The following is a 57671-nucleotide window of genomic DNA, read 5'->3' as shown; positions in this document are numbered from 1 at the left end:
GAATGCCTCGAGCACCTCCCGAGAGCTGTTGACGGCAGCGGAGATCGGCGCACCGAAGAGTCGTGCGTCGAGGAAGGACTGCACATCGGCAGCGCTGAAGACGTAGTTCGCGGTGTTCGCATTTTCCTGCGCCGTCATACCGAGATGACCGAATCCGGTACCGGTTCGGTTGAACGAGCGCAGCACGTGCAGCAGACCGATGAAGACCGGGCCCTGCGCCAGCAGGGGCAGGCACCCCATCAAGGGGTTGAAACCATGTTCCTGCTGCAACTTCCGCATTTCGGTTGCTTGCCGAGCACGGTCCCCGGAGTACTTCTTCTGTACGGCCTCGAGCTTGGGCTTCAGTTTCTTCATGGCGAGCTGGGAACGAATCTGGCCGACGAACGGCTTGATCAGCAGAGCACGCAGTGTGAAGACCAGGAATATCACCGCCAAGGCCCAGGCGAAGCCGTTGTCGGGGCCGAGCACGGACCCGAAGACTCTGTGCCAGAACCACAGCACCGCGGAGACGGGATAGTAGACGAAATCGAGCATGGTGGAGCACCTCACTGTGAGAGAAGTCGGTCGGTCGGCGTCTCGACCGGATCTCGCAGTGGCTCAGATCAATTGGAGCCACCGGTCCGGTCCAGGGACCGGACCGGGTGCTCTGGGCATGGGGCGACCGGGCGCATCGGGTTGCTGTTGCCTGCGGAACGATCCCCGAAGCCGCCGCCCGTCCGCGCCTGCGGAATCCGCCGACAGCGGTGCGATCACTGCCAGATCGGACGGCGCACCGAGGACGACAAGGGACGCCGCGACCAACGCACCGAACATCGCTATCTGTGCGGCGGGTTGGGCGTCGACGACGGTGAAGACGACCAGCAGGACGGCGAGAACGCCGACCAGCGTCCCGGCGTAGCGTCGAATCGCCAGGTGAGGGGTTCGAGAATCGAGCATCTTCGGTTCCTTGGGACAGCCTCGCGGACAACGGGTTGCGAAGGCGTGGGGGAACTTTCGAGCTACAGAGCCCCCACCAGTGCACCGGGTGCACGTGGCTGTGGGCGGCCCGGAGCATCCGGGCGATGTTGACGCCGGAACGACCCTCGAAGGTGGTGTTCCTCTGCGGCGGGGCCGGCATTCGGCAGCAGGCGCAGCAGTGCCGGCACATCGACACGGTGTGCGAGCAGCATCAGCGTTGCCAGCGCCGCGACGAGGATCAGGGCCACGTCCGCGGTTGCGGTCGGCATCGTCAGGTACAGCGCCACGAGGAGCAGCGAGGTGACGACCATGCTCTGGTATCTCATCGCGCACCTCCCCGTTCGACGCCTACCCGATGATTCGAGTCGTTGCTCAGGGTACAGATACCGAGGGGTCCGTGCACAGGTGCCAGGTATCGCCGACGAACACCGGCCCGCGAGCCTGCACACAGGGACGCACGTAGCTGGGCAATCGCTCGAGCTCGGCGTCGGCGTCGGCCGACAACCCACCCACGTAGGACGTATCGATACGTCCGGTCTGCTCGAAGCGATCGACGTTGTGCCGTGCGATGTACGCATCCGGGTTCAGAGCCGCCAGCGTGAGCACGGTCAGAACCGCACCGACGCCTACTGCTCGTGGAAGCCGGCGCCCCGACATCCGCACGCCCGAGACCAGAAGCAGAACGAAGACCGAACCCAGCCACCACTCCACGGCCGTGACGAACAACCTGAGGGTGGTGTAGCCGTACTGCTGCTCGTACAACGACATTCGATGCAGGGCCGACGCAACGATCACCAACGACAGCAGGCACAGCCCACCGAGCAGGGCCCGCAATGCACTTCGATCACGGCGATCCTCGCGTCGAGCCTTCGTGACCGTGACCGCGATGACGAGCAGTGTCAGTACCGTCACTGCGAGCAATTGCCAGAAGCCCTGCCGGGCGTATTCGGCATTGGTCAGACCCTCCGTGGTCACCACGTGCCCTTGCCCGCCGAACAGCGTCGGCACCTGGAACCCCACGAACACGACGAACAGGGCCACCACCGCCCCGAGGGGAACCAGCCACTCCCACAACTGCACCGATCGACGCGGCGACGGCGCGAGGCGATCGAACCGAGGCGGATGCAGCGCGACGTAACAGACAGCGAGCGCACCACCTGCGGTGAGCACGAAGACGAGGGTGCGTCCGAGAATCGATGCGGCATCGAACTCGGGCGTCACCGCGCCCAGGGCATCCGAGAAACGCTTGTCGGCCGCACCGAACAACGCCGCGAACACGACGAAGAGCGCCACGGTCACGACGGCCACCATGCCGATACGCACCGGCCGAGGCCCCTCCAGATCGATCGAACCGGCTCCGCGTCGAGTCCACCGTGCCACCCGCACCGGCAGCAACACCGGCAGGAGAGCGCCGAGTGCAATTCCCGTCCACGTCCAGGCACGGGAGAGCACAACCACTCCGACCACGATGGCGAGCGTCGTCGACATCGTCACGATCCACTCGGCCGCGCGCAGCGCAGACACGCTCGCCAATGCCAGCACTCCTGCCACGCCGGCCCACTCCCACCGCGAGAGCCTGCCACTGCGGGCTGCGAGCACAACACCCACGAAGGCCAGGGCGGTGATCAGCACACCGAACGTGTTGTCCATCAACGTCACTGCACCGATCAGTCCGGCAACAGCGGACCCGAGCAGCGCCGCACGAGGTGGCTGCGAGTACCGCAGCACCGGCCAGGTGCGCGGCCCCCAGAGAGAGCGCCTGTGCTTCGTTCTCGGATGAATCGGAATGTCGATCGTGCTCATGACTCTTCCCTCTTCTGTGTTTCGGGCATGACAGGTCGGCGGCTGCAGTCCGGGGACGAGCAGTCGCGGTTCGGATGGATCGATGAATTCAGTGCTCGGGGATGGCCACTCTGATGTGGCAGCCGAATTCGCTGTCGAGAACGTCGATGGTTCCGCCGTGCAGTTCGGTGGCCCAACGGGCGATGCCGAGGCCGAGACCTGTTCCGCCGTCGGTGGATCCGCCGCGAGTGAATCGGTCGAACACCGCAAGGCGGTCGGCGGGTGCGATGCCCGGTCCCTGGTCGACGACGTCGAATGCGTACGCCCCGCCGATTCGATGGGCGCGTAGCGTCACGGTGCTCGAATGAGGAGAATGCCGCACGGCGTTGTCGACGAGGTTGGTGATCACCTGCGTCATACGCGACCGGTCGGCCAGGACGGTCGCATCGCCGGGCGAGACGACGATCGACACTCGTTCTCTGTGAACGGAGGTGGCGTCCTCGAGGAATTGCCGGACCTCGAACTCCTCCGGGGCAATGGTGAGCACACCGCCCTCCACCCGCGACAGATCGAGCAGTTCGCTGACCAGATCTCCGAGTCTCTCGGTTTGGCGCAGCGCCACCGACAGCGTTGCGGGATTCGCGTCGGTCACCCCGTCGACCATGTTCTCGAGCACGGCACGCAGGGCAGCGATGGGCGTCTTCAGCTCGTGCGAAACGTTGCCGATGAGTTCGCGGCGGTACTTCTCCGCGGCTTCGAGATCACTTGCCATGGTGTTGAACGCCGTGGCGAGCTCGCCCACCTCGTCCTTCGATGTTGCCCGCACTCGCGTCGAATAATCGCCTCGCGCCATCGCTTTGGCGGCCGAGGTCATCTCGCGCAGCGGTGATGTCATACCGTGGGCGACGAATTGTGTTGCGGCCAAGGACACGACGAGCGCTGCGAGGAGGGTGTAGCGGAATTGCCAGCCCGCTCCGATCCAGAAGACGACGCTCGCGAGCACCAGGACTATGCCCACGACGAGCGAGACCTTGAGCTTGAACGACCGCAACGGATCCAACGGGCGCGGCAGCATGCGGGTCATCGCGGCGACTCCACGGCATAGCCCACGCCGTGGACGGTCCGAATGAGATCGCCACCGAGTTTGCGACGCAACGCTTTCACGTGAGAATCGACCGTCCTGCTGCTGGCCGAATCATCCCAGCCCCACAGTTCCGACAGTAGGGTCTCCCGCGACACGGCACTGCGCGGCCGAGCAGCCAGAAAGGCGAGGATGTCGAATTCCGTTCTGGTCAAGTGGATGTCACCGGAGGGAGTGGTCACCCGCCGTTCCCGGTGATCGATCTGTACGTCACCGACTCGAACCGCCTGGGGTTCGGCGGCCACCGTACGCTCGGCACGCCGGACCAAGGCGTGCACGCGAGCGACCAACTCGCGCATGCTGAACGGCTTTCCCAGGTAGTCGTCCGCGCCGACGCCCAGGCCGACGAGCATGTCCGTCTCGTCGGACTTGGCCGTCAACATCAACACCGGGACCGGACGGGACGCCTGGATACGGCGGCACACTTCGAGCCCGTCGAACCCGGGCAGCATCAGATCGAGCACCACCACGTCGGGATCGATCCGGGCGCACGCGTCGACGGCAGACGGGCCGTCGGCGGCAGTGACGACCTCGTACCCTTCGCCGCGCAGCCGAGCGGCAACGGCCTCGGAGATCGTGGGCTCGTCGTCGACGACGAGAACTGTGCGGCTCATGAGAACTGACCCTAGAGGGCGCACGTGGAGGAGCCCGTCGGGAAATGTGGAGGTTCGGTGAAGGTTGAGCCAGGCCTTTCACGGCGCGGCGACCGACGGACTCACCGACACGCTGAAATTAGGGTGGGCTACCCTTCCTGATGTTAGCCAACCCTTACGAAAGGCGTATCGATGCACATCCGACCACTTCACCGAACCTGGGCGGTGTGCGCCATTGCGCTGACCACCGTGGGACTGCTGACTGCCTGCTCGAACTCCACCGACGAGCCGGCACCGACGGTCGGTGCGTCCTCCGATTCGGCCGCCTTCCCGGTCACGATCGAGCACGCGTTCGGTGAGACCGTTGTGCCCGAAGAACCCACTCGTATCGTGGTGGCCGGTTACACCGAGCAGGACACCGTCTTGGCGCTCGGCGTGATACCCGTCGGCGTCACGGAGTGGTACGGCGAACAGCCGTACGCAACCTGGCCCTGGGCGCAGGCAGCTCTGGGCGACGCTCAGCCCGAAGTGCTCTCGAACGACGATGGATTCGAGACGGAGAAGATCGCCGCACTCGAGCCCGATCTGATCATCGCCACCAATGCAGGCCTGACGGCGGACACGTACAACACGCTCAGTGACATTGCCCCGACGCTCGCCCAGTCGGACGCGTCGACCGCCTATTTCGAGCCCTGGGACGTCCAGGCGGAGAAGATCGGACGTGCGCTCGGTAAGAAGACCGAGGTCGATGCCCTGATCGACGGCGTCGATCAGAAGTTCGCCGACGCTGCGGCCGCACACCCGGAGTTTGCCGGCACGAAGGCGATCTTCTTGCAGAACGCGTTCTACGAGGGCAAGGCGATCGCGTACCAGGACGGGTTGAGCACCGACTTCCTGACCGAATTGGGCTTCGTCATTCCCGACGACATCGACGCCTACGTTCCGGCCGACGGCAGCGCGCAGGCGAGCATCCCGCTCGAGAACCTGTCGGTCCTCAACGCCGCCGACGTGCTGATCTGGGGAACCGAGGAGCCCGGCGACCGCACGGAATTGGAGAAGGAGGCGATGTACGACGCACTCGAGCCGGTGAAGGACGGCAACGTGGTCTTCACCGACGGCGTGACGGCCGGCGCGATCTACTTCACCAGCGTGCTGAGCCTGCCGTACGTGATCGACAAGCTGGTTCCGGCTCTGGACGACGCTCTCGGTGGATCGCCGGCAACGATCACCGGCTGATCCCGGGCGCTCCTACGCCGCGGAACGCTTGTCCATCCACATGGCGGTGGCCAGTACACCGAGACCGGCCACCGCCAGGCCCGAGCCGACGGCGGCGGGTGCCGTGTAGCCGAAGCCCGCGGCGATCACGGCTCCACCGACTGCCGCTCCGATGGCGTTGGCCAGATTGAACGCGGCATGGTTGAGCGATGCGGCGAGCGTCTGGGCGTCCTCGGCCACGTCCATCAACCTCGTCTGCAGGCCCGGCACTACCGAGGAGCCGGACGCGCCGATGAGGAACACCACGAGCAGCGCGGTGATCGGATTGTGTGCGGCCACGACGAACACGGCAAGGAACACGGCCGTCGCGGCCAGACCGACGAAGGTGCCCTTGAGCTGGTAGCGGTCGGCGAGCCATCCGCCGGCATAGTTTCCGACGACCATTCCGAGTCCGTAGATCATCAGGGCGACCGGAACGAGCGCGCGGGCGAGACCGGCGACGTCGGTCAGCGTCGACGCGATGTAGGTGTAGACCGCGAACATGCCACCGAATCCGACGATGCCCACGAACAGGGTCATCCACACCTGGCTGCGGCGCAGTGCGCCCAGTTCGGTGATGGGGCTGGTGGTCGGCATCGCGTCGAGTCGTGGCATCCAGAGGACGAGGGCGGCGACGGTGAGGGCACCGATGACGGCCACGAGTGTGAATGCACTACGCCATCCCAGCGCCTGCCCGATCCACGTAGCCACCGGGACGCCGACGACGTTTGCGACCGAGAGTCCCATCATGACCATCGCGACGGCCTTGGCTCGCTTACCCGGTTCGGCGAGGTGGGCAGCCACCAGCGCGGCCACTCCGAAGTACGCACCGTGTGGCAGACCCGCGACGAAGCGCGAGGCAACGAGCTCGTTGAAGCTGGGCGCGAACACCGTGCCGAGGTTGCCGAGCGTGAAGGCCACCATCAGCGCCAGCAGCAACATCCGCCGGGGGACGCGAGCAGCCAGTGCCGCGATGGTCGGCGCACCGACCACAACGCCGAGCGCATACGCGGAGATCATGTGGCCGGCCGAGGGCTCGGAGATCCCCATCGTCGTCGCGATGTCCGGCAGCAAGCCCATCGACGCGAACTCCGTGGTGCCGATCCCGAAGCCGCCGATGGACAGTGCCAACATCGCGAGCTTGCGGCGGGTCGAGTGCGGTCGATGACTGACACTCAGACCACTCGACACCTTGCCGCGCACAGCGCTGACTCGGGCAAGAGCGGAATCGGTGACAGTCACAGCAGTACAACCTTCGTGTGCAAATAGGGGGCAGAAGAAGCGGCCGGGATCGAGCCTGCGATCGGAGACCGCCCGGGTCCGACCCAGAAGGCAACGTCGCTCCGATCAATTGTCTTCCCCGAGGCAGCTCGTTTCGCGTCGATGAGCGGTGATTGTGCTCACCCGAGCATCTGCTCGAGCTCCACCCGAGCGCGGTGCGCGTGCCCTCGTTCCGGTGGAGGGCCATCACCGGCTAGGATCTTCGCCAGGTCATGAGTGCCAGCATCGAGCCCCGGCTTGCTGGCCGGCAACCCTCCAACCGCGGTGGGGTGCCCCGGGTGAACGACCAGGCCGATCCGGCATGCGAGTGCCGTATCGACAAGCGCGGGTCCGCAGGAAGCGGACCCACTGAACCTTCGGTCCCCAGGGGCCGAAGCCTGTCAGGAGGTTCTCTCATGTGTTGCTGTACCGATACGCCCCGTAGTGCTCGACCTCTCGAGCTTCATTCGACATTCGATTCGTCTCGAACAGACTCGTCTCAGAAAACGGAGTATCACCAGCCATGACCGATTCCACCCCCGACGTCGTCGACGCCACCGGAGCTCCCACCGAGGATCCGTTCACCGATCCCGCGGCCGACTGGAGTTTCGAGACCAAGCAGATCCACTCGGGTCAGACCCCGGACGGCACCACCAGGGCTCGTGCGTTGCCGATCTACCAGACCACCTCGTACACGTTCGACAACACCGACCACGCAGCCGCGCTGTTCGGACTGGCCGAGCCCGGCAACATCTACACCCGCATCATCAACCCGACCCAGGATGTCGTCGAGCAGCGCATCGCCGCCCTCGAAGGTGGAGTCGCGGCGTTGCTGCTCGCATCGGGTCAGGCCGCAGAGACGTTCGCAATTCTCAACCTCGCGGAGGCGGGCGACCACATCGTGTCGAGCCCGCGGCTCTACGGCGGCACGTACAACCTGTTCCACTACACGCTCCCCAAGCTGGGCATCACCGTCTCGTTCGTCGACGATCCCGACGACCTCGAGCAGTGGCGCGCCGCGATCACTCCGTCGACCAAGGCGTTCTACGGCGAGTCGATCTCGAACCCGAAGAACGACATTCTCGACATCCCAGGGATCTCGGCCGTGGCCCACGAGAACGGCATTCCACTGATCGTGGACAACACCGTGGCGACGCCGTACCTGCTGCAGCCGTTGAAGCACGGTGCCGACATCGTGGTGCACTCCGCGACGAAGTACCTCGGCGGACACGGAACGGCCATCGCGGGCGTCATCGTCGACGGCGGCACCTTCGATTGGACGCAGGGCCGTCATCCCAATTTCACCACCGCGGATCCGAGCTACCACGGCGTCGTGTTCGCCGATCTGGGCGCGCCCGCGTTCGCACTGAAGGCACGCGTTCAGCTGTTGCGTGACATCGGTGCTGCAGTCTCGCCGTTCAACGCCTTCCTCATCAGCCAGGGTCTGGAAACGTTGAGCCTTCGGATCGAGCGGCACGTGGCGAACGCACAGAAGGTTGCCGCCTTCCTCGCCGGTCGCGACGACGTCGTCTCGATCAACTACGCGGGACTCGAGTCGTCGCCGTGGTACCAGCGCGGGCAGGAATTGTTGCCGAAGGGGCAGGGCGCGATCATCGCGTTCGAGCTGAAGGGTGGTGTGGACGCGGGCAAGAAGTTCGTCAACGCACTCACTCTCCACAGCCACGTCGCTAACATCGGAGACGTGCGCTCACTCGTCATTCATCCCGCATCCACCACGCATTCCCAGCTGACTCCGGAGGAGCAGCTGGCCTCGGGCGTCACTCCCGGCCTGGTGCGTCTCGCCGTGGGCATCGAAGGAATCGACGACATCATCGCCGATCTCGAGGTCGGATTCAGCGCGGCGGCATCTTGAGTCACAGCTGCGACACAGGCGTTCGTCCGGAGGCGGTTCTTCCGTCTCCGGACGGGCGGTTGGGCACCATCGACATCGGTGGTCTCGATCTCGAGAACGGCGCTCGAATCCCCCAGGTGACCGTCGCGGTGCAGCGGTGGGGCGAACTCGCCACCGACCGCAGCAACGTGGTACTCGTCGAACACGCCCTGACCGGGGACTCGCATGTGTCCGGTCCGCCGGACGCCGATCACGCTCTGCCCGGTTGGTGGAACGGAATGGTCGGTCCCGGTTGCCCCATCGACACCGACGAGTGGTGCGTCGTGGCGACCAACGTGCTCGGCGGCTGCGGCGGGACCACGGGACCGAGCAGCCTCTCTCCCGACGGCACGCCCTACGGGTCTCGCTTCCCCGACATCTCCATCCGCGATCAGGTCGCCGCCGAGGCGGCCGTGGCCGACGTACTCGGAATCGAGCGGTTCGCTGCCGTCGTCGGCGGTTCGATGGGCGGGATGCGCACCCTCGAATGGATCGTGGGCCATCCCGACCGAGTGGCGGCCGCGTTGGTCCTCGCGGTCGGTGCCAGGGCAACTGCCGACCAGATCGGTACCCAGACAACACAGATCGCCGCGATCAAGGCCGATCCAGGATGGCTCGGCGGCAACTATCACGACACCGGCACCTCGCCGACGGCCGGACTCGGCATCGCGCGGCGCATCGCGCACCTGACGTACCGGACCGAGAGCGAACTCGACATCAGGTTCGGAAACTCACCGCAGAACGACGAGGACCCGTGGGCCGGTGGTAGATACTCCGCACAGAGCTATCTGGAGCATCAGGCTGCGAAGCTCGTCAACCGGTTCGACGCGGCGACGTACGTCCTGCTCAGCGAAGCGATGAACCGTCACGATATCGGCCGTGGCCGCGGCGGAGTGGCCGAAGCTCTTGCGTCCACAGAGGTTCCGACCATCGTCGGCGGCGTCGACTCCGATCGCCTGTATCCGCTGCGACTGCAGAAGGAGATCGCTCGCGAACTCCCCCAGTGCCGCGGACTCGAAGTGATCCAGTCGCGTGACGGACACGACGGCTTTCTGACCGAGGCCGATTCGGTGGCGAAACTGCTCGCCGAAACGATGGAGCTGGCCCGCCTCGGTCGGCGCTGACACCGCTCTCGTCGACCGGGCTCTTGCGCCCTGACGTCAGTCGGTTCCCAGCGGATCGATCGACAGCGACAGAAAGACGATTGCTCCGCCTACGCAGCCCAGCGCCAGCACATCGAACACGCGACTGCGCACTTGCAGTGTGCCGACACGTGTTTCGGGCAGGCACAGCCGCAGGACGGCCGCCAGCAGCGCTGCGCATCCGAAGATGAACGCGCCGCGCCGCCAGCGATCGGCCAGCACCAGAACGAGCGCGGCGAGGACGACGACCGAGACTGCGACGATCGGTAGGTTGCGCGCGACTGCCGCGCGAAATCCCGCGTCGGGCTCGCTTCGCGCATCCTCTGCGTCGTTCACGTCGGTTCGCTCAGCTCTCGGCGGCGACGCGTTCGGCGCGCTCGACGACATTGGTGAGCAGGAAGGCCCGCGTCAGCGGTCCGACGCCGCCGGGGTTGGGCGAGAGGAATCCGGCCACCTCCGCCACACCGTCGGCGACATCGCCGCGCAGTCCGTCCTCGGTGCGGGTCACCCCGACGTCGAGCACGGCAGCACCCGGCTTGACCATGTCCGCGGTGATCAATCCGGGCACTCCGGCAGCGGCGATGACGATGTCCGCGCGCGAGACCTCGGCGGCCAGATCACGAGTTCCGGTATGGCACAACGTGACTGTCGAGTTCTCCGAACGCCTCGTGAGCAACAGACCGATGGGTCGCCCGACCGTCACTCCGCGGCCGATGACCACCGCGTGCGCACCGTCGAGAGCAACGTCGTAGCGGCGCAGCAGGTGCACGATCCCGCGAGGTGTACACGGCAGTGCGGCATCCTTGCCGAGCACCAGACGGCCGAGGTTGATCGGGTGCAGACCGTCGGCGTCCTTGTCCGGATCGATTCGCTCGAGCGCAGCGTTCTCGTCGAGATGCTTCGGCAACGGCAACTGAACGATGTAGCCGGTGCATTCGGGGTTGGCATTGAGTTCGTCGATGACGGCCTCGAGATCCGCCTGGGTGATGTCCGCGGGGAGGTCACGACGAATCGAGGTGATGCCGACTTTGGCGCAGTCGTTGTGCTTGCCCCGGACGTACGCGGCCGAACCCGGATCGTCGCCCACCAACACGGTCGCAAGACCTGGGGTGATGCCCTGCTCACGCAGCGTTGCCACGCGGGCGGTGAGATCGACGAATATCTCGTCACGGGTCGCTTTGCCATCGAGAATCGTTGCAGTCACCCGGTCATTGTTCCAGGTTCGGCGTCAGTAGCGGCGCACCGGTCCGATCCCCACCGTCAGCCCTCGACGACGAGCCCGTGCGCTGCCGCGTACGCCACGGCCTGCATCAGCTCGATCTTCGCACCGCGCACGCTCGCGCTGACCCACAGCGATGCGTCGGCGACGGCTCCGCGCAGATCCGCCTCGTCGAACTTGGCGTCGACGGTACGGGCACCTGCGAAATCGACCGAGCGCGCAGTGGCCTTCCTGAAGTCTGCGGACACGAGGTTCGCTTCCCGCATCCGGCACCCCGTCAGATCGAGGCCGCGAAGGTCCGCGTTGCCCAGTGACGCGAGGGTGAAGTCGACCTCGTCGTACGTCGCCGGACGCATGCGACTGTCGACGAACGTCGATCCCATCATGGTCGAATGACGAAAGGTGCTGTGCTGCAAATTCGTCCGAGTGAAGGTACACGATCGAAATGCGGAGTTCGTGTGAATCGATTCGGTCAGGTCGGTGCCGGTGAAGTCGCATTCGGTGAACACCACCGAGTCGGTTCGGACGCCGCTCATGTCCGCGTCGCGAAATGTGCACCGAACGAACTGCCTGCCGGTCCACTCCTGCCCGTCCAGTCGCGTGTCGGAAAAGTCCTCACCGATCGTCTGTTCGTCGTCCACCTGCCCCATACTTCCCGGGCTCGTGATGGCAGAGTGAACCGGGTGTTTCGACTCATGTTCTTCGAACCCCGCATCCCACAGAACACCGGCAACGCGATTCGCCTGGTCGCCGGGACCGGCTGCGAACTGCACCTGGTGGGCCCGCTGGGCTTCGACATGTCCGAGCCGAAGCTCAAGCGGGCAGGCTTGGACTACCACGATCTGGCGTCGGTGACGGTGCACACCGATCTCCCCTCGGCCTGGGCTGCGCTGGCTCCGACTCGCGTGTTCGCTTACACCGCCCACGCGGACCGGTCCTACGCCGACGTCGCGTACGAACCGGGCGACGTCCTCCTGTTCGGACCGGAGCCGACTGGATTGCCCGACGACGTCCTGGACGACCCACACGTGACCGATCGACTGCGAATCCCGATGATTCCGGGCCGTCGATCATTGAATCTGGCGAACGCGGCGGCAGTGACGATGTACGAGGCATGGCGGCAACACGGGTACGAAGGCAGCGTCTGACGGGTTTGCGTTCGAGCGCGCTCGAAGCCCTAGCTTGCCTTTCATGACCCGAACAATCACTCCACAACGCACGTGGCTCGTCACCGGGGCGTCCTCCGGTCTGGGGCGCGCTCTGACCGAGACCGCCTTGGCAGCGGGCGACACCGTGGTCGCGGTGATGCGTCGCCCCGAACGCATCGACGACCTGCTCGACGAGCACGCAGGGTCACTGCTGCCGATCGCCTTCGATGTTCGAGACACCGAGTCGGCCCCCGCCGTGGTCGAGGCGGCAATCGAACGGTTCGGACGCGTCGACGTACTCGTCAACAACGGTGGCGTCGGGCAGATCGGTTCCGCCGAGGAGGTCGACGACGCCCGGCTGCGAGACATGCTCGACCAGCATGTGGTCGGTCCCGCCGCTCTCACCCGCGCCGTGTTGCCGGGAATGCGGGCGCGGGGCACCGGAACGATCGTGCAGATGAGCAGCCAGGGCGGCCGGATCTCCTTTCCGGGAGCAGGGTCCTACTCGGCCGGCAAATTCGCCCTGGAAGGCTGGTCCGAAGCGCTTGCCGGCGAGGTCGCATCGTTCGGTATCCGAGTTCTGATCGTCGAGCCCAGCAGATTTCGGACCGGCTTCAACAGCGCAGACGTACTCGAACGCGCAGCCCCCGTGGATGTGTACGCCGACATCCTCGGCGATGTCAGGGCCGACATGCTCGCGGCCGACGGTCGACAGGAAGGCGACCCGCACCGAGCCGCTCTCGTCATCCGTCAGTTGGTCGGGGCCGAGTCCGCTCCCCTGCGCATTCCTCTCGGCCGCGAGGCCGTCCGACGGCTGCGCGAGTCGTACCGCCGCGAACTGGCCTCACTCGAGGCCCACGCCGAACTGTCCTCGAGCGCGGACTTCCCGGGTGTACCCGAATCCGTCCGCCCGGTCTGACGGCACCGCCCGGACTATCTTCTGTACTCATGGCGACGACGGATTTGATGAACAGGGCTCTGGCGGCCGCAGATTCGCAGGCATCGCTGACCGTCGAACTGGTGCACGATCTCGTCGAACCCGGAGAGCTTGCCGAACCACTCGGCATCGCCGAGGTCGCCGAGCTCCTCGATATCTCCGCGCACACTCTGCGGTACTACGAGCGGTGCGGCCTGATCGAGGTTGCTCGTGACGGACTCGACCATCGACGGTACGACGACGCGGGCGTCCGACGGATCGTGTTCCTCACCCGTATGCGGTTGTCGGGGATGCCGATGCGCGACCTGCAGCGCTATGTCGAACTCGTCGACGGCGGAGAAGACACCGTTCCGGAACGACTCGACATGCTCGTCGAGCATCGAGATACCGTGCGACGACGTATCCGAGAACTGCAACTATCGCTCGTGGCAACCGAATACAAGATCGCGACGTACGGCGGTGCCACCGGTCCGTGACATGGGGGGTCGGGTTTTCGGCCGCGACGAAGCCCGATGGGTCCGTGGACGGCCGGTCGGCGCGTGCCGCCCGGACACGATCGCGTTCCGAAGTCTGTCCGAGTTGGCGGGTGCGTCTTCGGCGCTGGAGGTGAAACTGATTGTGAGCGTCGACAAATCGATCCGGTCCGAGAGGTAGTACTTCTGTGACACCGAACTGTCGAGTTCGCCCTGCCGGCTCGGCAGTGCCGATTCCACCTCGACGAGATCGGCAGTGTTCGACGCGGCCGCAGCCGGATCGTCGGGAGCTACCCGGTAACGATTTCCTTGCGTTCGACCGGTGCCGGAGCCTGCTGCCGTGCGGAGCCGCCTGCCATCTCGAGCACCATCACCAACCTTGGCGCAGAAACCGAACTAGCAAGTAGCAGAAACGATTTCGATGGATCGGCGCTAGAGCACAACAGCAACCCGAACGCGCATCCGGGTACCACGACCGCTGCAGTCAGGGTGCGCGAAACCGGACTTCTACGACGATTCATCCCCGGATGCCAGCGGCACCGTTACACAAACCTGACCGGCTTGCTGCCATGGACTCGCGGGGCGGGGTACCGTGTGCCGCACCGGCCCGTTTCGCTCGTGAAGGAGCTTTCTTTTGTTCTCTGTTTCCCTGCCCCGTCGCTCGTCCTCCAACTCCTCCTCCGCGCGCACGTCCAGTCGGTTCGGTAGTCGAATTGCCCGCACCGCAGCAATATTCGCCATGGGCTCGGGCTTGACGGTCGCAGCCCTGTCGGGCACGGCCACCGCGTCGGCAGCCCCCGTCAACTGCGTGTCCCCGCCGTCGGCCAACGACATCCAGGTCGACGACACCGCGAGCTGCGGAGCCACCTCCAACGGCACCGGACAGGCCACCGCAGGTGCTGCCGACAGCGGCACCGCAGTCAGCGTCAACGACGGCCCCGGCTCGACGGCCACCTACGCCAACGGATACGGCGTCGCCCTCGGAGCGAGCAAGAATGCAGGGACGGCCTACGCACTGGCACTCGGCGGCGGAATCGCTCACTCGTGGGCCGACGCCGGACAGACGACCCTCGCAGTCGCCGGGTGGGGATCCGGTGCCACCTCGGAGGCTCAGGGCGTCGATTGCGTCGGCCCCCTGTCACTGGCACTGAACCTCACCAGCGGCCAGTTCTGCGTCCTCGGGAGCTGATCGCCCGGTTGCAGAGAAAAATCCGGTCCAACGGAGCCGACTACCCCGACACGAACTCGTCGAGGTAGTCGGCTCCTCTTGCATACACGGTGTGACCGGACTTCCTGGGCCGCTCCGCACATCCCTCGGGGAGCCGCCCGCTCCGTTTGCTCGAGGACTTCGCCGGCACCTATTGCCTCTCCGAACTGGCGATGAGTTGGAGCCGGCACTCGAACCGCTCTGGCAATGGGCGCAACAATGGAACGAGGGCACCGACGCGGCCGATCACCGCCCCTGACCAGCCAAGCCAGTCCCCCGAAGTGCCTTTCCGTTCTTGTCGGTGGGCCGAGATAGTCTTCTTTCAGTTCGAACGCACGTTCTGAATTGTTGCTCACCGGGGGGTGAAAAAATGGGTGCAATACCGACTGTGTCACTGGAGGCGTTGACCGCTGCCGCGCGTGAGGAGAATCGACACGCGGCCCGCAAGATCACCGCCTGCTACACCGTGCACTGCGACTGGATCACCCGCGACACCAAGCACAAGCACTACAGCCGATACGGACGCACCGAAATGGCTGTCGCATTGGGCTGCTCGGCGACCGTCGCCGAATCGTATGTGTCCGTCGGCGTTGCCCTGCACACCCGGCTCCCACTGCTACGGGCAGCGTTCGAGACAGGGGAGATCGACCTCCCTCGCGTGCGGACCGCATGCCGGATCCTCGACAACCTCTCCGACGCCATCGTCAGGTCGGTCGAGAAAGAGGTCGTCGAGGCGGCGCGGAGGTCGTCCCCGGGCCCGCTCGAGCAGGCGATCTGGGACATCCTGCTGCGCGTCGCACCCGAGGAAGCAGCAGCGCTGCGGGAGTTCGCGAAGAAATTCCGAACCGTCACCTACAGTCCCGGCGGCGAACTCGCCCGCATCCGAGCCGAGTTGACCGCACCCGAAGCCGCCGCCGCATGGCAACTCCTCGAAGAGATGGCCGACACCCTCTGCCCGAAGGATCCGCGCGGGAAGAAAGAACGCCTGTGTGATGCGTTCATGGCCCGCATGCACGGAGAACCCCGACTGGCATGCCTGTGCCACCGCGAGGATTGCCCGAAGAAAGACGCAGTGTTGCCGGATCGGCGGGTGCCGTTGACGATGATCACCGTCGACATCGCCACCCTCATCGGACTACTCGCCAACCCCGCCTACCTGGCCGGACATGGTTCCATCGACCCCGACCTCGCGCAGGAGCTGGCACGCAACAGTCACTGGCAGATCCTGCTCACCGAAGCCGTCACCCTCGCCGAATCCCTCGGCCTCGCACACCAGAACCCGGAGACAGGGGAGTGGGAACGAACACCGACAGACCAGCAGCAGGAGTCGGATACAGCGACTACGAAGGCGGAAGCAAAGCCCGACGCGAAGTCAGTAACGAAGTCGACCGCAGCATCACCATCGGCGCCGAACAGGGCTTCGTCGACAAACACGACCGAGACAACCGACACCGATGCGAGCACCACTTCAGCGCCAGCGTCTGCAGCGGAAGGATCATCGGCTTCCCGTCAGGAAACAGAACCCGACCGCGGCTCCGGTCCAGCATCATCGCCTGCAACATCGGCCCGAGGTCCGATCGACACGTCGAGTTCGACACCCGATCCAGCACAAGCACCTGCGCCGCCGCCGGGGACGACAACCTCACCGGCTCCGCTGGAGGGTCAGACCGAGGACACGCCTGCCCATCCAGCGGCAGATCCAGCTCCACCCGACCCCGGCGGAGGCGAAGACAGACCACGACGGACCCAATCGCTGACCTCCGCCGCAGCCCTGTTCTGCACCCGCACACCCGTCGGCCGGGGCACACGGCACAGCTCTGCCCTCGATCTCCCGACCCTGAACCGCGCCGCCCTGAACCGCGCCGCCCTGAACCACGCCGCCCTGAACCATTCGGAACTCGGGCGTTCGGGCAACCGCACCGGCTGTACACCCGCCGGCATCTACCTCGGCAACGCATCCCTCGCCGCAGCACTCGAAGCCGCTATCGCCGCCGACCCCACCCTCGGCAAACCCGTCGCACGCGACCCGCTCACCGACCGCGCCCTGATCTACCGACCCGACACCCTCACCACCGCAGCCGTCCGACTCCGCGACAAACACTGCCGATTCCCCGGCTGCCACCGACCCGCCGCACGCTGCCAACTCGACCACATCACCCCCTTCGACCACACCAACCCCCTCGGCGGCGGCTGGACCACCATCAACAACCTCCAATGCCTCTGCGAATACCACCACAGCGTCAAAACCGCCGGCTACTGGACCGCCACCATGCTCCCCGGCGGAGCCATCCTCTGGACATCGACCTCGAAGACCACCCGGATCACCCTGCCCACCAACGGCACAGCTGTCCCCATCCTCGGCAACGACCTCACACCACACATCCCCACCCGACCGACACGATCCGGCATCATCGCCTACCCCAACCCTCCCGACCACCAGGACCCCGAAACAGAACCAACAGCCGAAGACACCGACACCCCGCCCTTCTGAAGATCGGGCTTCCACTGAGGACGGCGGACCGTGCCGGCGCTCGCGCCAAGGTCGGCAAGCCGAACCCAGGTGCACGAACTCGATGGACCGTCGACCTTCGCCGACTGTCCACGTCGGTCCGCGTGGCCTGCAGAATGGTCGTCACTCGTCGACCGGCATACTCGAGAAATGAGCAATTCACGTGCAACCGCTCGCCCGCGAGCACTGTCGTTGCACGGCCGCATCCGAGTGTTGACGATGAGCGTGGCAGCCCTGGCAGTCGCAGTCAGCGCTCTTGCGATCTATCTCGTCGCAGAGCAGGCCCTCCGCTCACAGATCATCGACCGCGTCGAACGCAACAGCGACGCCATCATTGCCAGCGCAGCATCAGGCGTTCCGGCCGATATCTTCGGCTTCGGCATCGAAGACACCGAGGGAACCGCAGTGAAGGTCGCCTTCGCGATGAGCGACGGAACTTTGGTGACGTCCACGAACGGCTCCGAGCCGTTCACCAATTCCGACGGCGTTCTGGACGATGCAGAAATATCGGTCATCGACGGTGACGTCGATCAATCCTTGCGCGAGGTACGGGGCTATTACATTTCCGCCAAGCGCACCGACTCCGGCGAAACGATCCTGGTGGCCGAGGCTCTCAGCGGAGCGTCACCTCTTCTTGGCAAGCTCACGCTCGCCCTGGTCCTCGTCGGGGCGTTTCTCGTCGCATTGGCAGGCGTAGCCGGTGCCGCCGTCGCACGCACCGGACTCCGACCGGTCAGGCGACTGCGGGCCGCTACCGAACGCGTCGCCCGCACAGGAGATTTCGAGCCCATCGACGTCAACGGAGACGACGAACTGGCATCACTGGCCAACAGCTTCAACGAGATGTTGGCCTCCCTGTCTCGTTCGCGAGCACGGCAGGGTCAGCTGATCATCGATGCCGGCGCGGAACTGATGGAGCCGCTGACAGCATTGCGCACCAACATCGATCTATTGATGTCCCTCGACCGGCCGGACACCCCGGACATGCCGGAGGACGAGCAGGACCGATTGCGCGTCGAAGTCATCACTCAGATGGACGTCATCAACGGGCTGGTGCACGACCTGGTCGACCATGCCCGGGAGCCCGCGCCCACCCCGCAGTGACGGCCGAGAACCGTTCGGAACCAGTGCTGTTCGGAACCAGTGCCGTTCAGGACGAGAGCCGCACACCGGTCAGTTGTTCCGATGCACCCCACAAGCGGCGCGCATCGTCCATGCTGCGCATCGGCTTCCACATGCCGACCTCGGCCGGTGGCCCGCCGATGATTCGCTTGGGACCGAAGAACTGATCCCCACGCGCGTCGCTACCCGCGGCCGCAATCAATCCTGGCTGCGCTGCGCTGTCCACAGTGCCCGCAATGCCGACGCGGGCAAGAACGCCGATCAATCGTCTGCCGGCCGAATCCTTCGGTCGCCCCAATCCCGGTTGTGCCGCAAGCAAGTTGGTCGGCGAAATTCCCGGGTGAGCGATGTTGCTGGTGATTCCCCAGCCGCCTGCACTACTACGAGCCTCGAGTTCGCGTGCGAACAGAGCCACCGCGAGCTTCGATTGACTGTAGGCCTTCATGACGTCGTAGGAACGCTCCCAGTTGAGGTCGTCCCAATTGATGGTCCCCGACCGTGCCGCAATGCTCGTCTGATGGGTGACCCGCGCATTACCTTTCCGCAGCAGCGGCAGTAGACCGAGGGTGAGCGCGAAGTGGCCGAGGTGATTGGTACCGAACTGCAGCTCGAATCCATCCTCGGTGACCTGACGCGCAGGTGGCTGCATGACACCTGCATTGTTGACGAGTATGTCGATCGCCCGGCCATCGGATGACAAGTCGTCCACCAGGGCGGAAACGGATTCCAAGGACGACAGATCCAGCGCCCGAGTGGTGACCTTCGCTCCCGGCACCGCGACTCGGATCGATTCGGCTGCCCGCTCCCCCTTGGTGGCCGAGCGCACCGGCATGACGACCTCGGCACCGGAGCGAGCGAGCTGCGTGGCGATAACCGTTCCGATCCCGTCGCTTGCTCCCGTGACGACGGCAATCTTCCCCGTCAGATCGGGAAGGGATGTGTGTGCTGTGCGGCCCATAACAAGCTCCTGTGCTGGTGTCGATCTGCGGATTCGATCTGCAGAACCCATGTTCGACGATTACCACGAGCTCATCCAGGACTTCCCCATCCACTGATACGGCCGACACCGTGGATCGCGTCAGGACAGAACCTGAGTTCCCACCACCGCGAGCAGCTCCAATTTGGCGTAGCTTTCACTGCCGGGGACGGCCGTGTACACCAGCAGACGATGCTCTTGTTCGGGGTCGAGAAGGGTCTGGCAGTTCAGTTGCAGCAGGCCGACCGTCGGGTGCAGAAATCGTTTGGACTCGGGTGGGTGAACCCCCACTTCGCGTTTCGCCCACAGGGTTCGGAATTCCTCGCTGACCTCGAGCAGCTCTGTGGACAGGTGCGCAGCTCTCGAGTCGGGTCCGCGAAGAGTGACGATCTCGCGCAGCCCCGACGCGTACACACGAGACAGCACTGCACGCTCTTCGGGCGGATACGACTGCCGGGCCTCAGGGTCGGTGAACCAGCGATACCCCAGACTTCGCTCGGGGCCGGTGCGCTGCGAGGCATCACCTGTCAGTGCCGCGCCCAGCGGTGTCTGACGGAGCGTCTCTCCGATTTCGGACACGATCTCGGCGGGCGTGTCGTTCAGGCGGTCCAGAATTCGTAGCATTCCCGGGCTGATGTGGTCGCTCGACGACCCGCGGACGGGAGGATTGTGCCCGGCGAGTCGGAACACGTGATCACGCTCGCCGAGTGACAGGTGCAATCCCTGTGCGATGGAGGCGATCATCTGCGCCGACGGGGCGGGCCCGGTAGCTCGTTCGAGTCGTGCGTAGTAATCGGTAGACATGTGGCACAGCTCAGCGACCTCCTCACGGCGGAGGCCCTGTGTGCGTCTGCGCTGCCCCCGTGGCAGCCCGACGTCCTCCGGCTGCAGCGACTGCCGTCGCTGCCGTAGAAACGCTGCCAATTCCGGTCGATCGATCACGTCGGTTCCCTCTTTCCCGTGCGTGCGCATCGCGCCTGCATGAATTGTGCCTGCTGCGCGGTGGCTATTGTCGAGAGATGAGTCCTGCCCTGACCGTCGTCACCGGCGGAAGCCGTGGAATCGGTGCTGCGGTGTCCAGGCGGTTGGTGTCCGACGGGCACGATGTGGTGATCGGCTATCGCTCCGACGCCACTGCCGCGGAAGCGTTGGCCGCCGAATTGTCGACCGACGGCCGAACGGTGATCGCCGTACGCGCCGACACCACCGACGAGCAGGCGGTGATCGATCTCTTCACCGCAGCCGCCGAGATCGGCGCAGTCACCGGTCTCGTGAACAACGCCGGTTCGGCACGGGCTGTGGGGGCGCTGGTGGACAACGACATCGAGACCATCAGAGCGGACCTCGACGTGAATCTCGTCGGGGTACTCACCTGCTGCAAGTATGCGATCGCGGCGATGACCGGATCGGGTGGCTCGATCGTCAACATCTCCTCCGCTGCCGCGACCCTGGGCAGTCCTGGAATGTACGTCCACTACGCGGCGGCCAAGGCGGCTGTCGATACTGTGACGGTCGGACTGTCGAAAGAAGTTGCTGCGCAGAATATTCGCGTCAATGCAGTGGCACCCGGCATCATCGAGACGGACTTCCACCGCGATCGTGAGCGGCCACAGAAGATGGCGTCGAGCATTCCCCTCGGCCGTCCCGGTGTGCCGGACGAGATCGCCGGTGCGGTGTCGTGGTTGTTGTCCGAGGATGCGCGATACGCGACCGGAACCGTCATCAGGGTGGCCGGCGGAATGTGAGTACTTCGGTCACCACTATCGAGGGGCGATGCGGTGCAGCTCCACGTCAGTGAGCGCACCGTCTTCGGCTGTGGCCGTCATGTACGTACAGAACGGTTGCCGACGCCGATCCGTCGGCGATCCCGGGTTCAGCAGCCGTAGACCGTTGTCTGCGACCGTGTCCCACGGTATGTGGCTGTGGCCGAACACGAGCACGTCCGTGTCCGGGTACGCGGCTGCCATACGTCGTTCCCGTCCCGTCGCGGCACCGGTCTCGTGGATCACGGTGAACCGCACCCCGCCGAGTACGACGTCGGCGCGTTCGGGCATCAGAGCTCGCAGCTCCTCGCCGTCGTTGTTGCCCCAGCACGCGACCAGTCGACGTGACCGCTGCGAGAGTTCCTCGTACGCAGCCAGGTCCACCCAGTCTCCTGCGTGGATCACCACATCGGCGTCGTCCACAGCGGTCCACACCTCGTCGGGCAATGCGCGAGCCCGTTTCGGGAGATGAGTGTCGGCAATCAGCAGTAGCTTCACCCCTCGATTGTGCACTTCGTGCCTCATCGGAAGTCCCTCGATCTGGACGCGACTCGCAGATCCATCAGTTGCAGATGATCGGCCACCACGGTCACCGCCCCCTCGGCGTTCTGTACTTTGCCTCGAATCAGCAACGCCGGAGCCGTGATCGCCAACTTGCGGTACTTGGCCCACAATCCGACCGAGCACACCACGTTGACCATGCCGGTCTCGTCCTCGAGGTTGATGAACGTGACGCCTCCGGCAGTTGCCGGCCGCTGGCGATGCGTCACCGCTCCGCCGACGAGCACTCGGTCGCCATCCGGAATCTGCAGCAGCCGGTTCGCGGGAATCACGCCGAATGAATCGAGCCGATCGCGAAAGAACTGCGTGGGATAGGAATCCGGTGACACACCGGTTGCCCAGACGTCGGCCGAGGCCAGATCGAGATCCGACATCCCCGGTAGCGCAGGCGCTTTCGTCGACGCTCCGATGCCAGGAAGCAGGCCCGGACGCTCCCCCGCTGCAGCGCCCGCAGCCCACAGCGCCTCCCGGCGAGTGATACCGAAGCACCCGAGTGCGCCTGCCGTGGCCAATGCTTCCGCCTGTGCAACCGACAGTTCGACGCGTCCCGTCAGGTCCAGGAACGAGGTGTACGGCCCGTGTGCATCTCGCGCGTCGACGATCTTCTGGGCCACTGCGGTCCCGATGAACTTCACATCCGCCAACCCCATGCGAATCTCGAGGCCGTCTCCCTCGAGATTCGCATGGCCGAGACTGGCGTTCACGTCTGCACCGTGGACGATCACACCGTGCCGCCTGGCATCGGCGACCAAAGATTGCGGTGAGTAGAAACCCATCGGTTGGGCGCGCAGCAAACCTGCACAGAACGCCGCCGGATGGTGCAACTTGAACCACGACGAGTAGAACACCAGTGAGGCGAAGCTCTGCGAATGGCTCTCGGGGAAGCCGAAATTGGCGAAAGCCGACAGCTTTTCGTAGATTCGGTCCGCCGCCGCGCCGGTGATGCCGTGAAGATCGCGCATCCCGTCGTAGAACCGCCCCCGCAGCAGTTCCATCTTCTCCGGTGACCGTTTCGATCCCATGGCGCGGCGCAGTTGATCGGCGTCGGCGGCACTGAAACCGGCGACGTCGATGGCCATCTGCATCAGCTGTTCCTGGAACAGCGGAACGCCCAGAGTTCGATCGAGCGCCTTCTTGAGCGACGGATGCTCGAAGATCACCGGCTCGAGTCCGTTGCGGCGCTTGATGTACGGGTGCACCGAACCACCCTGGATCGGGCCGGGACGGATCAGCGCCACCTCGACCACCAGATCGTAGAAGTTCCGCGGCTTGAGCCGCGGCAGAGTGGCCATCTGCGCGCGGGACTCGACCTGGAACACCCCCACCGAATCGGCTCGCTGCAGCATCTCGTACACCTCGGGCTCGGACAGGTCGATCGAGGCGAGTTCGATATCGATGCCCTTGTGCTCGGCGATCAGGTCCATCATGTAGTGCAGCGCCGAGAGCATGCCGAGCCCGAGCATGTCGAACTTCACCAAACCCACTGCGGCACAATCGTCCTTGTCCCACTGAAGCACACTGCGGTTCTCCATCGTCGCCCATTCCACCGGGCAGACGTCGGCGATCGGCCGATCGCAGATCACCATGCCACCGGAGTGAATACCGAGGTGGCGAGGGAAGCCCTCGATCTGGCGCGCGAGTTCGAGAACGGACTCGGGAATACCGTCGCCCTCCTGATCTCCGATTCCCGACCAGCGGGTGATCTGCTTGCTCCATGCGTCCTGCTGCCCCTGCGAAAAGCCGAGCGCACGGGCCATGTCTCGCACCGAGGACTTACCGCGATAGGTGATGACGTTGGCCACCTGAGCGGCATGAGTGCGGCCGTACTTGGAGTAGACGTGCTGGATCGCTTCTTCGCGTCGATCGGATTCGATGTCGATGTCGATGTCGGGGGGTCCGTCGCGCTCGGGTGCGAGGAACCGCTCGAACAGCAGCTTGTTCGCCACCGGATCGACGTTGGTGATGCCGATCGCGAAACAGACAGCCGAGTTTGCCGCCGAACCTCTTCCCTGACAGAGGATGTCGTGTGTCTTGCAGAAGTGGACGATGTCGTGGACCACCAGGAAGTAGCCGGGGAATTCGAGCCTCTCGATGATGTCGAGCTCGTACTCGAGCTGCGAATAGGCCGCCGGGTTCGCCGACTGCGAGCCGTACCGGCGTGCGGCCCCCTCGAACGTGAGTCGACGCAGATAGCTGATCTCGGTGTATCCGTCGGGCACATCGAACGGCGGCAGGCGCGGCGCGATCAACGTCAGATCGAACGAACACTCACGACCGAGCTCGACGGCACCGCGCACCGCGCCCGGATAGTGCTGGAACAGCTCCGACATCTCCGACCCGGAACGTAGATGTCCGCCGCCGGTCGGTGCCAACCAACCGGCAGCCTCGTCCAAGCTGCTCCGCGCGCGCACAGCGGCCATCGCCATGGCCAATCTCCTGCTGCGAGGGCTGGCGTAGTGCGCGGCCGTAGTGGCGATCGTCGGAAGACCGTACCGCCGAGCCAGCGTCGCGAGAGCGTCGTTGCGCTCGTCGTCGTCCGCGACGCCGTGCCGGGTGAGTTCGACGGTGACACGATCGGATCCGAACCGGTCGACGAGAGCGCGCAGCGCGGCCTCTGCCGCCTCCGGACCACCACGCGAGAGCGCCTGCCGGACATGTCCCTTTCGGCAACCGGTGAGAATCTCCCAGTGACCGCCCGCTGATTCGGTGAGTTCGTCGATGTCGTACTGCGGCTTACCTTTGACCCCACCTGCCAGGTGTGCAGCTGCGATCCGACGTGAGAGCCGGCGATACCCCTCCTGGCCGCGAGCGAGCACCAGTAGATGAGTGCCGTCGGGATCGGTCTCCCCGGCTCGGGATCGATGTGTGTCCAGCGAGAGTTCGGCACCGAACACGGTTCCGATGCCGAGAGCTCTGGCCGCCTCGGCGAAGCGCACGACTCCGTAGAAACCGTCGTGATCGGTGATGGCGATGGACTCGAGGCCAAGGCGTACCGCCTCCTCGACCATCTCCTCGGGCTGCGAGGCACCGTCGAGAAAGCTGAACGCCGAGTGCGCATGCAATTCCGCGTACGGCGTTGCCGGGCGCACCGGCTCGCGGTGGCGAGGCCCCTCGTAGGCTTCTCGTTTCCGGGACCAGGCCGGGCTGTCGCCACCATCACCCTCGGCCGCAGGCTTGGGACGCCCGGACAGAACTCGTTCCATCTCCGACCACGTGGGTGGTCCGTCGTTCCATCCCATCGAGCCCACCCACCTTCACACTGCCGCCTCATCGAACACTTGTTCTAATGAGAACACGAGGGTCCGACACGGATCAACTAGAGTCGAATCGCCATCGACCCTTTTCACCGAATCCCTTTCACAGAGCCGGAGCACAGACGTGACGCGTTGGGCATCGTTCGTCGTATCGCACAAACGATGGGCACTCGCTGTTGTCGTCGCCGTCGTCGCCGTCGGCGGGATCTTCGGACTCGGCGTCTTCTCGAAACTGAGCGAGGGCGGTTACGCCGACGCAGGCAGTGAATCGTCCGAGGTCGCGCGACTGGTGCAGGGCATCGGCCAACCGACCCCCGACATCGTCGCGATCTACACCGCCCCCGAGGGCAGGACGATCGACGACATCGGACCGCAGGTGCAGGCGACGCTCGACGAGTTCAGCAGTCGATACACCCTCGGCAACGTCAGTTCGTACTGGAGCGCAGACCCGGTCAGCAAGGAATTCCTGGTCTCCAAGGACCGAACCAAGGCGTTGGCCACGGTGTCTCTCGGTGCGAACTCGGGCGTCACGTTCAATACTTTCGGCGAACTTCCTCCACAGCTCGAAGTGCCCGGAATCGAATCGCAGTTCGCCGGCGCGTCGGTGGTGGGAGTCTCGCTCAGCGAAACCCTCGAACGCGACCTGATCCGCTCCGAGATCATCGCTGTTCCCATCACGTTGCTGCTACTGATCTTCATCTTCGGCGGCGTGGTCGCTGCAGCGGTTCCGGTGTTCGTCGGCATTCTGAGCGTGCTCAGTTCGCTCGCGATCCTGCGGGTGCTCACCGAGTTCACCGAAGTCAGCTCGTTCTCCATCAACGTCGCGTCGTTGCTGGGACTCGGCCTGGCCATCGACTACGGACTGTTCATCGTCAGTAGGTTCCGCGAAGAATTGCGCGGTGGACTGACGCCGATCGACGCGACCATCCGCACGGTATCCACCGCGGGCAAGACCGTCGTCTTCTCCGGACTACTCCTGATCTGCGCATTCGCCGGCATGCTCGTCTTTCCGCAGGCGGTGATCAGGTCCCTCGGGTTCGGAGCCATGGCGGCGGTGGCGAGCGCGGCCGTCCTGTCACTGACCGCTGTCCCGGCACTGCTCGCCATTCTCGGCACCCGCATCAACTCCTGGACATGGTCACGAACTGCATCCGATCGCAGTGATGCACGCGCACACAAGTTCTGGGGCGGCGTCGTCACCCGCGTCATGAAGCATCCGGGCATCGTCGCTGCCGTCATCGTCGCCGGGTTGCTGATCATCGCCACCCCGATCCTGAAGGTCTCACTCGGAGAGGTCGACTACACGGCGCTGCCGAAGGACAACCCTGCGCGCATGGCATTCGAAACTCTCGGTTCCGACTTCGAATCCACCGGCGAGGGCGCAACCGTGGTGCTGCGCGGCCTGGACGGCGTCAAGCCTCAGGGCGCACCGATTGCAGCGCTCACCTCCGCTGTGGAATCCACGCCCGGTATCGCCCGAGCCGAATTCCTGGGCTCCAAGGACGATTTCGTGACGTTGCGGGCGTCCTACAGCGAACCGACCGATGGGCTGAGCGAGGCCGAATCCCAATCCGACGCAGTGGCGGCGCTGCGCTCGATCGCTCCCCCGGACGGCACCGAGATCCTCGTGGGCGGCGGACGAGCCAATGTCGACGACGGCAATGCGGCGATCGCGAAGTGGCTACCGGTGATGATCGCCATCATGGTCGTCTCGACGCTGGTGTTGCTGTTCCTCGCGTTCGGATCGATCGTGCTGCCGATCAAGGCGGTCCTGATGGCCGGACTGAGCTTGGCTGCCACCTTCGGCGCACTCACGTGGGTGTTCCAGGAAGGCCACGGAGCCGACCTGCTCGGCGTCACCCCCGGACCGCTCGAGTCGACGTTCGTGGTGCTCATTCTCGCGGTCATCTTCGGTTTGTCGACCGATTACGAGGTGTTCCTGATGTCGCGCATGGTCGAGGCTCGCGCGGCTGGAGCGAGCACCGAGGAAGCGGTGATCTTCGGCGCTCAACGCACCGGACGCATCGTCACTGCGGCGGCGTTGATTCTGATCGTCGTCACCGGAGCCTTCACGATCTCGGGTCTGTCGATCATGAAGTTCCTCGGCGTCGGAGTCATTCTGGCTCTGATCATCGACGCGACGATCATCCGTATGTTGCTGGTTCCGTCCTTGATCAAACTCATGGGCGAGGCCAATTGGTGGGCACCTGCCTGGATGAAGAAAGTGCACGAAAAAGCCGGTATCGGGCACTAGCACCGGAACTTACTTCGGAGTAAGGTCGGCTCGCATGGCGAACTACATCGTAACCGGCGGTACCGGGTTTCTCGGGAAGAACGTCCTGCCCCGATTGCTCGAACGTGATGCGCTCGCTGCGATCCACGTGCTGGTGCGTCCGCATTCGGTGGCCCGCCTCGAGCGACTCGCACAGCACCTCGACGGCGGCGACCGAATTCACCCGCTGGTCGGCGACCTCACCGAGCCGGAGCTCGGACTCCGGGAGGTGCCTGCCGACGTCGATCACATCCTCCACCTCGGAGCCGTCTACGACCTGACCGCAGGTGACGAGCAGACCCCGACCAACGTTGCCGGAACCGCCTCGGTGATCGGCCTCGCCGAGAAGACCGGCGCCCGCCTGCACCACATCTCGTCGATCGCCGTTGCGGGCGACTATCGAGGAACGTTCTCCGAGAACGACTTCGACCTCGGACAAGGTTTTCCGACTGCCTACCACCGCACCAAATTCGAGTCCGAGAAGCTGGTGCGCGACAGCGCTGCGGACTGGCGGGTCTACCGGCCCGCCGCGATCATCGGCCACTCGGAGACCGGTGCCATCGACAAAGTCGACGGCCCGTACTACTTCTTCCCGTTCTTCGCGGAACTTGCCAAGCTGCCGTCCGTCCTACCCATCACGGTGCCGAAGATGGGTGCTACCAACCTCGTTCCGGTCGACTACGTCGCCGACGCCATCGTCGAGCTCGTGCATAGAGACACCTCTCCCGGCAGCGTGTTCCATCTGGTCAATCCGGAGCCTCAGTCGATGGCAGAGGTCTACGCCGCGTTCTCGTCGGCGGCCGGATCTCGCGCGAAAATCGTCGACGTGCCAGGGGCACTGGTCGCTCCGGTCGTCTCCCCCAAGTCCAGAGCCGTACGCAAGCAGCGCGATGCCGCCCTCCGCGATTTCGGTGTGCCACCGGTGATGCTCGAACACCTGACTCTGCCCACCGTGTTCGAGTCGGCATCGACGCAGAAAGCGTTGCAGGGCAGCTCGATCACACCGCCACCACTGCGGACCTACGCCGATCGTGTGTGGATGCACTGGCGGGAGAACTTCGATCCCAAGCGCAACCGCCGAAACGACCCACGCGGTCCGCTGTTCGGCCGTCACATCGTCATCACCGGTGGTTCGTCCGGAATCGGCCGAGCCAGCGCAGAAGCAGCTGCCCGCAAGGGCGCGGTGGTCATTCTGCTCGCGCGCGGTCAGGACCAACTCGACGAGGTGGTCGAGCACATCCGCGAGTCGGGCGGCACCGCCTACGGTTACTCGTGCGACGTCACCGACAGCGAATCGGTCGACCAGACAGTGAAAACGGTTCTGAGCGAACACGATCACGTCGACATGCTGGTCAACAGTGCCGGTCGATCCATCCGCCGCGCACTCTATCGATCCACCGATCGGTTGCACGACTACGAGCGCACCATGGCCGTCAACTACTTCGGGGCCATACGACTGGTGCTCGCACTGTTGCCACACATGCGCGAACGCAGCTTCGGACACGTCGTCAACCTCTCCAGCGCTGCCGTTCTGGGCCACCCTCCCCGTTTCTCCGCCTATGTGGCCAGCAAGGCGGCGCTGGACGGCTTCACCGATGTGGCTGCCGCAGAGACACTCTCGGATGGAATCACCTACACCACCATCCACATGCCCCTGGTGGACACCCCGATGATCACCCCGACGGGCGACAAGAACGTCGGCCCGGTCTTCTCACCGGAGAAGGCCGCCGCGATCGTGATTCGTGCACTGAGCGACAAGCCGAAGCGAATCGATACTCCGCTGGGAACACTCGGGCAGTTCGGTGCCATGTTCGCCCCCAAGGGCAAAGACCGCACGATGCACCAGCACTACCGCAAATTCCCCGAATCCGCTGCAGCCAAGGGTGAAACACCGATCACGATCGAAGACGGGAAAGTGCCCTACCGAGTTCGCCGATACGATCCGAAGACTCCGAGCGCACGCATCGGCAAGGTGATCCGACGCGTCGGAAGATTGGTACCCGGCACGAGCTGGTGACCGGCAGAATTCACCGCAGCAGAGCTCTCCCCCAGACTCGCAGGAATCCCTGACTCAGGTATGTCAGGGTGCCGATCGCCAGAACCCATTTGACGGTGCTGACCACGGTGGTGGCGCGGACGACGGTGTCGGTGATCTGTTCGCGGTTGTCGACCAGTATCAATCCGACGATGTTCTCGATGTAGTCACCGGCAGCGGAGGCCACCGGTGCGACGGCCAATGCCGTCGTCGCCGCAGGGCTCAGCGGGGTCTTCGCTGCCAGGCTGCGTGCGCCTGCACGCAGTGCGACGGCGTAGATCGCCGGATGCACGAAGTCGGGCAGATAGTGGCTGCGGAACCTGGCGATCTCGGTCTCGTCCATGCTCGCCAGGATCTGTCGATAACGCTCGGCGGACCACGCCGTCTGCACGGCAAGCACTTTCGGAGCTGCGGGGCCGAGAAGTCGGGCAATGTTGGCCTGGGATACGACGAACAGTGCCGACCAGCCCAGCATTCTGCGATCGAGCGCACCGATAGTCATGTCCGAAACCCTAATGCGTCAGGAACGGGAGAACTGCGGCCTCGAACGCCGAGTATCCGTCGCGATGGATGCTGTGTCCGGTGCGAAACGCCTCGACGCGACAGGTCGAAATCTCGGACACCATCGCGTCGAGCCGAACCGGATCGACCATGCCGCCCGGACCTCCCCGAAGCACCAGCGTCGGAGCAGTGATGTCGGCCAACGACGCCCACCACTGCGGATTCGGACGACGGAACTGTTCGAGAGCAGTGGAGGTCATCGAGCGATCGAAGGCGAGTACCGCGCGGGGATGCAGAACGACGCTGGTCGCTGCGTGCCAGAGTTCGGTGACCGACGGCATCTTGCCGGTCAGGGTCGGCGGAGCGTCCCCCGGCCGAATCGGTATCGGCAGCTCTTCGAGTACCAGACGACGAACGAGCTGCGGGCGACGTTGCGCAACGAGCGAGACCGCGTATCCGCCGAGGGAATGTCCGACGAGATCGACTTCGTTCAGCCCGAGGTGGTCGATCAGCGCCAGCAGGTCTGCCCCGAAGGAATCGAACTCGTACGTGGACGTGTGCGCGCTCTTGCCGTGTCCGCGCAGATCGACGGTGATCACCCGGCTGCCCTGCGCGGTGAGTGCACGGGTGAACCGATCCCAGGTTGTGCTGTCACCGCCCATGCCGTGCACCAGCATCACCGGTGCCGCATTCGAGTTCGCGTGCCCCAGCGGGGTGAACGAGCGATACGCGATATCGACGCCATCGAGGTCGACCGTCTCCGACATCATCTGCATTCCTTCGACGGTAGCGGTGCCGCTATTCGTAGATTCCTTCCACCCGCCACCGACCCTCGTCGAAGACCAGCAGCAAGGCCCTTTCGTCGTCGAGCACCACCTGGGCTCGCGCCGTCGGACCCGTCGACGCGTGACCACTGTCCCACCATCGCTCGTCCACCGGCCACGGTCCGGCCAGACCCGTCAGTCCCCATTCCTTGGTGCCCCAGCGCAATCGCGACGGCGGAGCATCGAACACCCCACGATCGGTGACGCCGATTCCGGTTCCCGCCCGATTCATCAGCGTCACCGTCGGACGTGTCTCGATCACTGCCGCCGGAGCAGGCTCCGGTAGACGTCCCGGCCAGGGATCCGACGGATCGGACATCGGCACCAATTCGTCGCCCAGCGGACGCAGCGTGATCCGCTCGGCCGGCCCGCGGCCGCCGCTGAGCACACCACCGAGCACCGATTCCCCACCGAGCAGACCCTGCACGCGCACCAGCGCCCGACGCGCCCTCTCGTCCTCGTCCCCGACACTGCCCCACAAACCCAGTTGCAGCTCACCTGCGGCCACCACTTCGATCGGTTCGAGCCGCAGAACGGTGATCGCGGACGTCGGCTTGTTCTCGCTGCGCCCGGTGATCCAGCCGTCCAGTTGCCACCGCACGCGGTCGGCTGTCCCCTCCGGAGTCAACGGCTCCGCGCACCGCCAGATCCTCGACAGATTCTCGCCGTTACCGGTACTGGCATGCACCAACAGACGAGTGCACGCAACGGCAGCGGCAGCGAGCTTGGTGTGCAACTGCTCGGCCAACCCGCGCCCGGCGAACGCAGCTGCGTCGACCCGATCGATCGGCGGATCGCACAGGTACTCCACATCCAGATCCGGCGGCAGAGCCCTGGCCGACGGCGGACGTTCGGGCTCGCCCCTGGCACTGCGATGCGCCAACACCGCATCGGTACCGAAGCGCGACGCGACATCGCCCGGAGACAGTGCAGCGAAGTCGCCGATGGTTCGTAAACCCAAGCGGCGCAACAGATCCACCAGCTCACCGCGATCGGCAGCGGACATGCTCGGTTCCGCCGAGAGTTCTGCCACCGGCAACGGCGCGAGAAATCCTGCACCCCCGCCGCGCGGCACCACCTGCGCATACCGCGCGGCGACGACCGCAGTGGACAGCTCGTCGGCGATACCGATCTGACATTCCACACCGGCAGCCGACGCTTCGTCGATCAACCGTTCCGCGGCCCGATGCTCGGTACCGAAATACCGTCCGACGCCGCGGGCAGAGAGAACCAGCAGGCCAGGTCGCAGCACTTCGACTCCCGGTGCAATGGCGGCGACGGCCGAGACCACGGGCTCGAACAGTCGCGCATCACGATCGGTATCGGCCAGAGCGACATGCACATCCGGGCACCGCGCCTGCGCTTCCCGACGGCGCAGGCCGCGCTTGATGCCCGATGCCCGTGCCGTCGCCGAGCACGCGACGACCCGATTGGCGGAGGTGACGACCACCGGATGCGTCGCAGGAAGATCGGCCTGGGCAGCGGCTGCAACGGCAGGCCAATCGGGGCACCACAGCGCCAGAACTCGGCTGGGACGGTCGATGCTCATGTCGAGACCGCGATCGACAATGGATTCTGTTCGAGCTTCTCGGCATGCCATTCGATGCGACCGTTCTCCGAACGCAGGTCGAGTCGAACGGTGCGGGGCCGCATCGCCTTGCCGCGCGCGCACACCGACAACCGGACGCCGCGCAGTCGGCCGCGGCCGAGCTCCCGGCCCGTGCCGAGGCCGTCGTATCCGTGCACCGATGCGTCCAGTCGTAGCTCTGCGCCGTCCCAGTGCCCATCGGTCACCAGCAGCGTCGACCCCTTGCTACGCGCTCTGGCCACCACGGCCCTGGCCCGAGTGGGCGATACCGACAGACCGCCGAGACCGAGCACGACGAGGTCGACACCGTCGAGCAGAATGGCCGCCACTTCCACCGGGTCGGGACCAGGATCGGGAATCAGGGCCAGCTTGCTCAACTGTGCGCCCATCTCCACCGCGGCCAGAATGCCGAAACGAGGCTGCCCGATGACGGCCACATGGCCACCGGCACCGGTCACCGCAGCGACCAACCCGATCAGGAGCGAGCCTGCGCCGGACACCGAGGCCACCGTTCCACGCACCAGCCCACCGTGCGGTAGCACCTCGATCAGCGCAGACGGCACCGGAAGAACGGGCCGCTGACGTGTTGGACGCTGCGTCGACGGTTCCGGGTGCACGGGCTCGACGGGGTCGGAATTCTCGATGCGCACCGACGCCGTTTCGCCCCGGGAAGGCACGGCAGCCATCCGGCTACGCAGCAACGCCACGCGCTCCGGCAGCGACAACCCGTCGAGCGCATCCGGCGTGACGGAAGCTCCCGATACAGTCATGTCACTCCCCTTCGCGGCGTAGAAAATCGAGCCGAAACATCGGTGTTCGACGAACGCGGGAAGTGGCGTATTCGAACACAATTTCGATCTGCACTCAGTAAAGCCGCTCGGACGGCAACTCGTCAAGGTGATGGCGAAGTCCCTGGTAGATGCCTCCGTTCCTCGGCTGCAGGCACGTCCCGTCATCGTCAACTAACCTGTGGACGTGACGGATCAGCAGCGTGTTGGACGGGGCGTCGGGCCCGACTACCTCTTGGCAGGCAGATACCGCCTCGCCGGCAAACTCGGCGGTGGAGGCATGGGCGCGGTATGGCTCGCCACCGACACGCTTCTGCACCGTCAGGTGGCCGTCAAGCAGGTCACGTCCACCACTCGGTTGAGCCCACAGCAGGCCGTGGAAGTACGCAACCGGGCCATGCGCGAGGGCCGGATCGCTGCCCGACTCTCCAGCCCCCACGCCATCGCGATGCACGACGTCGCCCTCGTCGACGGTGAGCCGTGGTTGGTCATGGAATACCTGTCCTCGCGCAGTCTCGCGCAGGCACTCGGCACCACCGACTCGCTACCACCGTTCGAGGTCGCTCAGATCGGCGCACAGATCGCCGACGCACTGACCGAGGCGCACGAGGCCGGAATCGTGCACCGAGACATCAAGCCGGGCAACATTCTGATCGCCGATCGCGGCAAGGACCTGGGCATCGTCAAGATCAGCGACTTCGGCATCTCCCGCGCCAAGGGAGACGTCGAAGAAGCCGACGACAGCGTGATCACCGGCACCCCGGCATATTTCGCACCCGAGGTCGCGCGCGGACAGGATCCCACCGCAGCCAGCGACGTGTTCTCCCTCGGCGCAACGCTGTACACGGCCATCGAAGGTAAACCGCCGTTCGACATCGATCACGATTCGATTGCACTTCTGCACCGAGTTGCCAAGGGGCAGATCATCGCTCCCACCCGCAGCGGCGATCTCACGGGCCCGTTGCTGCACATGCTCGAGCCCGATCCTGCCCGACGCCCCACCATGGCGCAGGCCCGCGACGAGATCATCGTCGCCGCGATCAGCAAGCGCGGCACCATCGCTCAGCTGCGCGGGGTGCCTCTGACGTCTGCGGACGGCGTGGTCCCGGCATGGGCGAGGCGCTCGACACCGGTCTCCGAATCTCGCCGTCCGTCGCGGGAGTTCGGCAGAACCATCGCGGGCCTACCGGCCGTGCAACCCGGTGAGAGCCACGCCAATCCGGTTCCTTCGACGTACTCGCCACCGCCGTTCGACCTGCCGAAAAAGAAGAAGAACCCGATCGACGACGTCCTGATGCGGATCGAGGACGTCATCGGTGACCGCACGTCGATTCCGTCGACCGCGATTCTCGCCGCCCTCGTTCTCGTCGTCGTGATCGTTCTGGTTCTGGTGATCGCCCTTCTACTGTAGTCGCGCCCTCAACGCGACTCGTGCACGATGATCGCGATCTGAACTCTGTTGCTGCACTCCAGTTTCGTGAGGATTCGCGAGACGTAGGTCTTCACGGTCGCCACACTCATGTACAACTCGGCACTGATCTCCGCATTGGACTTCCCCGACCCGACGGCACCCGCAACCTCGCGTTCGCGATCGGTCAGAGAATCGAGCAGGGCTCGTGCCCGCGCCGTGGCGGAGTCGTGCGATCGAGCGTCCTGCTCACGCCAGTGGGCAACCAAGCGTCCGACCGCCGTCGGCGACAACATCGATTCCCCGGTTCCGACGCGATGCACCGCGTCGACGATGTCCCGCGGCGGTGTGTCCTTGAGCAGGAATCCGTTTGCGCCCACCCGCAGTGCCCGCAGCAGATACTCGTCGGTATCGAAGGTGGTCAATACCACGATGGCTGCCGTGAACCCCTCTGCGCGAAGCATTTCGGTGGCCGCGAGCCCATCCATGACCGGCATCCGCACGTCCATCAGAACCACGTCGGGAGTCGACGCACGCACTACCTCGATGCCACTGCGACCGTCGGACGCCTCACCGATCACCCTGATTCCGGGATCCGAGCTCAGGATCAGCGACAGGCCTGCGCGGACCAACGCGTCGTCGTCGACCAGCACCACTGTGAGCGCATCGGGACCATCGGTTATTTCGGGCACGGCAACCACGCTTCCAGACGGTAGACCACTCCGTCGCCGCGACGCGCGATTCCGTACTCGATTCGTCCACCGGCCAACTCGATACGTTCGCTCAGACCGATCATTCCCGACCGTGAACCGGGTACTGCCGCGAAACTCTCTGTAGCGAGACCGTTTTCGAGCCACACTCTAAGCTCACCACCCACCAGCGCAATTCCGCAGCGCACCGGCAGGCCGGGCGCGTGCTTTCTGGCGTTGGTCAGACCTTCCTGAATCACCCGATGAACGGTGCGGGAAACAGAGGGCGTCAGCGTTGTGTCCGAGGGCATCTCGTCGACGAACGTCACCCGAGTACCGGCCTTCTCCGAATCCTCGATCAGTTCGCCGATGTCCACCACACCCGGTTGTGGACGCGCCGAGGCCGCGACACCCGATCGAAGCACTCCCAATATCTCCCGCAGATCCTCGAGGGCACCGTGTGCATTGAGTCTGATGGTCGACGCGATTGCCTCGACTTCCTTTGCACCGACGTCCGGCCGGACCTCGAGCGCTCCGGCATGGAGGCTGACCAACGAAATCCGATGTGCAAGAGCGTCGTGCATCTCTCGCGCGATCCGCTCCCGTTCGAGTCCCCGGACGGTCTCGGCACGCAGATTCGATTCGGATTCCGCTCGCTCGGCCCGCTCACGCAGAGAATCGATCACCTCGCGGCGGGCCTTGACGACCGAGCCCCACGCGGCGGGAATGCTGAGAAGAGCCACACTGAGTATCCCGATGTACAGGACGGACTGTTCGGCCCACACAGTCGTCCAGATCATCGACGCCGCGAGATGCAGAACCACCACCGCGGTGGTGACCCGCCACGACTGTCGAGACGCAACCGTGAAGATGGCGACCAGCTCGGCACCACCCACTGCATCGGTCAGGATCGTGCACACCGCCAGCGCTACGGCGATCTCGATCGGCCATCGACGCCGCCACCACAGCAACACAGAGCCGAGAACACCGACGACGATCGACACGACCGTGCGCGTCGTGGTCATCCCCTCGGTGCCTGCGGCCACAGACAACACCAACACCAGTGCGAACGCGATGGCGGCGACATCCCATACGCGTTCTCGATGCCGTCGCAGCAGCGTCATGACTGCGCCGTCATGATCGAACCAGGGGGCGCCAGTACTGGCTGGTCTTTCTGTCGCGCACCACCACGCCGAGTCTGTCCAGCTCCGAACGCAATTCGCGTGCGTCGGAACCCGCTTTCTTCTTCAGCGCCATGTCCCGAGCTTTGAGCACCGCGTTCACTTCCGGTGCCAAACCAGGAGTTTCGGGCACCCACAGGTGATACAGATCGTCGTACGGATCGCCGGTCGCGACCGAGTAACCCCGCTCCTCGAACGCCGCCTCGATGGCATCACGCTTCTCCTCGCTCGGCACCCGCACCAACTGACGCGAGGCACCGTCGAGCAGAACCAGTTCCTTGCCGTCGACGAAGACCGTCCCGACCTGCGACCTGGACACCGTGAGGGTCTCGCCCTTCTCGGTGACGCGTACGTGTGCCTCCGACACCGCCACCCGTGCAGTGTCGTAGAACGCGGCCGCCACCAGAGCCAGCCCGAGCAGTACTCCCACCCCGATACACACGTACCGCACCCACCACTGCGACCACGAGGCGATCAACTCCAGCGGACCCTGAAACGGTATCCAGGTGAGCGACGCTCCCCAGGACGCCACATAGGGCAGCGCGAACCCCAGCAGGCCCCCGACGATCACGGCACCGACAACCAGGAAGAACCGGTCGCCGCGGGAGAACCACAGCACCGCCGGCGAGGTCTCCCCGAGCATCTTGTCGTCCATACCCCCACGGTATCGAGTGTGGGAGCAAGTACCCAGTCATCGAAAGTCGATACTTCTCCACCGACTTTCGGGTGCCGCGACCATCGATCAGCCGAGAACGGGCATCACCAGTGTCGTCAGCGCGCCGTCGACTGCCGACCGCACCAGCATCGGATGGTCCGGCGCGGCGATATCGAGCATCAGGTCCGGTCCGACGGCCGACGCGACGGCAGCCTGCAGGACGGCCGCGTCGAAGAACACCGTCGTCTCGGAACCGGTGACCCGTGCGGGAACGGCGACACCCTCGACCGTCAGGCCGTCCGGGCCTGCATCGATCCGCAGCGTGCCGCTGTCGAGGGGAACGAAATCTCGTTGCACCACAACCCTCGTCGCGGTCGGAGCCAGACCGTCGATGATCGTCCGCCAGTCGGGATAGTCGCCGTCGACGAGATCCACAGTGTGCTGTACGCCTTCGGACTCGAGCATCATCGCGTCGTCGGTTGCCGTCAGCACACAGCTCCCCGACGCGGGTAGAGCCCCGAGCGAGGCGACCGCTGCAATACGCGACCAGGATGCACCGGACGAGCTCTGTGCGACGAGGCTGCGAGTGGAGAGTCGGTACCGATCCGTTGCGGTGAGGGTGACAGTGCCGCCGTCGACCTCGATCAGCACGCCCCGCAGCACCGGAAACTCCTCGCTCGTTCCAGCCGCGGACGCGACCTGTCTCACCGCCGACGCGAACTCGGCGGCAGATACCGTTGCTGTGCAGTACTTTTCGTCGAACAACCGGCGGATGGAGACTGCAGCCTCGGCTGCCGCCCGTGCGCGTGCGGCGAGCTCGTCGACGTGCCGATCCACGATCTCGACCGCTGCAGCTCCGGCGCCGTCGAGGGCGGAGGCCACCTTGTCGAGCAAGGAGTGGAGCCTGCAGGAACGACCATAAAGGTAGGCATGCCGATCTCGCGCAGTTGGCGAATGATGTTCGCCCGCTTCGCTTGTGCTCGGGTGTAGTAGCGATAGCCGGACTTGGCGTCGATTAGGGCCGGGACCAGCAATGCACAGTCGTCGTAGAACCGTAGGGCGCTGGGGGTCAGCCCGCTCGAGCGAGCGAACGCACCGATGGTCAGGAATTCTTCGTCCGAATCAGTCATGGTGAAATCCTGAGGCTTCGGGTAGGTCGAAGGTCAAGCGTGATCCCGACGACTAATCGATTCGACGCTTGTGCGCCCATCGGGTGAGCGCATTCCGGTTGGACTGCTGAGTCTTTCGGAGAACGTTCGAGGCATGCGTCTCGACGGTCTTGACCGAGATGAACAGATCCTCGGCGATCTCGCGATAGGTGTAGCCGCGCGCGAGCAACCGCAACACCTCGAGTTCACGGGGCGTCAGTGAATCGAGTTCCGGATCCAACGGGGGCTCCGGGGCGGCACTGCGACCGGTGAACGAATCGAGGACGAATCCGGCCAGCCGGGGGCTGAACACCGCGTCTCCCCCGGCGACGCGTCGAACACCGTCGGCGAGCTCCGAGCCGGAGATCGTCTTGGTGACGTACCCCCTCGCCCCGGCACGGATGACGGCGATGACGTCCTCGGCGGCGTCGGACACACTCAGGGCGAGACATACCGGCCCCTCGGAGATGCGGTTCAACACGGCCACACCGCCGCCGTCGGGCATGTGCACGTCGAGCAACACCACGTCCGGCTTCGTCGATTCGATGCCCGAGACGGCCTCGGCGACGCCTCCGGCTTCCCCGACGACGTCGATGTCCGCCTCGCGAGCGAGTTCGGCTCGCACACCGGAACGGAACACCGCGTGGTCGTCGACCAGGAAAACGCGGAAAGGGTCGGTCACGTCGGCTGCTCCTGCTGGCTGGATTCGGATGATTCGGTGGTCATGGCGGTGCCGTTGCGGGGCATGAAGATTCGCACTTCGGTTCCCTTGCCGACGGTCGACCGTACCTGCACAGTGCCACCGCGGCGCTCGATGCGTCCTCGAATGGACTTCGCCAGGCCCTGTCGATCCTCGGGTACCTCGGATTCGTCGAACCCGGTACCGCGATCGCGGACGAAAACGCTGACCTGTTCCGGTTCGGTCTCGGCGAACAGATCGATATTGGTCTCACCGGAATGCTTGGCCGCGTTGACGAGAGCCTCTCGCGTGGCACCCAGCAGCGCGGTGAAACTCTCACGGGACAGGCCGGACTCGACGTCGTCGGGCAGCAGGTGCACGTCGCCGACAGTGATGGGGCGAACCGTCACGCCGTGCTGATCCTCGACCTCACCGGAGATGGTCTTGAGCGCGTCGGCCAAGCTGGAGTTGTCGGTGTCCCCGCCGTCGAACAGCCATTTGCGTAATTCCCGCTCCTGACCGCGCGCCAACCTCATCACCTCCTGCGGCTGATCGGACTGCTTCTGGATCAGGGCCAGTGTCTGGAGCACCGAATCGTGCAGGTGCGAGGCGATTTCCTCACGTTCGTCGTTGCGGATACGCGCGGACCGCTCGGCACCGAGCGCGCGCCAGGTGCGCAACCAGATGGGTACCGTCAACAGGCCGACGCCGACGAGAGTGACCACCACCGCCAGCAGGGACGAGCGGAGCGCGGCCAGATCGACGCGGGCAAGAACCACCACCCCCAGCCCGAGGACGATCAGCGTTGCTCCGCCGACGACCCTCGCCCAGCTCAACACGGTCGGATGCTTGGGCAGCCCGAGAGCTGTTCGCGGTCCCTCGGAGTCGAATTCGCGCCATACCAGGGCCGCCCCGATCACCACGACGATGACCGGCACGATGACCGATGCAGCGGTACCGCTGAGCAGCCAGGCGAGCCCGACGGCGAGGCCGAGACCGATAGCAGCCAACCCGAGCGCACGCTGGCGTTCGGCGGCACTCGGGTGCGCAGTGTCGTCGCCGGCGGGCGTGAACATCCAGATCAATCCGTACGCGGCGATGCCGGCACCGGCCGAGGCGGCGAGCAGCGCGAAGGCCACCCGAACCTTGAACACGTCGACGCCGAGATGGTCGGCCAGACCCCCGGCGACGCCGCCGACGATGCGTCCGCCGCCGCGTCGTCGATAGGGCGCAGGAGCAGAGCGTGCAGGAGTAACAGGAAAGGCAGGAGCCGAAGGAATCGAGGTGACAGGGATGGCAGGGGTGACCGGCGCGTCGCCGGCTACGGGTGGTGCGTTGCGGGCGGCGTCAACGGGTGGATTGTCGACAGGGTGCACGCCTCGATCCTGGCACGGACAGGGCGAGTGTCGCATCAGGGTTCGCCCTGATGTTTCGCGGGTCCGTGGAGGTGAACCCGATTTCGGGGATGAAGATCAGGGGTATCCCTGATGTGTTTCGTGGTCGCGGCGGCCACGATGGTTGGCATGAGCAACGTGACCGTCTCGGATCAACTTCAGCAGATGTGGCGCACCCGTCCGCACCGCTTGCCGCAACGCGGGCATGTGGCGGGTGTTGCGGCCGGTATCGGCTATCGATACGACGTCGACCCCGTTCTGATTCGGATCGCGTTCGTCGTCTCCACTTTGTTCGGCGGCACCGGCATCGTGCTGTATCTGGCGGCGTGGCTGGTGCTCAATCGCGCCGGCGACACGGCGTCGGGCGCGGAGTCGCTGGTCGGGCGAGGACACAGCTCCGATTCGGCGACCAAGATGGTGGTCGTTGCGGTGGCACTGGTCATCGCGGTGTCGACCATCGGTCCGGTCGGTGTCGGACTCGGCGGTTCGGGGCTGATCTCTCTGGTGGCGATGCTCGGTGGACTGTGGTTGCTGCACCAACGGTGCCCGGAGCCGCCCCCGTACATGCGGACGGCAGAGTTCTCCCGTAATCGCTACGCCCCGATGCCTTTCGGTTCTCCCAGCGCATCGGCCGAGCAGTGGACGGCCGCGCAGTACCGTCCGCCCCAGTTCCAGCACGAGCGCTACACCCCGTACACGACCCTGCCGAAGAGCTACGTTCCGACGCCGAAGCCCGTCGAGCACACCGGAATCGACGCAGACGCGCACACCGTGAACCTGAACAAGTCGACCACATTCGCCGAGAAGTCGACCGAGAAGCCGGCCGACCTTCCCACCGTGACTCCCCCGTCGTGGGATCCACTCGGTGTGGCACCCTTCGCCTGGGATCTTCCCGAACCGGCAGGCACCTTCCCGCCTGCGCCGATCGAACGCAGACGCCGATCACGTTGGACGGCAAGCTTTCTCGGCTTGGCGCTGCTCGCAGCCGGCATCACCGCGGCGGTAGGTGCCGCAACCGGAGGGGACTGGGCCTCGGCCGGCCGCGTCGGAGCCGTCGCTCTCGCGGTCATCTCCGTCGGACTCGTACTCGGCGCGTTCCTGCGCAAGGGCTACGGACTGTTGGTGATCGCAGCACCCCTGGCCGGCTTCGTCGTCCTGGCGTCAGCGGTCGGTCCGATGGACGTGGACAGTGCGTCGGGAACGCAGCGCATCGCACCGCTCACCGTTGCCGATCTCGCCCCTACCTACGACGTCGGCCTCGGTGAACTGGACCTCGACCTCACGGGGCTCGACCTCACCGAGGACCGCACCGTCGAGATCGATGTGGCACTGGGCAGCGCGTCGGTCACCGTGCCCGATTCGATGAACGTGACCGTGGAGTGCGAGTCGGCCGTGGGGTCGTGCCCCACCGATACCCGGTTCGGCCCGGGAACGAGCACCGATACCCCGACATTGACGATCGTGGGCGATGTGGCAATCGGCGAGCTGAAAGTGGGGAACCCGTGAAGAAGAACAGGACCGACCGCATCGGCCACGACTACGGCGACAGCGATTCCGACACCGAGGATCGCACCTCTGGCCGACGCGGCCCCTCGGCACTGTTGCTCCTCGCCGGGCTGGCGGCCATGGTCGTCTCGGTCGCAGCACTCATCGGCCGAGATGCGATCGTGGCACTGAGCGACGTCCAGTTCCGCTGGGTGTTCGTGGTCGCCGCGGTGGTCGTGGGCTTCGCGCTACTACTGGGCCCCAGCAGAAAGAGCTGACGCCACTACTCCCACTCGATGGTGCCCGGCGGCTTGCTCGTCACGTCGAGAACGACTCGGTTGACCTCCGGAACCTCGTTGGTCACCCGAGTCGAGATCGTTTCCAGCACGTCGTACGGCAGCCTGGTCCAGTCCGCCGTCATCGCGTCCTCGCTCGAGACCGGACGCAGCACGATCGGGTGCCCGTAGGTACGGCCGTCGCCCTGCACCCCGACACTGCGCACGTCGGCCAACAGCACCACCGGGCACTGCCAGATCTGCTGATCCAAGCCGGCGACCGTAAGTTCTTCTCGGACAATCGAATCGGCATGGCGGAGCGTGTTCAGACGGTCGCGGGTGATCTCACCGACGATACGGATCGCCAGACCCGGTCCGGGGAACGGCTGCCTGCCGACGATGTCCTCGGGCAATCCCAGTTCGCGTCCGACCGCACGCACCTCGTCCTTGAACAGCGCACGCAGTGGTTCGACCAGGGCGAACTGCAGATCGTCCGGCAGGCCGCCGACGTTGTGGTGGCTCTTGATGTTCGCGGTACCCGAACCGCCGCCGGACTCGACGACATCCGGGTACAACGTGCCCTGCACCAGGAACTCGACCGCGTCGCCGTGCTCGGCGTTCTCGCCCAGCACCTCGGCCACGGCACCCTCGAAGCTCCGGATGAACTCGCGGCCGATGATCTTGCGCTTCTCCTCCGGGTCGGAGACGCCCTCGAGCGCACCGAGGAAGGTGTCGACCGCATCGACGGTGACCAGCTTGGCACCCGTCGCGGCGACGAAATCCTGCTGCACCTGCTCACGCTCGCCGGCGCGCAACAATCCATGGTCGACGAAGACACAGGTCAGACGGTCACCGATGGCCCGCTGCACCAGTGCCGCCGCCACCGCGGAGTCGACACCGCCCGAGAGGCCACAGATGGCCTTGCCCGTGGGGCCCACCTGTTCCTGCACAGCGTCGACCAGAGCGTCGGCGATGTTCGCTGCAGTCCAGTCCGGGGCGATGCCCGCCGTCTCGTGCAGGAATCGGCTGAGCACCTGCTGTCCGTGCGGGGAGTGCAGAACCTCGGGGTGATACTGCACGCCTGCCATGCGCTTGCCCTCGTTCTCGAAGGCAGCGACCGGCGCGCCTGCGCTGGTGGCCGTGACGGTGAAGCCGTCCGGGGCCGCGGTGACGGCGTCACCGTGACTCATCCAGACCGGCTGCGTGGCGGGCAGACCGTCGTGCAGACGACCGCCGTCCACGCTGAGTTGGGTGCGACCGTACTCCCGCGTTCCGGTGTGTTCGACGGTTCCGCCGAGGGCCTGGGCCATGGCCTGGAATCCGTAGCAGATGCCGAACACGGGGATGCCGAGGTCGAGGAGCGCGGAATCGAGCTCGGGCGCACCCTCGGCGTAGACGCTGGAGGGTCCGCCGGAAAGCACAAGCGCGACAGGGTTCTTCGCCGCGATCTCCTCGGCGGTCGCGGTATGCGAGATCACCTCGGAGTACACATTGGCCTCGCGCACACGGCGGGCGATCAACTGCGCGTACTGGGCGCCGAAATCGACGACGAGAACCGGGCGTGCGTGTGCGGGATCGTGTGCAGAGGAGTCGGTCACCGGGTCAGTCTAATGGGACTGCTGTTGCGCTCATGCAACACCCGAATGCGCGACGGGCTTCGCCGAGGAGCCCGACCTGATCTCGACGATCGGCAGTCGCAGACCACCCGGAGCATCCACCGGGACGACCGGAGAGTTCGGGGCGATCGGATCGAGACGCTGGTACGGCAGTCCCTGTGCCGGGCGGAGATCCAGCTCGCCCTTGTTCGGCCACAGTGCGGCGGAACGCTCGGCCTGCGCGCTGATGGTCAGCGACGGGTTCACACCGAGGTTGGCCGATACGGCCGCCCCGTCGACGACGCTGAGAGTCGGGTAGCCGTGGACGCGGTGGTACGGATCGATGACGCCGTGCTCGGAATCCGAGGCGATCGCGCAGCCACCGAGGAAATGGGCCGTGAGCGGAATGTTGAACAATTCTCCCCAGGTACCGCCTGCGACGCCGCCGATCTTCTTCGCGATGCGTCGAGTGGCGTCGTTGCCCTCGGGGATCCACGTCGGGTTCGGCTCACCGTGCCCCTGCTTGCTCGAGATCTTGCGGCCGAAGGGGCCACGCTTGGTGAACGTGGTGATCGAGTTGTCGAGGTTCTGCATCACCAGCGCGATGATCGTGCGCTCGCTCCAGTGCCGGACGTTGACGACGCGCAGGAACTGGATCGGGTGTGCGATCAGCGCGAACACGAACTTGAGCCACCGCGGAATCTTCCCGCCGCCGTCGGTCATCAGTGTCTGCAGCATGCCCATCGCGTTCGAGCCCTTGCCGTAGCGGCACGGTTCGATGTGGGTGTTGGGGCTGGGATGGAACGAGGACGTGATCGCGACTCCGCGGGTGAGGTCCATGTTCGGATCGACCGCCAGCTTGGCCGCTCCGACGATCGACTCGGAGTTGGTACGTGTCAGTTCGCCGAGTGTGTCCGACAGTTTGGGCAGCGCGCCCGTGTCCTTCATCTTGTGCAGCAGGTTCTGGGTGCCCCAGGTGCCCGCCGCCAACACGACATTGGCTGCGCTGTACGTCTTCTTGCCCTTGCGCAGCCGAGCGCCGGTGCGTTCGGTGTCGACGTCCCAGGTGCCGTCGGATCGGGGAACGAGACCGGTGACGGTCGTCATCGGCACGATCTCGGCTCCTGCGCGCTCGGCCAGACCGAGGTAGTTCTTCAGCAGGGTGTTCTTGGCTCCGTGGCGGCAACCGGTCATGCACTCGCCGCATTCGATACATCCGGTGCGCTCGGGGCCTGCACCGCCGAAGTACGGGTCAGGGACGGTCTTGCCGGGCTCGTCTCCGAAGAACACGCCCACCGGGGTCTGAATGAAGGTGTCGGCAACGCCCATGTCCTCGGCAACCGACTTCATCACCTCGTCGGCGGGGGTCATGTGCGGGTTGCGCACGACACCGAGCATGCGGGTGGCCTGGTCGTAGAACGGCGAGAGCTCACTGCTCCAGTCGGTGATGTGCGCCCACTGCTTGTCCTCGAAGAACGGTGCCTGGGGCTTGTAAAGGGTGTTCGCGTAGTTCAGCGAGCCGCCGCCGACTCCGGCACCGGCGAGGATGAGGCAGTCGCGCAGCAGGTGCACGCGCTGGATGCCGTACAGGCCGAGCTTGGGCGCCCACAGGAAGCGCTTGAGATCCCAGCTGTTCTTCGCGAAGTCCTCGTCCTCGAAGCGTTGTCCGGCTTCCAGGATACCGACGCGGTATCCCTTCTCCACCAACCGAAGCGCGGTGACGCTTCCGCCGAAGCCCGAACCGACGATCAAGACGTCGTAATCCGTTGCGCGAACAGCTGAACCCATGGTGACCTCCGCTACATCCGATGCTGTCGAACAGTATGCACACCCCCATGTGACTACCGCCACAACCGATTCTAGCTGTTACGAGAGGTATCACCAACCCAGGGTCGGCTTACGTGGACGACACGCAACAGAAAGGGCGCGCACCCCGGTGTGAAAGGAGTGCGCGCCCTGCTGAAGCAGACTTGATCAGGCCCTGACGTTCAGGCCCACCTTCTGGAATTCCTTGAGATCGGAGTACCCGGACTTCGCCATCGATCGACGCAGTCCGCCGACGAGGTTGATCGAGCCGTACGACTCGCGCGACGGTCCGTTGAGCACCTGATCCAGGCTCGGACGGTCGCCCGCAGACATCGGCAGCAGCGCGCCCCGCGGCATGGACGGGTGCGCCGCGGCCGACGGCCAGTACCAACCCCCGCCGGGAGCTTCCGCGGCGACGGCCAGCGGAGCACCGAGAACAGCAGCATCGGCCCCGCAGGCGATGGCCTTGGCCAGGGCACCGGAGGTGGTGATGTCGCCGTCGGCGATGACGTGCACGTAGCGCCCGCCGGTTTCGTCCAGGTAGTCCCGACGCGCCGCGGCGGCGTCTGCGATGGCGGTGGCCATCGGAACGCCGATGCCGAGCACCTCACCGGTGGTCGTGCCACCCTCGACCGAGCCGTAACCGACGATGACGCCTGCCGCGCCGGTACGCATCAGGTGCAGCGCGGTGCGGTGATCGCTCACGCCGCCCGCGATGACGGGAACATCGAGCTCCGCGATGAAGGTCTTGAGGTTGAGCGGCTCGTCCTCGCCGTGAGCAACGTGCTCAGCGGAGATGATCGTGCCCTGGATGACCAGCAGATCCAGGCCCGATGCAACGAGGGCAGGCGTGAGCGAGCGAGCGTTCTGGGGGCTCACCCGAACGGCGACTGTCACCCCGGAGTCACGGACCTGACCGACCGCTGCGGCCAGCAGATCCGGCCGGAGCGGCGCGGCGTGCAGTTCCTGCAGGAAGGCGATCGGCGCGTCGGGATCTAGATCGGTCTCGGCGATGTGGATCAGCTGATCGATCTTGGCCTGCACGTCCGAGTGGCGCGCCCACAGTCCTTCACCGTTGATGACCCCCAGCCCACCCTGTCGGCCCAGCTCGATCGCGAACTCGGGCGAGACCAGAGCATCGGTCGGATGCGCGAGAAGGGGAATGTCGAAGCGGTACGCGTCGAGCTGCCATGCCGTCGACACCTCCTTCGACGACCGAGTCCGACGGGACGGCACGATGTCGATGTCGTCCAGCTGGTAGGTGCGGCGGGCTTCTCTGCCCATGCCGATTTCAACGAGGTCGCGCACGCGCGCACCTTTCTACTTCGAGAGCGAATCGCATCGGCCGAGAAACGGCCGAAGCGACTATCGGGTGGTGTAGTTCGGGGCCTCAGCGGTCATCGTGATGTCGTGCGGGTGGCTTTCCTTGAGCCCGGCCGCAGTGATCTGCACGAACTGAGCCTTCTGCAGGTCCTCGATCGACGTCGATCCGGTGTAGCCCATCGCAGCACGCAGGCCACCGGTGAGCTGGTGGATCACCTGGTTCAACGGTCCGCGGTACGGGACGCGACCTTCGATGCCCTCGGGGACGAGTTTGTCCTCGGCCAGCACATCGTCCTGGAAATAGCGGTCCTTGGAGAACGACTTCGCTCCCCCTCGTCCCTGCATCGCGCCGAGCGAACCCATGCCGCGGTAGCTCTTGAATTGCTTGCCGCCCACCAGAATCAGCTCGCCCGGGGACTCCGCGGTTCCGGCCAGCAACGATCCGAGCATGGCGGTCGAGGCACCGGCAGCGAGCGCTTTGGCGATGTCACCGGAGAACTGCAGACCGCCGTCGGCGATGACCGGCACACCGTGCGGCTTGCACGCGGCGACGGCCTCGAGGATGGCGGTGATCTGCGGAGCGCCGACGCCTGCGACCACGCGGGTGGTGCAGATGGATCCCGGTCCGACGCCCACCTTGACCGCGTCCGCACCTGCCTCGACGAGGGCGAGTGCGCCCGCGCGGGTGGCCACGTTGCCGCCGACGACCTGCACGCGATCGCCCACCTCGGCCTTGAGCTTGCTGACCATCTCGAGCACCTGCGAATTGTGACCGTGCGCGGTGTCGACGATGATCACGTCCACGCCGGCGTCGGTCAGTGCCATGGACCGAGCCCAGGCATCCTGCCCGACGCCAACAGCGGCACCGACCAGCAGACGACCGTCACGGTCCTTGGTGGCATCGGGGTGCTGCTCGGTCTTGACGAAGTCCTTCACGGTGATCAGGCCGGTGAGTGCGCCCTTGCCGTCCACGATCGGCAGCTTCTCGATCTTGTGGCGACGCAGCAGGCCGAGCGCCGCTTCCGCGGTGACGCCTTCCTGTGCGGTGATCAACGGGGCCTTGGTCATCACGTCGGCGACGCGGCGGTTCTGATCGACCTCGAACCGCATGTCGCGGTTGGTGATGATGCCGACCAGCGCGCCGGTCTCGTCGGTGACAGGAAGACCGGAGATACGGAAGCGCGCACACATGGCGTCGACCTCGGCCAACGAGTCGGTGGGCTTGCAGGTGACGGGATCGGTGACCATCCCGGCCTCCGAGCGCTTGACCGTCTCGACCTGGGACGCCTGATCCTGCAGTGACAGGTTGCGGTGCAGCACGCCCATACCGCCCGCGCGGGCCATGGCGATGGCCATCCGGGCCTCGGTGACGGTGTCCATGGCGGAGCTGACCAGCGGCACCCGCAGGCGAATCTCGCGGGTGATCTGACTGGACGTGTCGACCGAGCTGGGAATCAGGTCCGAAGCGGCCGGCAACAGCAGGACGTCGTCGAACGTGAGGCCGAGCATCGCGACCTTGTTGGGATCGTCGCCGCCTGTGCGGACGTGGGCTCCGGGACTACTCATGCGAATCTGGCCCTCCCTAGAGCCTGTGTGCAACTCGGCGCAGCGTGCGGCCGGTGAGAGCTCGCAGGCGCACCGCGGTGCGGTGTTGGAGAACGGATGGAGTTTCGGCACTTGCACTCATCTGTTCAGCGCCGTGAACCATGGTATCGGCTAGGGCACAACCAGTGCGAATGCCTCCCGCTGTGGGTGGCCGTCGAGCACCGAAATCCCGGTCCGCAGCATCGTCGGCGACGAACGCGTCCGGCATGTCGCATTCGAACGGCTGGCGCAGACCCACCAGTCCTGCGTACCGTGGAGGCGTGCGCGATCAACTGCCTCCCGGTCTACCCCCGGATCCGTTCGCCGGAGACCCAGCCGACCCGTCGGCCGCCCTCGACGCCATCGAGCCAGGCCAGCCCCTCGATCCTCAGGAGCGCCTGGCCGTCGAAGAAGACCTGGCGGACCTGGCTGTCTACGAGGCGCTCCTGGGCCACCGCGGCATCCGCGGCCTCGTCGTGTGCTGCGAAGACTGCCAGCAGGACCACTACCACGACTGGGACATGCTGCGCGCAAATCTGCTTCAGCTGCTCGTCGACGGAACGGTCCGGCCGCACGAGCCCGCCTACGACCCCGTACCCGACGCCTACGTGACCTGGGACTACTGCCGCGGCTTCGCGGACGCATCCATGAACGACGCGCTGCACGGCGACGGATTCGACAGCTGACTCCCGAAACTTCGCACGAAGAAGCCCGACACGATCATCGTGTCGGGCTTCTTCGTTGTTCGGACGGGACCGGAAAACCCTGTCAGCTGCCGCCGGATGGGACCGACATGCGGTCGCGGTTGTCCGACGAACTGCTGCCACCGGCGGTCGCCGTCGGCTGATCGGGCTCCTGAAGCACCGTCGGCGTGACGTCCGTCGTCGTCGAGGGACTCGGAGTCGTCGTCGTGGGCGGCACCTCTGGCGTCGTCGTGGTCGGAGCCGGAGTGATCGGAGCACCCGTGGTATCGGGCGTGACCGGATCCACCGGAGCCGGCGGTAACAGGACCTCGGAGCTGGGCACCGGAGCCGGGACGACCTCGGCCGGGAGCGGAACAGGCGCGGGCAGCGTCAAAGCCTGCAGCTCCTGCAGTAGACGCGCCAGCCACTGATCGAGCTCGGCGCGCTGCCCGTCGTCGAGCACGGAGGAACTGCTGTTCGACGCGCCGTCGAGCAGTGCGCGAGCGGCAGTGGTGTTCCCTGAGGACAGGAGATTCTCCGCCTCTTGCAGCTTGGACGTCGTGTCGATCTGCGCCACGGTCGAATCGGCCTGTTCGGAGAACACGACCGACTTGACGCTCCACAGCGGATCGTCCGGTGTCGAGTTGTACGAGATGACCACCAGGCCACCCATCACGACCGCGATCGCGGCTGCGGCTCCGGCGATGGGACGCAGCAAACGCATCCGTCCACCGCGGTCGGCCGAGCTCGAGCGCGCCATGTCGGCGGCGAGCTTCTCGCGTTCGACGGAGGCGACGACCACATCGAGCGAGGGGCCGGCCGGCATCGCCGGGGTCATCACGTCTGCTCGCCAATTGGCCAACAGAAGGGCGAGTTGGTACTCGTCTGCGTCATCGGTGGCAATCGGTCCGTCACCACTGATCGCATCGATGAACGCATCGTCACGACGTACGGCGACGAGGTCCACAGGACCACCGTCTGCGCCGATGTCGGCATAGGGATCGTTCTGCTTCGGTCCAGTGGGGTTCACGTGCCCACCGATTCGCGAGATTCCGCGACGCGGCGTCTCACCGGGGCCACCGTGACCATTGTCCCTAGCCATACATTTCACCTGCTCTCACAACTTCGTTCTTCAGTTTTGCGATAGCTCGGTGCTGAGCCACGCGGATAGCGCCTGCAGTGCTGCCGACGGCGGCTGCTGTTTCCTCGGCCGACAACCCGACGATGAGTCGGAGCACCAGAATTTCGCGGTGCTTGGCGGGCAAGGTGTCCAGCAGTGCAGTCATCTGTCGACTCGACTCGGATTCGAGAGCGCGTTGCTCCGGTCCGTGCTCCATCGACACGACATCTGGTACTTCGGCGGCCGGGTCCGATTTGTTACGCGAGGCGCTGCGATGGGCGTCGGCGACCTTGTGAGCCGCGATGCCGTACACGAATGCCATGAACGGACGACCTTGATCCTGGTATCGCGGCAAGGCGGTCATGACTGCCAAACAGACCTCCTGCGCCACGTCGTCGGCCGAAAGCTGACCGCGCTCAGCCGAACCGACCCGAGCCCGGCAGTACCGAACGACGAGTGGTCGGATGAATTCCAGGACCCGGGACAGAGCCAGTCGATCGCCTTGCGCTGCGGCAACGACGAAAGAGTCCAACTCCTCACCCGCACTGTTCATCGTCGACAATTTTCCCCGCGTTACAGGTACGCACCCGCCTGGGAGCGCTTCCACGTGGTGGTGGAACGAGACCAAGGATAGCGACACCACCGAGTCACAACCGAACCACTCGGTCCGCCTTCGACCCAGGTCCTGGTCAACCGACCGTCGAACCACCCCGACGATCGATGTCGGCGGCCAGGTCTGCCGACGCCACCATCCCGGCGTCGACGCCGCCTGTTCCCTCGCACAGCATCGTGGCGGCCCAGCGCAGGGGCAGCAGACCGGCCATCTCCGCAGCGCAGGCCACCTGGACGGCCGACTCACGCGCCCGGTCGGTCTCACCGATGCAGCTCAGCGCCGCCGCAACCACCAGGTCGGTCTTGACGATGTGGCGTAACGAATCGGCATCGTCGGCGAGAGCTCGAGCGGCCTCGGCGTGTCGGATCGCCTCGGGACCGTCACCGCGCATCATCGCCAGCTCGGCTGCCACCCACGCCGCCCGCATTCCCGGACGCCACAGCCCCCGACCGACGGGGCCCTGACGCTGCTCCGCACTGCGGGCCAGCAGGGTGTCCGCGAGGTGAAAACGTCCACTTCCCAGTGCATCCGCGGCGAGACCGATCAGCGCATCGCTACGGGCCTCCACCGAGTCCCTGGACGTCGGCGGTCCCACGAGTCCGACGAGAGAGACTGCGATGCCGTCGAAGCGCCTGGCCCGGTCGTGTCGGCCCACCTGACGCAACCACGACGCTCTGGTCGACGCGTGCAGTGACCGGAGTTCCGGGCTGGTGGGTCGATGCCGCCGGAGCTCGGTTACGGCGGCGCTGTACCGCCCCTGGCCCGCCAACGCGACACTGCGAAACCAGCTCTCCCACGGATCGGCGGCTGCGGGGAGCGGAAATCGGCCGGGGTTGCCGCCGAAAGCCGCGTCGGAGAGTTCGGACTGCGTCGCGGTGAACAGCGAGCTCGGCTCTGTTGGCACGGACGCAAGGGTAGGGCCTTCTCCGATGACGAACTGCGCGTGAGTCCTACCGATTCGAAGCGACGCAATTGCACGGTCGAATTCACTATCGGTCCGAAAGGAGCATCAGCGCATCGTTTCGCTCGCCCAGAATGCAGTTTTCAAGGAATTAACAATGTGAACTCGGGCCGACTCGAAGTCGAGAATCTGAACGCTGTGTGGCGAATAGGTTAATCAGCGCACTCGATCGAACAATCGGCCACCGAGGCGTCGCCTGCCGTCCGTGCGCCCGCTCGACCGTCGCCCGGCGATCCGCGCGATCGCGTCGAGCACCTCGCGCCTCCTGGACCGAATGCACCGACGCCGAATCCGACGCGCGGAACCGAACCACCCTCGACATCACGCCAACGGCTCTGATCAGCGGAAATGCCGACAACGGCGGCCCGGTCGGATCGAGCGGCATCACTGTCGACCGATGCCGGACGTCTGCGTTCCGCCACACCGCATCTGCAGCCGGAAAGCCGGTGCACTCCCCATCGTCTCGCGTGTCGACGGATTCTTCAACAGGAAGGACACGCATGCGGGTGAGTCGAAGTAAATATCGCCCGTGTTAATTCTTTGCCCCATAACTATGCATTTGCCCACGACAGAGAACTATTGACTCGATTTCGTCGATCCACATAACGTTGTCGGCATTCGGATCACGAATCCGAGAAGCCACACCACCCTAGGAGTTTCCATGCCGCAGCCGAATCACCTCCCTGGGCCGAACGCCGACATTTGGGATTGGCAGATGCACGGCCTGTGCCGTGGCGTCGACTCGTCCATGTTCTTCCACCCGGACGGCGAGCGGGGCCGCGCACGAGCACAGCGCGAGATGCGAGCCAAGGAAATGTGCCGCAGCTGCCCCGTACTCGCTCAGTGCCGTACACACGCTCTCAACGTCAGCGAGCCCTACGGGATCTGGGGCGGGATGTCCGAGACCGAGCGAGAACTGCACGCTCGTCACAACCGCCGCCGCATCGCGGTGTAGTCACCCGAACACGCAAGAAAGCCCCCAACCCTTTCGGGTTGGGGGCTTTCTCGTGTCACCGAACGTCAGTGAGCGTGTCCGTGACCGGCAGCAGGCTCGGAGGCCTCTTCCGGCTTCTCCACGATCGCGCTCTCGGTCGTCAGGATCATGCGTGCAACCGACGCAGCGTTGACCACAGCGGAGCGAGTCACCTTGACCGGGTCGACGACGCCGTCGGCCAGCAGGTCGCCGTACGTCAGGGTCGCGGCGTTGAATCCGTGTCCCTTCGGCAGTTCTGCCACCTTGCTGACGACGACGGAACCGTCGATGCCTGCGTTGGAGGCGATCCAGAACAGCGGTGCGTTGAGCGCGGTACGCACAACGGCAACACCGGTGGCTTCGTCGCCGGTCAGGCCGAGGTCGTCGGCCAGAGCCAACGCTGCCTGAGTCAGAGCCGAGCCGCCGCCGGGGACGATTCCCTCTTCGACGGCAGCCTTGGCCGCAGCCACAGCGTCGTCGACGCGGAACTTGCGTTCCTTGAGCTCGGTCTCGGTGGCAGCGCCGACCTTGATGACCGCGATGCCGCCCGAGAGCTTCGCCAGACGCTCTTCGAGCTTCTCGCGATCCCACTCGGAGTCGGTGTTCTCGATCTCGCGGCGGAGCTGACCGACGCGCGCATCGATGTCGTCCTGCGTGCCCGCACCGTCGACGATGGTCGTGTCGTCCTTGGTGACGACGACGCGACGAGCACGACCGAGCAGCTCGAGGCCGGCTTCCTTCAGACTCAGACCCACATCGGCGGTGATGACCTGCCCGGCCGTCACGACCGCGAGATCGTCGAGGAACGCCTTGCGGCGATCACCGAAGAACGGTGCCTTGACTGCCACGGCCTTGATCGTCTTGCGGATGGAGTTGACGACCAGCGTCGAGAGAACTTCACCCTCGGTGTCCTCGGCGATGATGAGCAGCGGCTTGCCGCTCTCGGCAACCTTCTCCAGCAAAGGCAGGAAGTCCGGAAGCGAGGTGATCTTCTCGCGGTACAGCAGCACGTACGCGTCCTCGAGAACTGCTTCCTGCGCGTCGACGTCGGTGACGAAGTACGGCGAGAGGTAGCCCTTGTCGAACTGCACGCCTTCGGTGACCGAGAGCTCGGTGAGCAGCGTCGAGGACTCCTCGACGGTGACGACGCCGTCCGCGCCGACGCGAGTGAGCGCCTCGCCGACGAGTTCGCCGATCTCGGGGTCACGCGAGGACACGGTGGCGACCTGAGCGATCGCCTGCTTGCCCTCGACCGGGGTTGCGGCGGCAAGCAGAGCCTCGGCGACCTTGTCGGCCGCCTTGGAGATGCCGGTGCCGAGCGCGATCGGGTTGGCACCTGCAGCGATGTTCTTCAGACCGCCGCGCACGAGCGCCTGCGCGAGGACCGTCGCGGTGGTGGTTCCGTCGCCTGCAACGTCGTTGGTCTTGGTAGCGACGCTCTTGACCAGCTGCGCACCGAGGTTCTCGAACGGATCTTCCAGGTCGATCTCACGAGCGATCGAGACACCGTCGTTCGTGACGGTCGGACCGCCGAAGGCCTTGGACAGGACGACGTGGCGTCCCCGCGGCCCGAGCGTCACCTTGACTGCGTCGGCCAGCTTGTCGACGCCGCGTTCGAGTGCGCGGCGCGCTTCCTCGTTGAATTGGATTTGCTTTGCCATGTTTCGGTGTTACTCCTTCGAGTAAAGAAACTCGATCGAACGCACACCGCCCCGGGACCGACACGAAAATCGGATACCGGGGCGGGATGCGTTGTGGCCTACTTGGCGATGACAGCCAGCACGTCGCGTGCCGACAGAATCAGGTACTCCTCGCCGGCGTACTTGATCTCGGTGCCGCCGTACTTGCTGTAGATGACGGTGTCACCTTCTTTGACGTCGACCGGGATGCGGTTGCCCTTCTCGGTGACACGGCCTTCGCCCACGGCGACGACGGTGCCCTCCTGGGGCTTCTCCTTGGCTGTGTCGGGGATGACCAGACCGGAGGCGGTCGTCGTCTCGGCCTCGTTGGCCTGGACGAGGATCTTGTCCTCGAGCGGCTTGATTTTCACGCTCGCCACGTTGAGCCCTCCAAAGTTATGGGGTACGCGTCCGGGGTCGGATCCCCGGACAGCTGTGTGTAAGTACTTCTCGTGCAGTTCTGACAATCACGGCCTGAACTCGTTCCCGTCGTCGCGGGTGCCGGGACTTCGCTCGGTGCCAACTAGCACTCTATACACGAGAGTGCCAGCACTCAAGGGCTGGGTTCGCCAGGTTCGCGACGCGGTGGTTGCGCGCGTGCGTACAAGAGTGATCACGCACCGTCCTGCTCGACCGCGGAGATCCGAAAACGGGCGAATTCGGGTCCGAAACGCCGAAGACCGGAGTCTTTTCTCGCAGTTTTCCCGGCATCCGCGACACCGCCGTACGCACTGGTGAAAGGCCATGAACACTCAGCGAGTAACCGACCGAGCGGCATATTACGTTCGCGCCGGACCGCGAAGTAACGTTACGATAACGGAGCTGTCCGAACGATAACGATCGACAGCTGTGCCGCGACACGGCACACAGAGCAGTCGATTCCGGACGGACACACAGGGGCGGGAGGTGCAGCATGCGGGTAGGAGTGGGCATATCCACCGGATCCGAGGTCGTGTGCGCAGCCCTCGTCACCGTCGACACCGACGGTAGTCGCACGGTGGAGTACCGCACCGTCTCGACCGATCGCCAAGCGAACACCGACATCGGTGATCTGGTCACCTCGGCCATCGAACTCATGGCCTCGCTCATCCCCGGCCACCGGGCCCCCGACGCGATCGCCGTCACCTACCGCACCGAGGAGCACGCTGCGGGTATTCGCGCAGCGCTGGCCCACACCACCCGCGATGTCCGACTGGTGCCCGAATCCGCAGCCGCGTCCGCGCACCTGGCCACCACCGGCCTGATCGATCGGTACGACACGATCGCGATGGTCGATCTCGGTGCCTCGGGCATGTCGGTCACCGTCACCGATCGGACCACCGACAAGGTGCTGGCGCACGGCCGATCGGACGCCGTCGGTGGCGACGCACTCGACGTGCTCGTCAAGAACCTCGTGCAGGACATGACCCGCGACAACCTTCGGGACGACATCCGCGACGACCGCGGAATCGGGTCTGCGCGGTACCGATCGATCAAGGAACAGCTCTCCCGCGAGGACGAGGTCCGCATCGAGCGGTACAGCGGAATCCCGCTGACGGTCACCCGTGACGCGTTCGATGCCGCCGTGAGCCCGATCTTCGACACCGCCGCGCAGTTCGTCCGCGGGGTGTTCGACGAGAGCACCCACGAACCCGAGACCATCGTGCTGATCGGCGGTGGGGCACACATTCCCCTGCTCGCCGCCACGCTCACCGACGTGTTCCACGCCCCGGTCGTTCGACTGTCCGAACCCGATGCCGTTCTCGCCGTCGGCGCTGCTGCCGTCGCCGCATCGGCCGTCGGCAGCGACTACCAACTCGTCTCGGCCACGCGCAACACCGCAAGCCGAATGAGCCGATACTCCGGCGCGATCGCGGCCGCCGTCGTCGCAGGTGGACTGGTACTGGCCTACGGTGTGCAGACGATGACGCCTGCCGACGATGCCGACGTCTCACCGGCCGGAAGTGCAGCCCGATCCGCCACCGCGTCGAACGATTCCGGTACACCGGTCACCGAGGGCTACTCCCCCGACGAGACCCCGCCCGCGGCCGGACTCACTTCTGGCGATCGATCCGACCCGACGGCAACGTCGGTCGACGCCACCGGATCGTCGACGCGGTTCACCACCACCGCTCCGCCGACCAGTACCCCGACGCTGCGGCCTGCACCCGACCTCCCGCGGATCGACTGGCCGGTCGACCCCACGTCGAATCCTGTGTCACCCGACGTCACCACAGCAATCCCGGTGGAACCGCCGACCTCGGTCACCACGACTCCGGTTCGGCCTTCCGAACCGATCGAGCCCTCGGACCCGAGCGATACGACCGAGATCGTCCCGAGTCCGACGCCCGAGGTCACACCCGAGTTCACTCCGGTACCGACCGAATCGATCACTGTGCCGACCACCGATGTGAGCGGTTCGCAGCCCACGCCGGAACTGACTGCACCACCGACGATATGGTCACCGCCGGTTGCAGCTCCCGAGGTGTCCGAATCCACGACGGACCCACTGTCGGCAGCCGAGCCGTCGGCTCCGCGTTCGTCCTCGACCACCGCGGCAACGCAGGACGCTCAGCCGGGCACCTGACTGGTCGCGACCGAGAGGCCGGGATCGGTCACGGCGGTCAACGCCGAGGGCTCGGCTCCGCCTGCCACGAGGTGAGCGCCCAGTGCGGCGATCATCACCCCGTTGTCGGTGCACAGTCGCGGCTTCGGGATTCTCAGCGTCAAACCCCGCTCTGCGCAACGACTTTCGATCAGCGAACGAATGCGAGAGTTGGCGGTGGCACCCCCACCCAGAACGATCGTGTCGACGTCGACATCGGTTGCCGCACGGACGGCCTTCATCGTCAGTACATCGGCGACGGATTCCTGGAAGGACGCGGCGATGTCCGCGACAGGAATCGGATCTCCGGCACGGTGCCTGGCCTCGACGAACCGAGCGACGGCCGTCTTGACCCCGGAGAACGAAAAATCGTAACGGGCATCGCGCGGGCCGGTCATTCCCCGGGGAAACGCGATCGCGGCCGGATCACCCTCGCGCGCAGCATCATCGAGGGCCGGGCCACCGGGATAGCCCAATCCGAGGAGCCGCGCAACCTTGTCGAAGGCCTCACCGGCTGCATCGTCGACCGTGGTCCCGAGCTCGGCGATCGGCCGGGACAGATCGTCGACGTGCAGCAGATGCGTGTGACCTCCGGAGACCAGCAGCGCCACGCACGACGGCATCGGGCCGTGCTCGAGC

General features: G+C 65.4%; 52 protein-coding genes, 2 pseudogenes and 1 riboswitch (2 of these 55 running past the window's edge). Of the genes and pseudogenes, 18 read left to right on the top strand and 36 right to left on the bottom strand.

Annotation, left to right across the window (positions count from 1 at the left end):
* From yidC to CH271_RS12265, 6 genes are all read right to left on the bottom strand, one after another.
* Nucleotides 1-534: the 5' portion of a membrane protein insertase YidC gene (gene yidC / locus CH271_RS12290; RefSeq protein ID WP_094633740.1), read on the bottom strand. It extends 387 nt beyond the left edge of the window; the window shows 534 of its 921 coding nt (coding positions 1-534); it begins with the start codon at nucleotides 532-534; its stop codon lies beyond the left edge, outside the window.
* A 63-nt stretch (nucleotides 535-597) separates the two neighbouring features.
* Complete coding sequence (locus CH271_RS12285) at nucleotides 598-936, bottom strand: DUF6412 domain-containing protein (RefSeq protein ID WP_094633739.1); 339 nt, start codon at nucleotides 934-936, stop codon at nucleotides 598-600.
* A 62-nt stretch (nucleotides 937-998) separates the two neighbouring features.
* Entirely contained in the window at nucleotides 999-1283 is a 285-nt protein-coding gene (locus CH271_RS12280) for a DUF6412 domain-containing protein (RefSeq protein WP_094633738.1), read from the bottom strand.
* A gap of 46 nt (nucleotides 1284-1329) precedes the next feature.
* Entirely contained in the window at nucleotides 1330-2760 is a 1431-nt protein-coding gene (locus CH271_RS12275) for a DUF4153 domain-containing protein (protein WP_094633737.1), read from the bottom strand.
* 88 nt (nucleotides 2761-2848) lie between these two features.
* Nucleotides 2849-3823, bottom strand: coding sequence for a HAMP domain-containing sensor histidine kinase (locus tag CH271_RS12270; RefSeq protein ID WP_094633736.1), 975 nt, complete (start codon nucleotides 3821-3823; stop codon nucleotides 2849-2851).
* Nucleotides 3820-4494: a response regulator transcription factor gene (locus CH271_RS12265; protein WP_094633735.1), complete on the bottom strand. Its 675-nt coding sequence runs from the start codon at nucleotides 4492-4494 to the stop codon at nucleotides 3820-3822. The genes CH271_RS12270 and CH271_RS12265 overlap by 4 nt, the downstream gene beginning before the upstream one ends.
* Nucleotides 4495-4665: 171 nt before the next feature.
* On the opposite strand from CH271_RS12265, the gene CH271_RS12260 reads away from it, so the two are divergent.
* Nucleotides 4666-5709, top strand: a complete 1044-nt coding sequence (locus CH271_RS12260; protein WP_094633734.1) for an ABC transporter substrate-binding protein — start codon at nucleotides 4666-4668, stop codon at nucleotides 5707-5709.
* 12 nt (nucleotides 5710-5721) lie between these two features.
* Here CH271_RS12260 and CH271_RS12255 read toward each other — a convergent pair whose 3' ends face one another.
* A complete protein-coding gene (locus tag CH271_RS12255) occupies nucleotides 5722-6861 on the bottom strand; it encodes an MFS transporter (RefSeq protein ID WP_037188972.1) in 1140 nt (379 codons plus the stop codon).
* Between the two features lie 355 nt (nucleotides 6862-7216).
* A riboswitch (SAM riboswitch) is annotated at nucleotides 7217-7339 on the top strand.
* A 171-nt stretch (nucleotides 7340-7510) separates the two neighbouring features.
* Between CH271_RS12255 and CH271_RS12250 the strand changes: the two genes are divergently transcribed.
* Together CH271_RS12250 and metX are read left to right on the top strand one after the other, a co-directional pair.
* Nucleotides 7511-8860 carry a bifunctional o-acetylhomoserine/o-acetylserine sulfhydrylase gene (locus CH271_RS12250; protein WP_082323496.1) on the top strand — a complete coding sequence of 450 codons (1350 nt, stop codon included), beginning with the start codon at nucleotides 7511-7513 and terminating at the stop codon, nucleotides 8858-8860.
* On the top strand, nucleotides 8854-10002 hold the full coding sequence (gene metX / locus CH271_RS12245; protein WP_371828423.1) for a homoserine O-acetyltransferase MetX: 1149 nt from the start codon (nucleotides 8854-8856) through the stop codon (nucleotides 10000-10002). The genes CH271_RS12250 and metX overlap by 7 nt, the downstream gene beginning before the upstream one ends.
* 36 nt (nucleotides 10003-10038) lie before the next feature.
* Here the strand turns inward: metX and CH271_RS12240 are convergent, their stop codons facing one another.
* The 3 genes from CH271_RS12240 to CH271_RS12230 are packed head-to-tail and all read right to left on the bottom strand — an operon-like array spanning nucleotide 10039 to nucleotide 11889.
* On the bottom strand, nucleotides 10039-10356 hold the full coding sequence (locus CH271_RS12240) for a DUF3017 domain-containing protein (protein ID WP_052047433.1): 318 nt from the start codon (nucleotides 10354-10356) through the stop codon (nucleotides 10039-10041).
* 10 nt (nucleotides 10357-10366) lie between these two features.
* Nucleotides 10367-11224, bottom strand: a complete 858-nt coding sequence (locus CH271_RS12235) for a bifunctional methylenetetrahydrofolate dehydrogenase/methenyltetrahydrofolate cyclohydrolase (RefSeq protein WP_037188179.1) — start codon at nucleotides 11222-11224, stop codon at nucleotides 10367-10369.
* Nucleotides 11225-11280: 56 nt separating this feature from the next.
* Nucleotides 11281-11889: a pentapeptide repeat-containing protein gene (locus CH271_RS12230; protein ID WP_094633732.1), complete on the bottom strand. Its 609-nt coding sequence runs from the start codon at nucleotides 11887-11889 to the stop codon at nucleotides 11281-11283.
* 33 nt (nucleotides 11890-11922) lie between these two features.
* Between CH271_RS12230 and CH271_RS12225 the strand changes: the two genes are divergently transcribed.
* From CH271_RS12225 to CH271_RS12215, 3 genes are read left to right on the top strand one after another with little or no spacing between them, the layout of a single operon-like run.
* Nucleotides 11923-12387, top strand: coding sequence for a tRNA (cytidine(34)-2'-O)-methyltransferase (locus tag CH271_RS12225; protein WP_176460749.1), 465 nt, complete (start codon nucleotides 11923-11925; stop codon nucleotides 12385-12387).
* A 43-nt stretch (nucleotides 12388-12430) separates the two neighbouring features.
* Nucleotides 12431-13306 carry an SDR family NAD(P)-dependent oxidoreductase gene (locus tag CH271_RS12220; protein ID WP_094633731.1) on the top strand — a complete coding sequence of 292 codons (876 nt, stop codon included), beginning with the start codon at nucleotides 12431-12433 and terminating at the stop codon, nucleotides 13304-13306.
* A gap of 29 nt (nucleotides 13307-13335) precedes the next feature.
* Nucleotides 13336-13800, top strand: a complete 465-nt coding sequence (locus tag CH271_RS12215) for a MerR family transcriptional regulator (protein WP_094633730.1) — start codon at nucleotides 13336-13338, stop codon at nucleotides 13798-13800.
* Here the strand turns inward: CH271_RS12215 and CH271_RS29590 are convergent.
* Nucleotides 13741-14055: pseudogene (locus CH271_RS29590) on the bottom strand (DUF4349 domain-containing protein); the annotation flags it as partial. The gene CH271_RS12215 and the pseudogene CH271_RS29590 overlap by 60 nt on opposite strands.
* Before the next feature lie 376 nt (nucleotides 14056-14431).
* Here CH271_RS29590 and CH271_RS12205 point away from each other — a divergent pair.
* The 3 genes from CH271_RS12205 (at nucleotide 14432) to CH271_RS12195 (ending at nucleotide 18617) form a co-directional block, all read left to right on the top strand.
* Nucleotides 14432-14986 carry a DUF6764 family protein gene (locus CH271_RS12205; RefSeq protein ID WP_037188193.1) on the top strand — a complete coding sequence of 185 codons (555 nt, stop codon included), beginning with the start codon at nucleotides 14432-14434 and terminating at the stop codon, nucleotides 14984-14986.
* 388 nt (nucleotides 14987-15374) lie between these two features.
* Nucleotides 15375-17495, top strand: coding sequence for an HNH endonuclease signature motif containing protein (locus CH271_RS12200; RefSeq protein ID WP_094633728.1), 2121 nt, complete (start codon nucleotides 15375-15377; stop codon nucleotides 17493-17495).
* A gap of 168 nt (nucleotides 17496-17663) precedes the next feature.
* Nucleotides 17664-18617: a HAMP domain-containing protein gene (locus CH271_RS12195; protein ID WP_037188198.1), complete on the top strand. Its 954-nt coding sequence runs from the start codon at nucleotides 17664-17666 to the stop codon at nucleotides 18615-18617.
* 46 nt (nucleotides 18618-18663) lie between these two features.
* Here the strand turns inward: CH271_RS12195 and CH271_RS12190 are convergent, their stop codons facing one another.
* Together CH271_RS12190 and CH271_RS12185 are read right to left on the bottom strand one after the other, a co-directional pair.
* Nucleotides 18664-19593: an SDR family oxidoreductase gene (locus tag CH271_RS12190; RefSeq protein ID WP_094633727.1), complete on the bottom strand. Its 930-nt coding sequence runs from the start codon at nucleotides 19591-19593 to the stop codon at nucleotides 18664-18666.
* A 120-nt stretch (nucleotides 19594-19713) separates the two neighbouring features.
* A complete protein-coding gene (locus tag CH271_RS12185) occupies nucleotides 19714-20553 on the bottom strand; it encodes a helix-turn-helix transcriptional regulator (protein ID WP_094633726.1) in 840 nt (279 codons plus the stop codon).
* A 77-nt stretch (nucleotides 20554-20630) separates the two neighbouring features.
* On the opposite strand from CH271_RS12185, the gene CH271_RS12180 reads away from it, so the two are divergent.
* A complete protein-coding gene (locus CH271_RS12180) occupies nucleotides 20631-21356 on the top strand; it encodes an SDR family NAD(P)-dependent oxidoreductase (protein WP_094633725.1) in 726 nt (241 codons plus the stop codon).
* 15 nt (nucleotides 21357-21371) lie between these two features.
* Here CH271_RS12180 and CH271_RS12175 read toward each other — a convergent pair whose 3' ends face one another.
* Nucleotides 21372-21872, bottom strand: a complete 501-nt coding sequence (locus tag CH271_RS12175; protein ID WP_094633815.1) for a metallophosphoesterase family protein — start codon at nucleotides 21870-21872, stop codon at nucleotides 21372-21374.
* Nucleotides 21873-21895: 23 nt separating this feature from the next.
* Complete coding sequence (locus tag CH271_RS12170) at nucleotides 21896-25174, bottom strand: error-prone DNA polymerase (protein ID WP_094633724.1); 3279 nt, start codon at nucleotides 25172-25174, stop codon at nucleotides 21896-21898.
* A 139-nt stretch (nucleotides 25175-25313) separates the two neighbouring features.
* Here CH271_RS12170 and CH271_RS12165 point away from each other — a divergent pair, with 139 nt between their 5' ends.
* Nucleotides 25314-27443 carry an MMPL family transporter gene (locus tag CH271_RS12165; protein WP_037188211.1) on the top strand — a complete coding sequence of 710 codons (2130 nt, stop codon included), beginning with the start codon at nucleotides 25314-25316 and terminating at the stop codon, nucleotides 27441-27443.
* A 34-nt stretch (nucleotides 27444-27477) separates the two neighbouring features.
* The gene (locus tag CH271_RS12160; protein ID WP_094633723.1) at nucleotides 27478-29478 is read left to right on the top strand and encodes an SDR family oxidoreductase; all 2001 of its coding nucleotides are present in this window, start codon (nucleotides 27478-27480) and stop codon (nucleotides 29476-29478) included.
* A gap of 10 nt (nucleotides 29479-29488) precedes the next feature.
* On the opposite strand, the gene CH271_RS12155 is transcribed toward CH271_RS12160, so the two are convergent.
* Genes CH271_RS12155 through CH271_RS12140 form a run of 4 tightly spaced genes read right to left on the bottom strand, consistent with a single transcriptional unit; the run spans nucleotide 29489 to nucleotide 33179 of the window.
* Entirely contained in the window at nucleotides 29489-29998 is a 510-nt protein-coding gene (locus CH271_RS12155) for a hypothetical protein (protein WP_037188216.1), read from the bottom strand.
* A gap of 10 nt (nucleotides 29999-30008) precedes the next feature.
* Nucleotides 30009-30773 carry an alpha/beta fold hydrolase gene (locus CH271_RS12150; RefSeq protein ID WP_373453611.1) on the bottom strand — a complete coding sequence of 255 codons (765 nt, stop codon included), beginning with the start codon at nucleotides 30771-30773 and terminating at the stop codon, nucleotides 30009-30011.
* A 22-nt stretch (nucleotides 30774-30795) separates the two neighbouring features.
* Entirely contained in the window at nucleotides 30796-32370 is a 1575-nt protein-coding gene (locus CH271_RS12145) for a DNA polymerase Y family protein (protein WP_094633722.1), read from the bottom strand.
* Complete coding sequence (locus CH271_RS12140; RefSeq protein WP_170945693.1) at nucleotides 32367-33179, bottom strand: hypothetical protein; 813 nt, start codon at nucleotides 33177-33179, stop codon at nucleotides 32367-32369. Before CH271_RS12140 ends, CH271_RS12145 begins: the two co-directional genes overlap by 4 nt.
* Before the next feature lie 205 nt (nucleotides 33180-33384).
* On the opposite strand from CH271_RS12140, the gene CH271_RS12135 reads away from it, so the two are divergent.
* On the top strand, nucleotides 33385-34608 hold the full coding sequence (locus CH271_RS12135) for a serine/threonine-protein kinase (protein WP_037188981.1): 1224 nt from the start codon (nucleotides 33385-33387) through the stop codon (nucleotides 34606-34608).
* Between the two features lie 8 nt (nucleotides 34609-34616).
* Here the strand turns inward: CH271_RS12135 and CH271_RS12130 are convergent, their stop codons facing one another.
* The 7 genes and pseudogenes from CH271_RS12130 to CH271_RS12105 all read right to left on the bottom strand — a co-directional run bounded on the left by CH271_RS12130 (nucleotide 34617) and on the right by CH271_RS12105 (nucleotide 40333).
* Entirely contained in the window at nucleotides 34617-35306 is a 690-nt protein-coding gene (locus CH271_RS12130) for a response regulator (protein ID WP_373453610.1), read from the bottom strand.
* On the bottom strand, nucleotides 35285-36418 hold the full coding sequence (locus CH271_RS12125) for a sensor histidine kinase (protein WP_094633721.1): 1134 nt from the start codon (nucleotides 36416-36418) through the stop codon (nucleotides 35285-35287). The genes CH271_RS12130 and CH271_RS12125 overlap by 22 nt, the downstream gene beginning before the upstream one ends.
* Nucleotides 36419-36428: 10 nt before the next feature.
* Complete coding sequence (locus CH271_RS12120; protein ID WP_256986382.1) at nucleotides 36429-37130, bottom strand: YqeB family protein; 702 nt, start codon at nucleotides 37128-37130, stop codon at nucleotides 36429-36431.
* A gap of 87 nt (nucleotides 37131-37217) precedes the next feature.
* Nucleotides 37218-38024: a hypothetical protein gene (locus tag CH271_RS28825; RefSeq protein ID WP_256986381.1), complete on the bottom strand. Its 807-nt coding sequence runs from the start codon at nucleotides 38022-38024 to the stop codon at nucleotides 37218-37220.
* Between the two features lie 44 nt (nucleotides 38025-38068).
* Nucleotides 38069-38260: pseudogene (locus CH271_RS29585) on the bottom strand (MerR family transcriptional regulator); the annotation flags it as partial.
* Between the two features lie 52 nt (nucleotides 38261-38312).
* Entirely contained in the window at nucleotides 38313-38960 is a 648-nt protein-coding gene (locus CH271_RS12110) for a response regulator (RefSeq protein ID WP_037188234.1), read from the bottom strand.
* Complete coding sequence (locus tag CH271_RS12105) at nucleotides 38957-40333, bottom strand: sensor histidine kinase (protein ID WP_256986379.1); 1377 nt, start codon at nucleotides 40331-40333, stop codon at nucleotides 38957-38959. The genes CH271_RS12110 and CH271_RS12105 overlap by 4 nt, the downstream gene beginning before the upstream one ends.
* A gap of 147 nt (nucleotides 40334-40480) precedes the next feature.
* On the opposite strand from CH271_RS12105, the gene CH271_RS12100 reads away from it, so the two are divergent.
* Nucleotides 40481-41857, top strand: coding sequence for a PspC domain-containing protein (locus tag CH271_RS12100; protein WP_256986378.1), 1377 nt, complete (start codon nucleotides 40481-40483; stop codon nucleotides 41855-41857).
* Entirely contained in the window at nucleotides 41854-42114 is a 261-nt protein-coding gene (locus tag CH271_RS12095) for a hypothetical protein (RefSeq protein WP_256986377.1), read from the top strand. Before CH271_RS12100 ends, CH271_RS12095 begins: the two co-directional genes overlap by 4 nt.
* Before the next feature lie 5 nt (nucleotides 42115-42119).
* Here CH271_RS12095 and guaA read toward each other — a convergent pair whose 3' ends face one another.
* From guaA to guaB, 4 genes are all read right to left on the bottom strand, one after another.
* Entirely contained in the window at nucleotides 42120-43709 is a 1590-nt protein-coding gene (gene guaA / locus CH271_RS12090) for a glutamine-hydrolyzing GMP synthase (protein ID WP_094633718.1), read from the bottom strand.
* Nucleotides 43710-43739: 30 nt separating this feature from the next.
* A complete protein-coding gene (locus tag CH271_RS12085) occupies nucleotides 43740-45494 on the bottom strand; it encodes an FAD-dependent oxidoreductase (RefSeq protein WP_094633717.1) in 1755 nt (584 codons plus the stop codon).
* Nucleotides 45495-45680: 186 nt separating this feature from the next.
* A complete protein-coding gene (locus tag CH271_RS12080; protein WP_037188243.1) occupies nucleotides 45681-46820 on the bottom strand; it encodes a GuaB3 family IMP dehydrogenase-related protein in 1140 nt (379 codons plus the stop codon).
* A gap of 57 nt (nucleotides 46821-46877) precedes the next feature.
* On the bottom strand, nucleotides 46878-48401 hold the full coding sequence (guaB, locus tag CH271_RS12075; RefSeq protein ID WP_170945694.1) for an IMP dehydrogenase: 1524 nt from the start codon (nucleotides 48399-48401) through the stop codon (nucleotides 46878-46880).
* 299 nt (nucleotides 48402-48700) lie between these two features.
* Here guaB and CH271_RS12065 point away from each other — a divergent pair, with 299 nt between their 5' ends.
* A complete protein-coding gene (locus CH271_RS12065; protein ID WP_032378069.1) occupies nucleotides 48701-49105 on the top strand; it encodes a DUF5319 domain-containing protein in 405 nt (134 codons plus the stop codon).
* An 82-nt stretch (nucleotides 49106-49187) separates the two neighbouring features.
* Here the strand turns inward: CH271_RS12065 and CH271_RS12060 are convergent, their stop codons facing one another.
* The 3 genes from CH271_RS12060 to CH271_RS12050 form a co-directional block, all read right to left on the bottom strand.
* Nucleotides 49188-50204 (bottom strand): anti-sigma-D factor RsdA, encoded by a 1017-nt coding sequence (locus tag CH271_RS12060; RefSeq protein WP_094633716.1) that lies wholly within the window; start codon nucleotides 50202-50204, stop codon nucleotides 49188-49190.
* Nucleotides 50197-50775, bottom strand: coding sequence for a sigma-70 family RNA polymerase sigma factor (locus CH271_RS12055; protein ID WP_032397500.1), 579 nt, complete (start codon nucleotides 50773-50775; stop codon nucleotides 50197-50199). The genes CH271_RS12060 and CH271_RS12055 overlap by 8 nt, the downstream gene beginning before the upstream one ends.
* A gap of 136 nt (nucleotides 50776-50911) precedes the next feature.
* On the bottom strand, nucleotides 50912-51739 hold the full coding sequence (locus tag CH271_RS12050) for a hypothetical protein (RefSeq protein ID WP_256986376.1): 828 nt from the start codon (nucleotides 51737-51739) through the stop codon (nucleotides 50912-50914).
* Between the two features lie 718 nt (nucleotides 51740-52457).
* Between CH271_RS12050 and CH271_RS12040 the strand changes: the two genes are divergently transcribed.
* Nucleotides 52458-52751: a WhiB family transcriptional regulator gene (locus CH271_RS12040; protein ID WP_027496361.1), complete on the top strand. Its 294-nt coding sequence runs from the start codon at nucleotides 52458-52460 to the stop codon at nucleotides 52749-52751.
* Between the two features lie 65 nt (nucleotides 52752-52816).
* On the opposite strand, the gene groL is transcribed toward CH271_RS12040, so the two are convergent.
* Nucleotides 52817-54430: a chaperonin GroEL gene (groL, locus tag CH271_RS12035; RefSeq protein WP_037188249.1), complete on the bottom strand. Its 1614-nt coding sequence runs from the start codon at nucleotides 54428-54430 to the stop codon at nucleotides 52817-52819.
* A gap of 98 nt (nucleotides 54431-54528) precedes the next feature.
* The gene (gene groES, locus CH271_RS12030) at nucleotides 54529-54828 is read right to left on the bottom strand and encodes a co-chaperone GroES (protein ID WP_008718149.1); all 300 of its coding nucleotides are present in this window, start codon (nucleotides 54826-54828) and stop codon (nucleotides 54529-54531) included.
* Nucleotides 54829-55361: 533 nt separating this feature from the next.
* Between groES and CH271_RS12025 the strand changes: the two genes are divergently transcribed.
* Nucleotides 55362-57014 (top strand): Hsp70 family protein, encoded by a 1653-nt coding sequence (locus CH271_RS12025; RefSeq protein ID WP_094633714.1) that lies wholly within the window; start codon nucleotides 55362-55364, stop codon nucleotides 57012-57014.
* Here CH271_RS12025 and tsaD read toward each other — a convergent pair.
* Nucleotides 56999-57671: the 3' portion of a tRNA (adenosine(37)-N6)-threonylcarbamoyltransferase complex transferase subunit TsaD gene (gene tsaD / locus CH271_RS12020; protein WP_094633713.1), read on the bottom strand. Its footprint extends 365 nt past the window's final position; only the last 673 of its 1038 coding nucleotides appear in the window; its start codon lies off the right edge, out of view; the stop codon is at nucleotides 56999-57001. The genes CH271_RS12025 and tsaD overlap by 16 nt on opposite strands.

This window comes from Rhodococcus sp. 05-340-2 (genome assembly GCF_002258915.1).
Classification (GTDB): Bacteria; Actinomycetota; Actinomycetes; order Mycobacteriales; family Mycobacteriaceae; genus Rhodococcoides.
The sequence above is the reverse complement of the archived record's forward strand: the minus strand, read 5'-3'. Positions and strand labels throughout refer to the sequence as shown.

Coding starts and splice junctions, on each gene's coding strand:
- CH271_RS12040 (WP_027496361.1), top strand. CDS start 52,458: ATGCCGCAGCCGAATCACCTCCCTGGGCCGAACGCCGACATTTGGGAT.
- CH271_RS12250 (WP_082323496.1), top strand. CDS start 7,511: ATGACCGATTCCACCCCCGACGTCGTCGACGCCACCGGAGCTCCCACC.
- CH271_RS12145 (WP_094633722.1), bottom strand. CDS start 32,370: ATGAGCATCGACCGTCCCAGCCGAGTTCTGGCGCTGTGGTGCCCCGAT.
- CH271_RS12025 (WP_094633714.1), top strand. CDS start 55,362: ATGCGGGTAGGAGTGGGCATATCCACCGGATCCGAGGTCGTGTGCGCA.
- CH271_RS12170 (WP_094633724.1), bottom strand. CDS start 25,174: ATGGGATGGAACGACGGACCACCCACGTGGTCGGAGATGGAACGAGTT.
- CH271_RS12055 (WP_032397500.1), bottom strand. CDS start 50,775: ATGAACAGTGCGGGTGAGGAGTTGGACTCTTTCGTCGTTGCCGCAGCG.
- CH271_RS12180 (WP_094633725.1), top strand. CDS start 20,631: ATGAGTCCTGCCCTGACCGTCGTCACCGGCGGAAGCCGTGGAATCGGT.
- guaB (WP_170945694.1), bottom strand. CDS start 48,401: ATGAGTAGTCCCGGAGCCCACGTCCGCACAGGCGGCGACGATCCCAAC.
- CH271_RS12215 (WP_094633730.1), top strand. CDS start 13,336: ATGGCGACGACGGATTTGATGAACAGGGCTCTGGCGGCCGCAGATTCG.
- CH271_RS12195 (WP_037188198.1), top strand. CDS start 17,664: ATGAGCAATTCACGTGCAACCGCTCGCCCGCGAGCACTGTCGTTGCAC.
- CH271_RS12260 (WP_094633734.1), top strand. CDS start 4,666: ATGCACATCCGACCACTTCACCGAACCTGGGCGGTGTGCGCCATTGCG.
- CH271_RS12255 (WP_037188972.1), bottom strand. CDS start 6,861: ATGTTGGCACTGTCCATCGGCGGCTTCGGGATCGGCACCACGGAGTTC.
- CH271_RS12140 (WP_170945693.1), bottom strand. CDS start 33,179: ATGACTGTATCGGGAGCTTCCGTCACGCCGGATGCGCTCGACGGGTTG.
- CH271_RS12220 (WP_094633731.1), top strand. CDS start 12,431: ATGACCCGAACAATCACTCCACAACGCACGTGGCTCGTCACCGGGGCG.
- CH271_RS12125 (WP_094633721.1), bottom strand. CDS start 36,418: ATGACGCTGCTGCGACGGCATCGAGAACGCGTATGGGATGTCGCCGCC.
- CH271_RS12280 (WP_094633738.1), bottom strand. CDS start 1,283: ATGAGATACCAGAGCATGGTCGTCACCTCGCTGCTCCTCGTGGCGCTG.
- CH271_RS12230 (WP_094633732.1), bottom strand. CDS start 11,889: ATGGGGCAGGTGGACGACGAACAGACGATCGGTGAGGACTTTTCCGAC.
- CH271_RS12120 (WP_256986382.1), bottom strand. CDS start 37,130: ATGGACGACAAGATGCTCGGGGAGACCTCGCCGGCGGTGCTGTGGTTC.
- CH271_RS12085 (WP_094633717.1), bottom strand. CDS start 45,494: ATGGGTTCAGCTGTTCGCGCAACGGATTACGACGTCTTGATCGTCGGT.
- CH271_RS12275 (WP_094633737.1), bottom strand. CDS start 2,760: ATGAGCACGATCGACATTCCGATTCATCCGAGAACGAAGCACAGGCGC.
- groL (WP_037188249.1), bottom strand. CDS start 54,430: ATGGCAAAGCAAATCCAATTCAACGAGGAAGCGCGCCGCGCACTCGAA.
- CH271_RS12190 (WP_094633727.1), bottom strand. CDS start 19,593: ATGGGCCGCACAGCACACACATCCCTTCCCGATCTGACGGGGAAGATT.
- CH271_RS12150 (WP_373453611.1), bottom strand. CDS start 30,773: ATGCAGATGATGTCGGAGACGGTCGACCTCGATGGCGTCGATATCGCG.
- CH271_RS12100 (WP_256986378.1), top strand. CDS start 40,481: ATGAGCAACGTGACCGTCTCGGATCAACTTCAGCAGATGTGGCGCACC.
- CH271_RS12270 (WP_094633736.1), bottom strand. CDS start 3,823: ATGACCCGCATGCTGCCGCGCCCGTTGGATCCGTTGCGGTCGTTCAAG.
- CH271_RS12160 (WP_094633723.1), top strand. CDS start 27,478: ATGGCGAACTACATCGTAACCGGCGGTACCGGGTTTCTCGGGAAGAAC.
- CH271_RS12155 (WP_037188216.1), bottom strand. CDS start 29,998: ATGACTATCGGTGCGCTCGATCGCAGAATGCTGGGCTGGTCGGCACTG.
- CH271_RS12285 (WP_094633739.1), bottom strand. CDS start 936: ATGCTCGATTCTCGAACCCCTCACCTGGCGATTCGACGCTACGCCGGG.
- CH271_RS12060 (WP_094633716.1), bottom strand. CDS start 50,204: ATGGCTAGGGACAATGGTCACGGTGGCCCCGGTGAGACGCCGCGTCGC.
- CH271_RS12200 (WP_094633728.1), top strand. CDS start 15,375: ATGGGTGCAATACCGACTGTGTCACTGGAGGCGTTGACCGCTGCCGCG.
- CH271_RS12265 (WP_094633735.1), bottom strand. CDS start 4,494: ATGAGCCGCACAGTTCTCGTCGTCGACGACGAGCCCACGATCTCCGAG.